This is a genomic window from Streptomyces sp. NPDC054849 (genome assembly GCF_053610945.1).
Window position 1 is genome coordinate 50,789 of the sequence record NZ_JBSGZI010000009.1, and the last position, 55,290, is coordinate 106,078.

55 protein-coding genes, 4 pseudogenes and 1 riboswitch (2 of these 60 only partly in view) are annotated in these 55,290 nt (G+C 72.7%); of the genes and pseudogenes, 29 read left to right on the forward strand and 30 right to left on the reverse strand.

The features are described 5' to 3' along the window. The 8 genes from ACWGIF_RS06610 to ACWGIF_RS06645 form a co-directional block, all read left to right on the forward strand. Positions 1–366 carry the 3' end of a hypothetical protein gene (locus tag ACWGIF_RS06610; protein ID WP_453492000.1) on the forward strand. It extends 1,842 nt beyond the left edge of the window, so only the last 366 of its 2,208 coding nucleotides appear in the window; its start codon lies beyond the left edge, outside the window; it ends in the stop codon at positions 364–366. Beyond that, a complete protein-coding gene (locus ACWGIF_RS06615; protein WP_453492003.1) occupies positions 363–2,678 on the forward strand; it encodes a carbohydrate binding domain-containing protein in 2,316 nt (771 codons plus the stop codon). The genes ACWGIF_RS06610 and ACWGIF_RS06615 overlap by 4 nt, the downstream gene beginning before the upstream one ends. An 8-nt stretch (positions 2,679–2,686) precedes the next feature. Beyond that, positions 2,687–3,178, forward strand: a complete 492-nt coding sequence (locus ACWGIF_RS06620; protein ID WP_453492006.1) for a hypothetical protein — start codon at positions 2,687–2,689, stop codon at positions 3,176–3,178. Further along, positions 3,178–3,693: a hypothetical protein gene (locus ACWGIF_RS06625; protein ID WP_453492009.1), complete on the forward strand. Its 516-nt coding sequence runs from the start codon at positions 3,178–3,180 to the stop codon at positions 3,691–3,693. The genes ACWGIF_RS06620 and ACWGIF_RS06625 overlap by 1 nt, the downstream gene beginning before the upstream one ends. Beyond that, the gene (locus tag ACWGIF_RS06630) at positions 3,690–3,929 is read left to right on the forward strand and encodes a hypothetical protein (RefSeq protein WP_453492012.1); all 240 of its coding nucleotides are present in this window, start codon (positions 3,690–3,692) and stop codon (positions 3,927–3,929) included. The genes ACWGIF_RS06625 and ACWGIF_RS06630 overlap by 4 nt, the downstream gene beginning before the upstream one ends. 64 nt (positions 3,930–3,993) lie before the next feature. Then, entirely contained in the window at positions 3,994–4,977 is a 984-nt protein-coding gene (locus ACWGIF_RS06635) for a hypothetical protein (RefSeq protein WP_453492014.1), read from the forward strand. 2 nt (positions 4,978–4,979) lie between these two features. Further along, positions 4,980–5,360 (forward strand): hypothetical protein, encoded by a 381-nt coding sequence (locus ACWGIF_RS06640; RefSeq protein ID WP_453492017.1) that lies wholly within the window; start codon positions 4,980–4,982, stop codon positions 5,358–5,360. After that, positions 5,360–5,620 (forward strand): hypothetical protein, encoded by a 261-nt coding sequence (locus ACWGIF_RS06645; RefSeq protein ID WP_453492020.1) that lies wholly within the window; start codon positions 5,360–5,362, stop codon positions 5,618–5,620. Before ACWGIF_RS06640 ends, ACWGIF_RS06645 begins: the two co-directional genes overlap by 1 nt. A 62-nt stretch (positions 5,621–5,682) precedes the next feature. Here the strand turns inward: ACWGIF_RS06645 and ACWGIF_RS06650 are convergent, their stop codons facing one another. Continuing rightward, a complete protein-coding gene (locus ACWGIF_RS06650) occupies positions 5,683–5,997 on the reverse strand; it encodes a 4a-hydroxytetrahydrobiopterin dehydratase (protein WP_453492023.1) in 315 nt (104 codons plus the stop codon). Position 5,998: 1 nt separating this feature from the next. After that, positions 5,999–7,243 carry a Twin-arginine translocation pathway signal gene (locus ACWGIF_RS06655; RefSeq protein ID WP_453492026.1) on the reverse strand — a complete coding sequence of 415 codons (1,245 nt, stop codon included), beginning with the start codon at positions 7,241–7,243 and terminating at the stop codon, positions 5,999–6,001. Positions 7,244–7,400: 157 nt separating this feature from the next. On the opposite strand from ACWGIF_RS06655, the gene ACWGIF_RS06660 reads away from it, so the two are divergent. The 3 genes from ACWGIF_RS06660 to ACWGIF_RS06670 all read left to right on the forward strand — a co-directional run bounded on the left by ACWGIF_RS06660 (position 7,401) and on the right by ACWGIF_RS06670 (position 8,380). Next, positions 7,401–7,703, forward strand: a complete 303-nt coding sequence (locus ACWGIF_RS06660) for a hypothetical protein (protein ID WP_453492029.1) — start codon at positions 7,401–7,403, stop codon at positions 7,701–7,703. A 118-nt stretch (positions 7,704–7,821) separates the two neighbouring features. Next, complete coding sequence (locus ACWGIF_RS06665; protein ID WP_453492031.1) at positions 7,822–7,971, forward strand: hypothetical protein; 150 nt, start codon at positions 7,822–7,824, stop codon at positions 7,969–7,971. Positions 7,972–8,191: 220 nt separating this feature from the next. Beyond that, complete coding sequence (locus tag ACWGIF_RS06670; RefSeq protein ID WP_453492034.1) at positions 8,192–8,380, forward strand: hypothetical protein; 189 nt, start codon at positions 8,192–8,194, stop codon at positions 8,378–8,380. Between the two features lie 167 nt (positions 8,381–8,547). On the opposite strand, the gene ACWGIF_RS06675 is transcribed toward ACWGIF_RS06670, so the two are convergent. The 4 genes and pseudogenes from ACWGIF_RS06675 to ACWGIF_RS06690 form a co-directional block, all read right to left on the reverse strand. Next, entirely contained in the window at positions 8,548–8,787 is a 240-nt protein-coding gene (locus ACWGIF_RS06675) for a helix-turn-helix domain-containing protein (protein WP_453492037.1), read from the reverse strand. A 365-nt stretch (positions 8,788–9,152) separates the two neighbouring features. Next, positions 9,153–9,905 (reverse strand): annotated as a pseudogene (locus ACWGIF_RS06680) (alcohol dehydrogenase catalytic domain-containing protein); the annotation flags it as partial. A gap of 56 nt (positions 9,906–9,961) precedes the next feature. Beyond that, the gene (locus ACWGIF_RS06685; protein ID WP_453492040.1) at positions 9,962–10,648 is read right to left on the reverse strand and encodes a lysoplasmalogenase; all 687 of its coding nucleotides are present in this window, start codon (positions 10,646–10,648) and stop codon (positions 9,962–9,964) included. Beyond that, entirely contained in the window at positions 10,645–11,712 is a 1,068-nt protein-coding gene (locus ACWGIF_RS06690; protein ID WP_453492043.1) for a sterol desaturase family protein, read from the reverse strand. Before ACWGIF_RS06690 ends, ACWGIF_RS06685 begins: the two co-directional genes overlap by 4 nt. A 92-nt stretch (positions 11,713–11,804) precedes the next feature. Between ACWGIF_RS06690 and ACWGIF_RS06695 the strand changes: the two genes are divergently transcribed. After that, positions 11,805–14,870: an NACHT domain-containing protein gene (locus ACWGIF_RS06695; protein WP_453492046.1), complete on the forward strand. Its 3,066-nt coding sequence runs from the start codon at positions 11,805–11,807 to the stop codon at positions 14,868–14,870. A 24-nt stretch (positions 14,871–14,894) separates the two neighbouring features. Here the strand turns inward: ACWGIF_RS06695 and ACWGIF_RS06700 are convergent, their stop codons facing one another. Genes ACWGIF_RS06700 through ACWGIF_RS06715 form a run of 4 tightly spaced genes read right to left on the reverse strand, consistent with a single transcriptional unit; the run spans position 14,895 to position 19,127 of the window. Continuing rightward, the gene (locus ACWGIF_RS06700; protein ID WP_453492049.1) at positions 14,895–16,118 is read right to left on the reverse strand and encodes an amidohydrolase family protein; all 1,224 of its coding nucleotides are present in this window, start codon (positions 16,116–16,118) and stop codon (positions 14,895–14,897) included. Then, entirely contained in the window at positions 16,115–17,407 is a 1,293-nt protein-coding gene (locus tag ACWGIF_RS06705; protein ID WP_453492184.1) for an amidohydrolase family protein, read from the reverse strand. The genes ACWGIF_RS06700 and ACWGIF_RS06705 overlap by 4 nt, the downstream gene beginning before the upstream one ends. A gap of 36 nt (positions 17,408–17,443) precedes the next feature. Next, complete coding sequence (locus ACWGIF_RS06710) at positions 17,444–18,328, reverse strand: SDR family NAD(P)-dependent oxidoreductase (protein ID WP_453492052.1); 885 nt, start codon at positions 18,326–18,328, stop codon at positions 17,444–17,446. Between the two features lies 1 nt (position 18,329). Next, on the reverse strand, positions 18,330–19,127 hold the full coding sequence (locus ACWGIF_RS06715; RefSeq protein WP_453492054.1) for an acetoacetate decarboxylase family protein: 798 nt from the start codon (positions 19,125–19,127) through the stop codon (positions 18,330–18,332). 125 nt (positions 19,128–19,252) lie between these two features. On the opposite strand from ACWGIF_RS06715, the gene ACWGIF_RS06720 reads away from it, so the two are divergent. From ACWGIF_RS06720 to ACWGIF_RS06740, 5 genes are all read left to right on the forward strand, one after another. Next, positions 19,253–19,888 (forward strand): TetR/AcrR family transcriptional regulator, encoded by a 636-nt coding sequence (locus ACWGIF_RS06720; protein ID WP_453492057.1) that lies wholly within the window; start codon positions 19,253–19,255, stop codon positions 19,886–19,888. A 120-nt stretch (positions 19,889–20,008) separates the two neighbouring features. After that, positions 20,009–20,986: a DEDDh family exonuclease gene (locus ACWGIF_RS06725; protein ID WP_453492060.1), complete on the forward strand. Its 978-nt coding sequence runs from the start codon at positions 20,009–20,011 to the stop codon at positions 20,984–20,986. A 96-nt stretch (positions 20,987–21,082) separates the two neighbouring features. Continuing rightward, the gene (locus ACWGIF_RS06730) at positions 21,083–21,316 is read left to right on the forward strand and encodes a hypothetical protein (RefSeq protein ID WP_453492063.1); all 234 of its coding nucleotides are present in this window, start codon (positions 21,083–21,085) and stop codon (positions 21,314–21,316) included. Positions 21,317–21,481: 165 nt separating this feature from the next. Next, entirely contained in the window at positions 21,482–22,273 is a 792-nt protein-coding gene (locus ACWGIF_RS06735; protein WP_453492065.1) for an SURF1 family cytochrome oxidase biogenesis protein, read from the forward strand. A 9-nt stretch (positions 22,274–22,282) separates the two neighbouring features. Beyond that, complete coding sequence (locus tag ACWGIF_RS06740; protein WP_453492068.1) at positions 22,283–23,038, forward strand: SDR family oxidoreductase; 756 nt, start codon at positions 22,283–22,285, stop codon at positions 23,036–23,038. Between the two features lie 61 nt (positions 23,039–23,099). Here ACWGIF_RS06740 and amaP read toward each other — a convergent pair whose 3' ends face one another. The 8 genes from amaP to ACWGIF_RS06780 all read right to left on the reverse strand — a co-directional run bounded on the left by amaP (position 23,100) and on the right by ACWGIF_RS06780 (position 28,630). Next, positions 23,100–23,666: an alkaline shock response membrane anchor protein AmaP gene (gene amaP / locus ACWGIF_RS06745; RefSeq protein WP_453492071.1), complete on the reverse strand. Its 567-nt coding sequence runs from the start codon at positions 23,664–23,666 to the stop codon at positions 23,100–23,102. Continuing rightward, a complete protein-coding gene (locus ACWGIF_RS06750; protein ID WP_453492074.1) occupies positions 23,663–24,217 on the reverse strand; it encodes a DUF6286 domain-containing protein in 555 nt (184 codons plus the stop codon). The genes amaP and ACWGIF_RS06750 overlap by 4 nt, the downstream gene beginning before the upstream one ends. Then, entirely contained in the window at positions 24,214–24,624 is a 411-nt protein-coding gene (locus tag ACWGIF_RS06755; RefSeq protein WP_453492077.1) for a hypothetical protein, read from the reverse strand. The genes ACWGIF_RS06750 and ACWGIF_RS06755 overlap by 4 nt, the downstream gene beginning before the upstream one ends. 7 nt (positions 24,625–24,631) lie before the next feature. Further along, positions 24,632–24,817, reverse strand: coding sequence for a hypothetical protein (locus tag ACWGIF_RS06760; protein WP_326591698.1), 186 nt, complete (start codon positions 24,815–24,817; stop codon positions 24,632–24,634). A gap of 15 nt (positions 24,818–24,832) precedes the next feature. Further along, complete coding sequence (locus ACWGIF_RS06765; protein ID WP_453492081.1) at positions 24,833–25,267, reverse strand: Asp23/Gls24 family envelope stress response protein; 435 nt, start codon at positions 25,265–25,267, stop codon at positions 24,833–24,835. A gap of 200 nt (positions 25,268–25,467) precedes the next feature. Next, the gene (locus ACWGIF_RS06770) at positions 25,468–26,247 is read right to left on the reverse strand and encodes an enoyl-CoA hydratase/isomerase family protein (RefSeq protein WP_453492084.1); all 780 of its coding nucleotides are present in this window, start codon (positions 26,245–26,247) and stop codon (positions 25,468–25,470) included. A gap of 157 nt (positions 26,248–26,404) precedes the next feature. After that, positions 26,405–26,626, reverse strand: a complete 222-nt coding sequence (locus ACWGIF_RS06775) for a helix-turn-helix domain-containing protein (protein ID WP_030010789.1) — start codon at positions 26,624–26,626, stop codon at positions 26,405–26,407. A gap of 405 nt (positions 26,627–27,031) precedes the next feature. Further along, on the reverse strand, positions 27,032–28,630 hold the full coding sequence (locus tag ACWGIF_RS06780) for an ABC-F family ATP-binding cassette domain-containing protein (protein WP_453492087.1): 1,599 nt from the start codon (positions 28,628–28,630) through the stop codon (positions 27,032–27,034). A 269-nt stretch (positions 28,631–28,899) separates the two neighbouring features. Between ACWGIF_RS06780 and ACWGIF_RS06785 the strand changes: the two are divergent. Both ACWGIF_RS06785 and ACWGIF_RS06790 read left to right on the forward strand, forming a co-directional pair. Next, positions 28,900–29,360: pseudogene (locus tag ACWGIF_RS06785) on the forward strand (neutral zinc metallopeptidase); the annotation flags it as partial. Between the two features lie 63 nt (positions 29,361–29,423). Then, positions 29,424–29,819 (forward strand): VOC family protein, encoded by a 396-nt coding sequence (locus ACWGIF_RS06790; protein WP_453492090.1) that lies wholly within the window; start codon positions 29,424–29,426, stop codon positions 29,817–29,819. 56 nt (positions 29,820–29,875) lie between these two features. Here ACWGIF_RS06790 and ACWGIF_RS06795 read toward each other — a convergent pair whose 3' ends face one another. Both ACWGIF_RS06795 and ACWGIF_RS06800 read right to left on the reverse strand, forming a co-directional pair. Beyond that, positions 29,876–31,429, reverse strand: a complete 1,554-nt coding sequence (locus ACWGIF_RS06795; RefSeq protein ID WP_453492093.1) for a hypothetical protein — start codon at positions 31,427–31,429, stop codon at positions 29,876–29,878. 132 nt (positions 31,430–31,561) lie between these two features. Then, positions 31,562–32,692 carry an alpha/beta hydrolase family protein gene (locus ACWGIF_RS06800; RefSeq protein WP_453492096.1) on the reverse strand — a complete coding sequence of 377 codons (1,131 nt, stop codon included), beginning with the start codon at positions 32,690–32,692 and terminating at the stop codon, positions 31,562–31,564. Between the two features lie 310 nt (positions 32,693–33,002). On the opposite strand from ACWGIF_RS06800, the gene ACWGIF_RS06805 reads away from it, so the two are divergent. The 7 genes and pseudogenes from ACWGIF_RS06805 to ACWGIF_RS06835 all read left to right on the forward strand — a co-directional run bounded on the left by ACWGIF_RS06805 (position 33,003) and on the right by ACWGIF_RS06835 (position 41,814). Then, entirely contained in the window at positions 33,003–34,286 is a 1,284-nt protein-coding gene (locus tag ACWGIF_RS06805; RefSeq protein ID WP_453492098.1) for an anion permease, read from the forward strand. Positions 34,287–34,312: 26 nt separating this feature from the next. Further along, positions 34,313–34,534 (forward strand): hypothetical protein, encoded by a 222-nt coding sequence (locus ACWGIF_RS06810; RefSeq protein WP_453492101.1) that lies wholly within the window; start codon positions 34,313–34,315, stop codon positions 34,532–34,534. Between the two features lie 110 nt (positions 34,535–34,644). After that, positions 34,645–34,798, forward strand: a riboswitch (cobalamin riboswitch). A 37-nt stretch (positions 34,799–34,835) separates the two neighbouring features. Continuing rightward, on the forward strand, positions 34,836–35,828 hold the full coding sequence (locus tag ACWGIF_RS06815) for a cobalamin biosynthesis protein (protein WP_453492104.1): 993 nt from the start codon (positions 34,836–34,838) through the stop codon (positions 35,826–35,828). Next, positions 35,825–37,342: pseudogene (locus tag ACWGIF_RS06820) on the forward strand (cobyric acid synthase); the annotation flags it as partial. The gene ACWGIF_RS06815 and the pseudogene ACWGIF_RS06820, both read left to right, overlap by 4 nt. A gap of 265 nt (positions 37,343–37,607) precedes the next feature. Next, on the forward strand, positions 37,608–39,761 hold the full coding sequence (locus tag ACWGIF_RS06825) for a putative cobaltochelatase (protein ID WP_453492107.1): 2,154 nt from the start codon (positions 37,608–37,610) through the stop codon (positions 39,759–39,761). Then, on the forward strand, positions 39,761–40,360 hold the full coding sequence (gene cobO / locus ACWGIF_RS06830; protein ID WP_453492110.1) for a cob(I)yrinic acid a,c-diamide adenosyltransferase: 600 nt from the start codon (positions 39,761–39,763) through the stop codon (positions 40,358–40,360). Before ACWGIF_RS06825 ends, cobO begins: the two co-directional genes overlap by 1 nt. After that, the gene (locus ACWGIF_RS06835) at positions 40,354–41,814 is read left to right on the forward strand and encodes a cobyrinate a,c-diamide synthase (RefSeq protein ID WP_453492113.1); all 1,461 of its coding nucleotides are present in this window, start codon (positions 40,354–40,356) and stop codon (positions 41,812–41,814) included. Before cobO ends, ACWGIF_RS06835 begins: the two co-directional genes overlap by 7 nt. 20 nt (positions 41,815–41,834) lie before the next feature. Here the strand turns inward: ACWGIF_RS06835 and ACWGIF_RS06840 are convergent, their stop codons facing one another. After that, positions 41,835–42,560, reverse strand: a complete 726-nt coding sequence (locus ACWGIF_RS06840; protein ID WP_453492116.1) for a ZIP family metal transporter — start codon at positions 42,558–42,560, stop codon at positions 41,835–41,837. Between the two features lie 103 nt (positions 42,561–42,663). Between ACWGIF_RS06840 and cobC the strand changes: the two genes are divergently transcribed. Further along, positions 42,664–44,109: an Rv2231c family pyridoxal phosphate-dependent protein CobC gene (gene cobC / locus ACWGIF_RS06845; RefSeq protein ID WP_453492119.1), complete on the forward strand. Its 1,446-nt coding sequence runs from the start codon at positions 42,664–42,666 to the stop codon at positions 44,107–44,109. A 135-nt stretch (positions 44,110–44,244) separates the two neighbouring features. Next, positions 44,245–45,474, forward strand: a complete 1,230-nt coding sequence (locus ACWGIF_RS06850; RefSeq protein ID WP_453492122.1) for a CapA family protein — start codon at positions 44,245–44,247, stop codon at positions 45,472–45,474. A 97-nt stretch (positions 45,475–45,571) separates the two neighbouring features. On the opposite strand, the gene ACWGIF_RS06855 is transcribed toward ACWGIF_RS06850, so the two are convergent. From ACWGIF_RS06855 to ACWGIF_RS06895, 9 genes and pseudogenes are all read right to left on the reverse strand, one after another. Beyond that, positions 45,572–46,513 carry an SCO1860 family LAETG-anchored protein gene (locus ACWGIF_RS06855; RefSeq protein ID WP_453492125.1) on the reverse strand — a complete coding sequence of 314 codons (942 nt, stop codon included), beginning with the start codon at positions 46,511–46,513 and terminating at the stop codon, positions 45,572–45,574. A 282-nt stretch (positions 46,514–46,795) separates the two neighbouring features. After that, complete coding sequence (locus ACWGIF_RS06860) at positions 46,796–47,881, reverse strand: amidohydrolase family protein (protein ID WP_453492128.1); 1,086 nt, start codon at positions 47,879–47,881, stop codon at positions 46,796–46,798. Positions 47,882–48,065: 184 nt separating this feature from the next. Continuing rightward, on the reverse strand, positions 48,066–49,127 hold the full coding sequence (locus tag ACWGIF_RS06865) for an aminotransferase class V-fold PLP-dependent enzyme (RefSeq protein ID WP_453492131.1): 1,062 nt from the start codon (positions 49,125–49,127) through the stop codon (positions 48,066–48,068). Positions 49,128–49,197: 70 nt separating this feature from the next. Next, the gene (locus tag ACWGIF_RS06870) at positions 49,198–49,902 is read right to left on the reverse strand and encodes a DsbA family oxidoreductase (protein ID WP_453492134.1); all 705 of its coding nucleotides are present in this window, start codon (positions 49,900–49,902) and stop codon (positions 49,198–49,200) included. Positions 49,903–50,051: 149 nt separating this feature from the next. After that, positions 50,052–50,252 carry an antitoxin gene (locus ACWGIF_RS06875; protein ID WP_453492137.1) on the reverse strand — a complete coding sequence of 67 codons (201 nt, stop codon included), beginning with the start codon at positions 50,250–50,252 and terminating at the stop codon, positions 50,052–50,054. Between the two features lie 120 nt (positions 50,253–50,372). Further along, positions 50,373–50,873 carry an N-acetyltransferase family protein gene (locus tag ACWGIF_RS06880; RefSeq protein WP_453492140.1) on the reverse strand — a complete coding sequence of 167 codons (501 nt, stop codon included), beginning with the start codon at positions 50,871–50,873 and terminating at the stop codon, positions 50,373–50,375. A 63-nt stretch (positions 50,874–50,936) separates the two neighbouring features. Beyond that, positions 50,937–52,385: a peptidoglycan D,D-transpeptidase FtsI family protein gene (locus ACWGIF_RS06885; RefSeq protein WP_453492142.1), complete on the reverse strand. Its 1,449-nt coding sequence runs from the start codon at positions 52,383–52,385 to the stop codon at positions 50,937–50,939. Positions 52,386–52,447: 62 nt separating this feature from the next. Beyond that, positions 52,448–53,129: pseudogene (locus tag ACWGIF_RS06890) on the reverse strand (response regulator). Between the two features lie 374 nt (positions 53,130–53,503). Beyond that, positions 53,504–54,286, reverse strand: coding sequence for an IclR family transcriptional regulator (locus ACWGIF_RS06895; RefSeq protein ID WP_453492145.1), 783 nt, complete (start codon positions 54,284–54,286; stop codon positions 53,504–53,506). Positions 54,287–54,413: 127 nt separating this feature from the next. Here ACWGIF_RS06895 and ACWGIF_RS06900 point away from each other — a divergent pair, with 127 nt between their 5' ends. Next, positions 54,414–55,290, forward strand: the 5' portion of a protein-coding gene (locus ACWGIF_RS06900) for an aldehyde dehydrogenase (NADP(+)) (protein ID WP_453492148.1). Its footprint extends 647 nt past the window's final position; 877 of the gene's 1,524 nt are visible here — the first part of the coding sequence; the start codon lies at positions 54,414–54,416; its stop codon lies off the right edge, out of view.

A 55,290-nucleotide genomic window follows, 5' to 3' on the forward strand; every position in this document is an offset into this window, starting at 1 on the left:
CGCACACGCCTCATGGAAGGGCTGGCCACCGGCGGCATCGTCCGCGGGCCCGGCACGTCCACCTCGGACAGCATCCCCCGCATGCTATCCAACGGCGAGTACGTCCTAAGAGCCTCCGCGGTCGACCGCCTCGGCCAAGGGACCCTCGACGCACTCAACGAGGGCCGCGCAATCCCGGCTGCCCGCTCCTCGTCCACCGCTGCAATGCCGGCGGTCGCCCGGCCGGCCCAGGCGGCGGCCGGCATGACCGTGAACGTCACCGTTCAGGGCGCCATCGATCCGGTAGGCACCGCCCAGCAGCTTGAGCGGATGTTCCTGAAACTGCAGCGTGCCTACGGCCTGCCCACGGGGGTGCTCGCACGATGACGATCAAGCCCGTGCTGAGAGTCGCGTTCGGCTACGCGCCGATGGCTCTCTCGGTGACGTGGACGGACATCAGCCAGTGGGTCGATCTGAGCCGGAAGATCCGGACCACTCGTGGTGCGTCCGACGAGCGGACCCAGACCCAGCCGAGCACCCTGACCGTCACCCTCGACAACTCGGACGGCAGGTTCTCGGCTGGTCTGGCGACGTCCCCCTACTACCCCTACGTCAGACCGGTCTGCCCAATCCAGCTGGGCATCGTCACCACCACCGGCAAGAACCTGGTGAACCAGCCGACGTTCGAGGACGGCACGACCGGCAACTGGTTCGACAAGGCCACCGACATCGTCAACAACTTCTTCTCGGACACCACGCGCGCCCACTCCGGCACCCGGTCCCTGCTCATCGAGTGGAAGACCAGCGGAACCGGCGGCGTGATGGAGCAGACCGTCTACGGCCTCACCGTCGGCACGACGTACACCCTGTCGGGCTGGGTGTGGGTCCCGGCCGGGGACCCGCCGGTGCGGTGGCTCATCGACGATGCCGCGCCTGGCACCGCCTCCTCGACCACTGGAGCCTGGCAGCAGATCACCAAGACGTTCACGGCTACCTCGACGAGCCACACCGTGCAGCTGACCACGACGGTGACATCGCCCGCGTCGGGCGACAAGGTCTGGCTGGACGATGTGCAGCTGGAGGAGGGAGCGTCGGCGACGTCGTTCGACAGCGCTGGCGCCGAGGTGCACTGGCGTTTCTACGGGCTGGTCAACGAATGGGACTCCGGGTGGGCCGGCCTGCAGGGCCAAGTGCTGTTGACCGCGACGGACTTCTTCAAGCCTCTGTCCAAGCAGCCGGCGCTCGAGCCGATGCTGGCCGAGGAGATCAAGCAGAGTGCTCCGATCATCCACTACCCCCTGACCGAGCCGTCGACCTCCGCGTCGGCCGGCGACGTCGCGGGGACCGGCGCCGGCAGCCTCGTTCAGGCGCAGGTCGGCTCAGGGGGAAGCGTCTCCTTCGGCGAGGCAGCCGGGCCCCCTGCGACCGGGCAGTCCGTCGTGCGGCTCTCACCCGCCTCGACGTCCAACGGGATTCGCCTCGACGCGGACATGGGCCGCCACGCCGAGGAGCAGACGGCCCTGACCGCGATCGTCTTCGAGTGCTGGTTCCAGACCAGCGTCACCGACAGGCACTTCCTGGCCTGCCGTTCGTTCTCGTTCCAGTACCAGATTGTGTTCGCGCTCAACGCGAGCGGCTACCTGACCATCGAGCACACCGTCGACGCCACTGCCCGCACGGTCACCGTCGTGAATGCGACCAGCTTGGCCGACGGCGCCTGGCATCACGTCGTGTACGACGAGATCGGCCAGGTCGTGTACATCGACGGCGGCGCCGCAATACCCGTGACCGTGCTGTCCATGGTCGGCCTCAAGTATTTGTCCATCGGCGGCTTCCCTGACCACCTGTGGGACGGGGCTGTCGCACACGCCGTGGTCTACACCGGCCACCCGGATATCGCGCTCATCGTCGACCACTACGACGCGGGCGCAACTGGCTTCTCAGGGGAGGACGCGGACGAACGCGTCCTGCGCCTGGCCGGGTACGCCGGGGTGGCCTCGCTCGATGGCCAGGGGGACTTCCTGCCGGTGGCCTCGCAGGGCGAAGGCGGTTCCAGCGCACTGGACATGATGCGCGTCGTCGAGGCGACGGAAGGAGGCCGGCTGGCGTCACACCGCGACGGCCATGCTCTCCTCTTTCAGAGCCGCACCGTCCGCTACAACCCGGTGCCCGCGCTGAGCCTGGACTACGCCGACCTGGAGACCGGCGGTGTGTCCCTGCCGACCGACGACCAGAAACTCATCAACGACTACAAGGCAGCCCGACCGGGCGGCGCCACCCAGCGCGTGACCGCTCCCGAGTCGATCGCTGCGTTCGGCTCCTACCCGGCGCCGACCGGCGCCACCGTCCTGAAGGTGACAGACCCCGAGGTCGTCGACGCCCTGCTGTGGACGGTCTCCCGCTACGCGGTACCTGTGCCGGAAGTGCGCGAGCTGCCCATCCAGGCCTACGCCCAGCCCGTCGCCACGTACCGGATCCTCCTCGACGCGGACATCTCCACCGTCTTCGAGGTCACGAACATGCCCGAGGAGGCGCCGGCCGCGACCGTCACCGTGACCGTCGAGGGCTACGTCGAGGAGATCGGCCAGGAGTCGCACCACCTCGCCTTCCACACCTCACGCGCCCAGACCGATGCCGTGTGGGCGCTCGACAGCAGCACGTACAGCGTGCTCGGCAGCACGACCCGGCTCGGCTACTAGGAGGCCCCGTGCGAGCGAGAGACATTCCCGTACGGCGGGCGCAGCATTTCTACACACCGCCGCCCAGCCAGCGCGCCGACGCGTGGGACCTGGTCCCGGCGGCCGAGCGGGTGTGGCACTGGTACGAGCAGCAGATGCAGCGCCGCGTCCGCCCACCGCACGGAATGCTGATCGGCGCCAGCGTGTACGCCAGGATCAACCACAGCAGGTGGGTGGCGGACTGTGTGTGCGGCAGCGCGCAGGTCGTCACCCCCGACGACGCCCGTTTCGCTTGCCCGGAGTGCGGCTGGGGCTGGGCCCGGATCATCTTCCCGGAGCAGCCTGCCGCCGCTGAGGCTGCGGTCGCCGAGCGCGCACCGCATGAGCGGAATTGGTGGCACGCCGACGACGACAAGGCGTGGGACCGGCCGCAGAAGCCCGAGCAGCCGGGCAAGGACACCGACACCCGGGACCAGGGCACGCCCGTACCGGATCCCGGGCCGATGGGAGGGTGGAACTGATGGCCACTCCCCGGACCTGGGTCGTGGGCGAGGTCGTGACCGCGGCCCTGATGAACGCCGAGGTCCGCGATCAGATCAGCCTGCTGCTGAACCCGCCGATGGCAGTGCTCAAACAGACCGTGACACAGAATGTCGCGACCGGGACGTGGCAGGTGCTGACCTTCGACACCGAGGTGACCGACACCTACAACGGGCACAGCACGGTGACGAACACGTCCCGGTACACGTGTGCGTTGGCCGGCTGGTACAGGGTCACCGGGCGCGCCGCGTTCGCGATCAACGGCACGGGATCCCGCGGCGCCCGCGTCCACATCAACGCCGCGTTCATCCAGGGCGGCGCGAGCCTGTACGGCGCGGGCACGCTGATGGGCATCCCCGAGGCGACTCACGTCCTGCAGCTCGCCGTCGGCGACTACATCGAGATCGCCGGCGGGCAGAACTCCGGCGGCACCCTGGCGACCGCATTCGTGAACGAGGGAGCTTCGATGATGTACGTCGACTGGATCCACGCATGATCGCCTGCGCCTGCGGGGCCCGCGCGGTAGTGCAGTGGCCACGCCGCGCCCGCCCGGACGAGGGCACCCTCACCGACACCGTCCCCGTGTACGCCTGCAGCGACCACGCCCTGCCCCCGGACGCCACGACTTTGCTCCACCAGGCGGCATGCACCGCGGGCGAGGTGAGCAACGTCTGCACCTGCACGCCCGAGCAGATCGGTGACCCCATGTCCGCCCCCGCCGCTCACGCCTGAGACACCCGCAACCCGCCAGCCCCGCGCCGTCGGCCGGGGCTTTCCTCATGCCCTGGAGGCACCCATGTCTACCGGTGCAGCGTTCTACCCCGGGGCGTCGACCGCCTACCGGTACGACGGGCGCTACCCCGGGCTCATGCAGGAGATCAACTGCTGTGTGACCCACACCACCGAGGGCACGTCGCTGCCCGACTACGACGGCGGCGTCAGCGCCCCCAACGTGACGCTCCTGCCCGACATTGCGAACCGGCGGCTGAAGGTCTACGCGCACTTCCCCGCGGACATGAGCGCCCGGGCCCTCGTCGACAGCCCGAACACCGAGGTCCGCACCAACCGGAACAACTGCCACCAGGTCGAGCTCGTCGGATCCTGCGACCCGAACCGGCGCGTCAGCTGGGGTACCCGCCGGGCCGGCGTCGACTACATCTACTGGCCCGACGCCCCGGACTGGCTGCTCCGCGAGTACGCCAAGTACGTCGCCTGGCTGCACACCGAGCACGGCGTCCCCCTCGTCTCCACCCCGCGGCCGTGGCTGCCGTACCCGACGAGCTACGGGAACAGCCGGGCCCGCATGGAGCTGGCCGAGTGGCACAACTTCAAGGGCCACTGTGGCCACATGCACGTCCCCGACGGCAACGACCACGGCGACCCGGGCGCGACCCGGATGGACCTGGTCATCGGGTACGCCATGGCTCTGGTCTCCGGCGAGACCACCGACCCGTCCGAGGAGGACGACATGCCCACCCCGCAGGAGTACGCCGCGGCTGTCTGGCGGCACCAGGAGACCAACGCGGCGACCGGCCGCCCGGTCGACATGGGCGCCGTGATGGCCTGGATGGACCTCGTCCACCGTAACCAGACCGACATCATCGGCCGCCAGCTCGCCGCCACGCAGGCCGCAGTGACCGCGCTCGCCACCCAGCTCGGCCAGCACGACGACGTCGACACCGACACGGTCGTCGCTGCGGTCCGCGCCGCGATCGCTGAGGCCGTCATCGACGTGGACGTCACCGTCACTGGAACCCCCGCCGCCACCAAGGAGTCCTGACCATGCGCATCTTCGGACGCGAGCCCGTCTACATCCTCGCCGTCATCGCCGTCGCCCTGAAGCTCGCCGCGGCGTACGGCCTGGACGTCTCCGAGACCCAGCAGACCCTCATCAACACGGCGCTCGCCTGCACCGTCGCCGTCGCCTCCGCCGTCGTCCTCAAGACGGGCGCCGCCGGGGCTGCGGTGCTGCAGCTCGCTCAGGCTGCTCTCGCGCTGTTCGTCGGCTTCGGCCTGGACATGTCCGCGACGGAGCAGGCCGGCTGGATGTCCCTCGTGACCGCGGTCCTCGCCGTGGTCTCGCACGGTCAGGTCGAGGCGCCGGTGTCGCGGCTGCCGATCGAGCAGTCGAGCCCGATCAAGACGGCGCCGCAGGGGGCGTGATGACGGCCCCCGATCCCGGCGTGTACATCTCCCCCGCCCAGATGTATCAGGAGGTGAGGGGGCTGGCACAGGCAGTGGGCCGCATCGAATCGAAGATCGACGGCGTCCTCAACGAGACCAAAGAGATCCGCGGTGACCTCTCCGACCACGAGATGCGGATCCGCACCCTGGAGCGCTCCCGCTGGCCCCTGCCCACCATCGGTGTCCTCGCCGGGGTCGGCGGGGCCGTGACCGGGGCGCTCGCCCTGCTGGCCCGGTAAGCATCCCGCTGCTCGCCCCCTCTCGCCTTCGGGCGGGAGGGGGCGCTTTCGTGCGTCCAGGCTCAGTCCAGCGGGAGCGCTTGGTGCGCCGCGACGATCGCGTCGATCCGGTGCGCGAGCTCGAAGTCGGCCCGGGTCAACCGGTTCCCGGCGTCGTGCGTCGTGATCGAGGCACGAAGGTGGTCGATGCGCAGGTCCAGGTCTGCGTGGTGCTGGATCCGCCGGGACCGGTCAGCGATCGTCACGATCGCGGCCACCGCCGCGTGGTACCGGATCGGATACGTGCGGGTGATCGCGTCGCCCTGCTGCTCCCACCCCGGCAGCTTGGCCAAACCTTCGGCGATCTCCTCGTGTGTCAGCGGCTTCAGTACGCCCATGTCAGCTCCCCTCATTCACAGGCGCCAGGACCTCGGCAAGGTCCCGGCCTACCGGGGCATCGTGCCACGGCCGCATGGCCCGCTCCAGGGTCCCCAGTTCACGGCGCATGCGCGCTGACCCGGTCTCCACGGCGATCTCCGCAGCGGCACGCGCGATCTCGACGGCCTGCTCCGGTTCCCGGGCGGCGGCAGCGGCGGTGGCGTGCCGGGCGAGGTAGACGCCGCGGTCCCGTCGGGCGCTCGCGGGCACCGCGTCGAGGACCTGGGACCACAGGGACTCCGCCTCGCGGCCGAGGCCGAGGCGGCCGTAGCAGGTGGCACGCTGCACTTCGAGGTAGCCAGGGGTGCGGCGGCAGGCGTTGCCCCAGGGCAAGTCGTCGTCGACTCGGGAGATCAGGCCGCCCGCCGTGTCGATGAGCCGGTCGACGGCGGTGCGGTCGCCGGTGAGGCTGGCCCCGTGGGCCTGCTGCTGCATGGCCATGACCCGGACTTTGGGGAAGATGCGGTCGTCGTCGAGGGCGGCCTCGCACAGGTCGATGACGCCGTGGCCGTCGCCGAGGTCCGTACGCACGTGGGCGAGGTTGACCAGGCTGTAGCCGATGAGGTGTGGGTCGCGGGAGCGGGCCGCGATCTCCTGAGTTATCCCCCGCCAGAAGCTGGCCGCGCCGAGGTCGCCGGCGTCCTGGTAGAGCCAGCCGACGAGCGCGGCGTAGGCGGCGCCGACCCGTAGGAGGCCGCGGCGGACCTCGCCCTGCGCGCTGCGGGTGAGTTTGTCGATGAGTTCGTATCCGGCGCTGACGGTGCCGATGAGGTCGTGGGGGCCGAGCATCATGTCGGCCCTGTAGTGCCCTTCGAGCTGCTGCTCGAAGTAGTCGATCAGCTCAGGGTCGACGTACTGCTTGGCGACGGGGCCGGGCATGAGCGCGGCCGCGGTGACGGAGACGAACGTCCTGCGTTTCACGTCTTCCTCTTGATGTGCCTCGGGGCGGATCCAGCCGGCGGGCGCCGTGAATCCCAGGTCTTCTGGCCACCGGCCGAGCGCGTCGTGCAGGACGATCGCCCGTTCCTCCGGCGGCCAGCCCGGCTCCGGGCCTTCCCAGCGCCGCCAGGTGCGCGCGGACACGGTGAAGTGCGCGTCGTCGAGGAGCTGTTGCCCGTGCGCCTGGAGGGCGGCGGCGGCGGCCTCTACGGTGCGCCAGCCCGCGCGGAGCCGAGCAGCCCGTAGCGCGTCGTTTCGGTGGCCCATGGCCCCAGTGTGAGGTGTCATCGCGTCTGTCCCCGGCCGTGGCCGCTGCGTGGCCGTCGATGGCCACGCGATGGCCTATCTGCCCATCTGCGTGCCCGCCCATCATCTACCCACGAGCACACAGCGCGCTGACGAACTGCGGTAGGGGAGCACCGACATGACCAGTACACGAGGCGACTTGCAGGCGGTTCAGGATCTCGCCGACGCCGCCCTCGCCGAGTACACACGGAGGCCTTCGGACCGGGACATCGAGTCCCTGACCGGGCAGCTCCTGCGTCAGGCCGGCCTGCTCTGCGCCGATGTGGCGTGCCTGCCCGGATCGGCTGCCGTGCTCGCCGACTGGGAGACCGTCAAGGCCGCAGGCCCGGACCGCGGCCCGCTCGGCGGCTGGGTCTACGCCCGAGCGCTGGCGCGCGTTGCCCGCCGGATGCTCGCACTTCTCGGTGTGGCCGCCCAATGAGCTCGGGCCAGGAGTACTGCGTGTACTGCGACAAGCACGTTCCAGCCCTGCCTGAGAACAGGGTTGGCCCCGACTTCTCCGCGTCCGCGGTCCGGCCGCCCATGTACGCCCACGACGGATGCAGCCACAACCGCCGGCCCCGCCCCGCCCAGCGGGCCGCGCGCAGGACCCGGGCGGCCGGCCGGTGAGCGACCTCCGCCGGCAGGCCCTGTACGTCTTCATCGCGGCCGCCATCGCCGCCGCGATCCTCTTCGGCAACATCTACTGAGGAGCCATCACATGAAGCGATTCACCATGCAAGCGAACTGCACCAACTGCGGCGGAGCCGGACGGATCCTCTACACCGACCCGGCGACGGGTCAGATCCGGGACGCGGGCGCCTGCCAGAGCTGCGGAGGCGGCGGGAAGACCCCGGACGGGCGCCTGCTGGAGTTCCCGAGTGCCCGTCCCCCGCGTACCGTTGGGACCTGCGTCGTCAAGGAGGCCACATGCGCGAGCACTGGGTTGACCCGAATCAAGTCCACGTCGTCGAGCACTACACGACGACCGTCCAGGAGGCCGCAAACCGCCGGGGCATCAAGCCGTGCGACAACTGCCACGGCATCGGCACCATCGTCATGGTGCACCCGGTGACGAAGGACCCGTTCAACGTCGCCTGCTCCAGCTGCGGCCTGTAGACCAGCCCGCGGGACCGTAGCCCTGGCCGGGTCGTCTCCGGTCGGGGCTACCTACCTGCAATGGGTCTCGCGTCGCCGTTGCAGAATCGAGACTTCCGCTAGCCGGGGTAATCCGTATGGTTGCCGCATGCACCTGACGCAGGCCTTACCTGCGGCCCGCCCGGGCCCTACTCCCTGACGATCTCGGACAGCGGCACGCCGATGGCATCCGCCATGAGGATCAAGGCGTCGATGAGTGCGGCATCCTTGCCGTGCTCGATCCTCCCCACCTGACTGCGATCGATGCCCGTCCGAAGTCCTACCTCCTGCTGAGTCAGGTTGGCTTCGGTACGCGCTGCACGCAGTCGGGCGCCGAGACGGCGTCGGCGAGCAAGGACCCAGTCAGGTGGAGCGGCGGAGCGTGGCACCCGAAGACGATTGCGGCTTCTTGATCATTTGTATGCAGGGCAGAGGCCGCACTGTGTGATCTTGCATATATGCGGGCATGAGCGCCACACGCGTCTCAGCAGCACGCAACACCCAAGAACCGGCCGCTCCCAGCCCTGCCCCCCAGGCGGCGGGAGCGGCCGGCTAAGCCCTCGACGGACGCGTCGGGGGCTTAGTCATGCCCGTGATCGAATCGGTGGGGGCGGCGCCGACAAGTCGAACCCTCACCCGTTTGAGCCGGTAGCTCGCGGCGCCCTCCGGGCGACCGATCGGGCCATAAACGCAGGTGAGCCCCGGTCTCGGACCGGGGCTCACGGGCATCACAAAACCGTCTCTGTAAAGGATTTGACTGCTCGGTGCCGACCGCCTCGATGACCGCGTGCGCGCCGCGGCCGCCGGTGAGCTCGCGCACGGCCGCCTCGGCGGCCTCGCCGCGCTCGGCGACGACATCGGTGGCACCGAACAGCCTGGCTATGTCCGTACGGGCGGTGTGGCGGCCCAGTGCGATGATCCGCTCGGCGCCGAGGCGCTTGGCGGCGAGGACGCCGCAGAGGCCGACCGCGCCGTCGCCGACCACGGCGACCGTGGAGCCCTGGCGCACGCCCGCGCCCAGCGCCGCGTGGTGGCCGGTGCCCATGACGTCGGACAGTGCGAGCAGCCCGGTCAGCAGGTGGTCGTCGGAGACGGCCTCGGCGGGCAGCTTGACCAGCGTGCCGTCGGCGTGCGGGACGCGGACGGCTTCGCCCTGGCCGCCGTCGTGGCCGACCGAGCCCCAGAAGCCGCCGTGGTCGCAGGAGGTGAACAGGCCCTCCTTGCAGTACTCACAGGTGCCGTCCGACCACATGAAGGGCGCGACGACGAGGTCGCCGGTGCGCAGGCCGGACACGGCGGGGCCGGTCTCCTCGACGATGCCCAGGAACTCGTGGCCGATGCGCTGGCCGGGCTGACGCTCCGCCTCGCCGCGATAGGCCCACAGGTCGCTGCCGCAGATGCAGGCGCGCAGGACGCGGACGACGGCGTCCTCGGGACGCTGGATCGCAGCGTCGGGCACCTCCTCCACGCGGATGTCGTGCGGGGCGTGGATGACGGTGGCGCGCATGGTGGTGCAGTCCTCCGGCTCGGGGTCGTTCAGTCTTGTATGACTGAGGAATCGTCCTACCGTACGCCTGGTTCGCGGGAGGTCGCGCCGGTGGCCAGCAGGTACTGGGCCGCCACGTAGGTGGCCATGATCCAGAAGTCCGGGCGGGGCAGCTGGGGCCATGCGGCGACACCGGTGGCGATGAGGGTGTCGGAGAGCAGGAACAGCGCTCCGCCGACGCCGGCCCGCAGGCCGAGGGCGCTGGAGCGGAACGCCATGGCGGTGAGCAGCAGGCTGTAGCCGGCGACGGGGATCCGCAGGTCGGGCGGGAGATCGGCCCACAGCAGGGCGACCGTCCCGAGGAGGGCGAGTGTGTACGCGCCCCCCAGCAGCGGGTTCGCGGCCCGCTTGCCGAAGAGGACGAGGTAGCAGACGTGGCCGGCGGCGAAGGAGCCCATGCCGATGAGGAAGGCGGGCTCGGCGTCGAAGAGCAGCGCGAGATCGCCGCCCCAGCCGAACAGCAGGGCGGCGACCAGCAGGCGGGGGGCGCCGCGCGTGATCACGTAGACCACGAGCAGCGGCATCAGCAGCGGCTTGGCGAGGACGTGCCCGAGGTGCCAGTCGGCCAGCAGCGACCCGAGGTCGACGAGGGTTGCCGCGGCGAACGCCGCGAGGGCGGCCCGGCCGAGGCGGAGCCGGTCGGCCGGCGCGCGGTCGGCGGCCCAGGAGGGTGCGGGGCGGCCGGCGGACTCGGCGGTGCTCACGCGTTGGACTCCTGTACGGCCGGGTCGGCGACGGCGGCGGCCGGAGCAGACGGGGCCGGCACGGCGGGGGCGTGGTCGGCCGAAGCCGACGGAGCCGGGGCGGCGGCCGGCGCGGGGGCCTTCGCGGCGGGGTCGGCCGCGGCGCCGGTGGCCGGAGTGGACTCGGCCGGAGTGGACGCGGCCGGAGTGGACGCGGCCGGATCCGGGGCGGACGCGGCCGCAGGTGCGGTTACCGCCGCGGGCTGCCAGCCGGGGCCGCGGAAGACGTGCCCCGCCCGCGCGCGCCAGCTGCCGGCGGCGCGTACGTCGCGCGCGATGGCGGCGTACTCGTGGGTGGCCACGCGCAGCGGGTTGTGCGTGTCGATGTTCTTCGTGAGGCCGTAGACCGGCTTGTCGGTCTCCCCGACCCAGGAGCCGAACATCCGGTCCCAGAGGATCAGGATGCCGCCGTAGTTGCGGTCGAGGTAGCCGCCCTGGGAGGCGTGGTGGACTCGGTGGTGGGACGGGGTGTTGAAGACGTACTCGTAGGCCCGGGGCAGCTTGCCGATGCGCTCGGTGTGGACCCAGAACTGGTACAGGAGGTTGATGCCGTAGCAGAACGGGATCACGGCCGGGTGCACCCCGAGGGCCACCATCGGCAGGTAGAACCACCACGTGGTCGCGCTGGTCCAGGGCTGGCGCAGCGCGGTGGTCAGGTTGAACCGCCGGCTGCTGTGGTGGACGACGTGGCAGGCCCACAGGATGCGGATGACGTGGTGGCCGCGGTGCTGCCAGTAGTAGAGGAAGTCCTGGGCGAGCAGCATCAGCGGGACGGTCCACCACAGGAACGGCACGCGCAGCGGAGTGAGTTCGTAGACGGCCGTGAAGACCGAGACCACCGGGATCTTCCAGAGGAGGTCGAAGCCGATGCTGCCGAGCCCCATCGTGATGCTGGTGACGGCGTCCTTGCTGTCGTATCCGGCCGCGTCCTCGTCGGGATGGAGCCGGTAGCTCACCATCTCTATGACGGTGAGCAGCACGAAGGCGGGTATGGACCACAGCACGACATCGGGCAGGTTCGGCATGACCGCACCATAGAGGCGGCTCACCGGGTACGCCAGGGGTTGTTACCGATCGGTATCCATCGAGGTTACCGACGGTTCGGGGAGGGTGGGGAATGACAGGGTTCGAGACGGTTCTCTTACGGGTGGCGGGTACGGCGGCGGGGGCGCTGGTGAGGTCGCTCCTGACCCGGGCCCCCGGGGCGGGGCTCAGGCCGGATCCGGTACGCCCGGTGCAGCTCTGGCGCAGGCCGGCCGCGGAACTGGGCGAGGCGGAGATCCGCCGCCTCGCGGACACGCTGGCGGCCCGCCTGGGCGAGGCCACCGCCCGCCTCCCGGAGTACGAACGCCTGGCGGCTCTGGCCGCGGTCGGCGACGCCTTCGCCGCGCTCGGCCCCGTGGACGCGGACGCCCTGTTCGCGGCGGACCTGGAGCCGTCGGCCCTGGCGGCGGCCCTGCCACCACCGCCGGCCGGCCTGGGCGCCGCGGCCGAGGCGCTGTACGGGCGGCTGGTACGGCTGTGCTGCGAGCACGCGGTGGAGTACGCGACCACCCTGCCGGGCTTCGGGGCCCGGGCGGACGTGGAACTGGTCCGGCGCACCGGGGAATTGGCCCGGGCGGTGCACCGGCTGGGCGACCGGTCCGACGGAGCGGCGTACGCCTTCGAGGAGCGGTACGCGCGGTACATCGCCGAAACGCACGGCAGGCTCCAGCTGTTCGGCGTCACCTTCAGCCGCTCCCGCCAGGAGTGGCCACTGGACGTGGCCTACATCAGCCTGTCGGTCAGCAGCGAGGACGTGCTGCTGGCGGGCGAGCCGGAACTCCACCAGACCCCGGTCCGGGCCGAGCAGGCCCTCGCCTCGGCCGACCGGGTCCTGCTGCGCGGCCCGGCCGGCTCGGGGAAGTCCACCCTGGTGCAGTGGCTGGCCCTCACCTCCGCCAGACAGACGGACGGCCCGTGGAGCACGTGCGTCCCGTTCGTCCTGCGGCTGCGCTCCTTCACCGCAGCGGGTGCCCTGCCGCTGCCGGAGGACTTCCTGCGCGCCGCCGGCGTCCCGCTGTCGGCTCCGGCCGGCTGGGTGGAGGACCTCATGCTCAGCGGCCGGGCGCTGGTCCTCGTCGACGGCGTGGACGAGGTCCCGCAGCGACTGCGCGCCCGCACGGAGGCGTGGCTGCGCTCGCTCGTCTCCGCCTTCCCAAGGGCGCGGTACGTGGTGACGACGCGTCCGTCCGCCGTCCCGGAGGACTGGCTCGCGGGCCTGGGCTTCGCCACGCAGTCGATGATGGCGATGGAACAGAAGGACATCCGGGCGTTCGTCGAGCACTGGCACGCGGCGGCCCGGGCGCAGGGGCAGGAGGTCGACGCGTACGAGGCCTCGCTGCTGGAAGCGGTGGCCTCCCGGCGGGACCTGGCGCGCCTGGCCACCAATCCCCTGATGTGCGCGCTGCTCTGCGCCCTGAACCAGGACCGGCGCATGCATCTCCCCAGGGCCCGCAAGGAGCTGTACGACGCGGCACTGGACATGCTGCTGGTCCGCAGGGACACGGAGCGGGAGATCAGCGCGGTCGAGGGGGTCTACCTGACCCGTGACGAACAGATCGCGCTGCTCCAGCGGCTCGCGTACTGGCTGATCCGCAACGGGCAGCTGGAAGCGGGCCGCGACGAGGCCGTCGGCCTGGTGGGCGAGTGGCTCGACTCGATGCCGCAGGTACGGGAGCAGAGCGGCGCCGAGCAGGTCTTCGCGCACCTGCTGATCCGCAGCGGCCTGCTCCTGGAACCGGCGCCGGGCTCGGTGGTCTTCGTCCACCGCACCTTTCAGGACTACCTGGGGGCCAAGGCGGCCGTGGAGTCCCGCGACTTCGGGGTGCTGGTGAGAAACGCCCACGACGACACCTGGGACGACGTGGTCCGCATGGCGGTGGGCCACGCCCGCCCGGACGAACGCACCCGCCTGCTGCGAGGACTGCTCCGCCGAGCCGACAAGGTCAAGGGCTCCCGCAACCGGCTGGTCCTCCTGGCGGCGGCCTGCCTGGAACACGCCCCCGAGCTGGATCCCGAGATCGCGTCGGCCGTGCTGGCCCGGACAGCGGAGCTGCTGCCACCGCGCGGCCCGGAACAGGCCGAGCAGCTGGCCGGGGCGGGCGAACTGGTCCTGGACCTGCTCCCCTTCCCGGAGGACGGTCTGAGCGACCTGGCCGCAGCCGGCACCATCCGCACGGCGGCCCTGGTCGGCGGGGAGCGCGCGCTGACGGTGATCCGCCGGTTCCGTGCGGAGACCGGGCCGAAGGCCGCGTACGAACTCGACGACGCCTGGGCCCGTTTCGAGGCCCGCGCCTACGCGCAGAGCGTGCTCGGCGGGGCCGACCTCGGGTACGGCGTGCTGACGGTGAGGACAGCCGAGCAACTCGCCTGTCTCGGGGCACTCCAGCAGTTCGAACGGCTGCGACTGGTCGGATTCCCGGAGATCCCCGCGGAGGTCTCGGAGCGGCGCGGCCTGCGCGTCCTCCACGTGGTGGACTCCCCCGACCTGACCGACATCGGGCCGCTGGCGGCGCTGCCGCGACTGGAGAGCCTCAGCCTGCACGGCTGCCCGGCCCTGGCCGATCTCACCCCGCTGACGGAGCTGGAACTGGAGCACCTGTTCACCCTGGGCAGCCCCCGGCTCCGGCTGCGCGTCCTGGAACGGCTGACCGGTCTGCTCTCCCTCGGTCTCGGCTCGACCGGTGGCCACCGGTCCCTCGGGGAGCTGCCCGGGCTGCCGAGGCTGACCAAGCTGTGGCTGTTCGAGGGAACCGAGAGCATGTCCCTGGAAGGCCTTGAGCGCTGGCCGGAACTCGCCAGCCTGAGCATCGCCGGAGACGATCAGAGCCGTGATCTGTGGGCTGCGGAGAATCCCCCCGACCTCACCTACCTGCAGATGATCCACTGCCACGAGCTGACCCCCGGGAACCTCCTGCGGTTTCCCCGGCTCAACCATCTGTGGCTTGCCGACTGCCGGCTCGTCTCCGCGCCCGCCGCCCTGCGGGACCTGTCCGACCTGGCCACCCTCACCCTCAGCGCCTGCGGCACGGTGGATCTCAGCGGGCTCGCCGGCCTGCCTGGACTGACCGTCCAGGTGTACCGCGGCACCGAGGTGCTCGGCGCCCACCTGTTCCCGCCGGAGCGGATCCGGATGCTGTGACCCGGACCGCCCCGGAGGGACACGTCACCAGACCCGCACCGAGCCGCCCTTGGCGAAGGCCGGGCTCGTGGCTTCCGGCGGGATCCGCGTCAGCGGCTCCGCGATCTCCGACACCAGCGGGCCGTGCTTCGCCGCGAGCGCGTCCAGCAGCCCCAGGTCGAAGCCGTAGACGCGGGCCGCGTTGCCGCCGGCCATCGCGGCGACCTCCTCCCGCGGCAGGCCCGCGTAGGCGATGCGGAGGCCTTCGCGGGAGAAGGGGGTGGTGCCCTCGTCGTGGGGGTAGTCGCTGCCCCACATGATCTTGTCGAGGCCGATCCGGTCCCGCAGCGGGACCTCGTGGGGGCGCATGAAGCTGGCTCCCACGAAGCAGTTGTCCCTCCAGACCTCGCTCGGGCCCCTGCCCATCGAGTCCGCGAGGCCCGCCCCGAACTTGGACTCGGCCGTGGCCGACGCCGCGACCAGCCGGCCGTGGTAGTAGTCCAGCATCTCCAGCACGCCCGGGATCCAGCCCGAGCCCTGCTCGGTGAGGACCAGTTTGAGGCCGGGGTGGCGGCGGAAGGCGCCGCCGAACACGAGGTGCCACAGGGCGCGGTGCGAGAACCAGGTGGTCTCCACCATGAAGACGGCGCGGGCGGCGGGTTCGTCCCCCAGCGGGGGCGAGGCCGAGCCGCCGTGGTGGTTGACCGGGACGTCCAATTCGTCGCACACCGCCCAGATCGGGTCGTACGCGGCCGAGTAGAGCTCCGGGACAGTGGAGCCGGGCGGGACTCCGGGCAGCAGGATGCCGCCCGTGAGGCCCGCCTCCTTCGTGCGGCGGATCTCCTGCACCGCCGCGTCCACGTCGTTGAGGAGGATCTGCACCACGCCCGCGCGCCGGCCCGGCGCGTCCGCGCAGAAGTCCGCCAGCCAGCGGTTGTGGGCCTGGAGCCCGGCCCAGCGCATCGCGTACTCCGATGCCGTCGGCGGCTGGGCCATCAGGGAGGCCTTGGGGAAGAACGGCGGGATGGTGTTGGGGAAGACGACCTCGGCGACGATGCCGTCCGCCTCCAGTTCCGCCAGGCGCCGCGCCGAGTTCCAGTTGCGGTCCGCCGTGTCCGCGAGGAGGTCTTCGTACGGGTTCACGTACGTGGCGGCCCAGGCGTCGAAGTCGTCGTGGTACCGCTTCTCCAGGTACGGCTTGTAATCCAGCAGGTCGGCGCCGGCGTGGCAGTCCGCCGAGATGACCGTGTAGCGCTCCGCGGCGGTCACGGGCTCACCCCCAGCACCGGGAAGTCGTGCTCCGTCAGCCAGTGCCGGCCCACCTCGCGGGAGCGGGCCCAGGAGGCCTCCACCGCCGCCTGGTCCGGGGACTGGCCCAGCTCGGCCGGGGTGGGCCCGATCCGGCGGGCGATCGGGGCCAGCTCGGCGGTGTCGAAGCCGAAGACCTCGGCCGCCGCCAGTCCCAGCATCCGGCGGGTCTCCGCGACCGGGATGTCGTGGAAGGTCTTCCTCAGCCAGTTCCGGGTGTCCGGCCAGGTGCCCTCGGGGTGCGGGAAGTCAGAGCCCCACAGGATGTTGTCCACGCCGATCTCGTAGCGCTGCGCCAGCTCGCGGCGCTTGGTGTTGGTCGCGCAGATGAAGACCTGGCGGTCCAGGTACTCGCTCGGCGGCCGCTTCAGCTCCTCGAACGGCGAGAGCTTCTTGCCGCCGTGCGCGCCGAGGTAGAGCCGGTCCATGAACCACAGCTGGTTGGGCAGCCACCAGCAGCCCGACTCGGCGACGCCGAACTTCAGGCCCGGGTGGCGCTCGAAGACCCCCGACCAGAGCAGGAACCACAGCGGGCGGGCCGGCCACCAGGTCACCTCGGAGACGAAGATGCCCAGGTGGTCGCCGTACTCGTGGCGCGGTGAGGACCCGGAGTGGGTGACGATCGGCATCTGCGTCTCGGCCGCCGCGGCCCAGACGGGGTCGTAGCGTCGGTCGTGGTAGGGCGCCTTGTCCACCCACATCGCAGGGATCATCAGCGCGCCCAGCCCGGACTCCTTGGCCCGGTGGATCTCCGCGACGACCTTCGACGGTTCGCCCGTGATGGGGAGCAGGGCCACCCCGCAGTGCCGCTCGGGGGTCCTGGAGACGAACTCCGCCAGCCATCGGTTGTGCGCCTGCGCGCCCGCCATGCCGAGTTCGGGGTCCTGGTCGCCGGAGAGGCCGAGGCCCACGCCGAAGGGGGCCGCGGTCTGGCTGTCGACGGCGTCCGCGTCGGGGAAGACGACCTCGGCGGCCACGCCGTCGCCGTCGAGTTCCTTCAGCCGCCGGCCCGTGTCCCAGCCGCCCTTGAGGCCTTCCTCGTGGTCGTGGAACCACTTCTCGGCGAACGCCTCGTTGCGGACCCCGAGGCGGGTGGCCTCGGCGCGGCGGGCGTCGCGCTCTCCGAGGAAGTCGTCGAACTGCGGGTGGAAGCGGGAATCCAGGTAGGGCCGGTACTGCTCCGTGGGCAGGCCCGCGTGGCAGTCGGAGGAGATGATCAGGTACGGGTCCTCGTACGGTGTGTCGCTCACGAGGTCACTCACGATGTCACTCACGACGAACGCCCCTCAGTCGAGGATGAAGCTTTCCAGGTAGGCGGGGTTGGACCGGTCGAGCATGGACTGCGACCGGGCGCGGATCTGCCGGTCGCTGTGCTCGCTGTCCGGGAGCATCCAGAAGCGGTCGGCGCGGATGCCGTCGACGACGTGCTCGGCGACCTCCTCGACGGGGGTGAAGTGCACCTCGTGGCCGGACTTCCTCATCGCCGCCTCGTACTGATCGAGGCTGCGGTACGGGGACTTGCGCGGGCGCTCCTTCGCGTACTGCTCGGGCCGGTTGCGGTGCGACTCCCAGAGGCCGGTGCGCAGCATGTGCGGTCCCGGGAAGAGGACGGACGCCCCGACGGCGGCGCCCTCGGCCTTGAGGTGGGCGTACAGCGACTCGGTCATGGTGACCACGGCGGCCTTGGTGACCGCGTACACGGAGGCGGTGGGCAGCGGGGCGATGCCGCCGTCGCCGGAGGAGGTGTTGACGACGTGGCCGGGCGCGCCGCCCGCGATCATGCGGGGGACGAAGGCCTGGATGCCGTGGAAGACGCCCCACACGTTGACGGAGAAGGCCCATTTCCAGTCGTTGGGCTCGTGCTCCCACATCCGGCCCTCGGCGCCGGAGCCGACGCCCGCGTTGTTGCAGAGCACGTGGACGGCGCCGAAGGTCTCGTACGCCGCGTCGGCCAGCGCCAGCACGGAGTCACGGTCGCCGACGTCCACGGACCGGGCGAGCACCTGGGCCCCCTCCGCGCCGAGTTCCCCGGCGGCCTTGCGCAGGGCGCCCTCCTCCACGTCGGCGAGGACCACCTTGAGTCCCTCGGCGGCGAAGCGGCGGGCCATGGCGAGGCCGATGCCGCCGGCGGCTCCGGTGACGACGGCCACCTGTCCCGGTTCGAGTCGCATGTCACACACTCCCCTCGGGCGGACCGTCGAGGATCTGCATCGGGTCGTCGTAGCGCTGGTGGATGTACGGGAGCAGGGACCGGGCGCTGACCCGTTCGACGACCCGGCCCTTCTGGTCGGTGGTCTTCTCGCCGATGGTGATCTCCACGATCCGGCGGACGGGGAGGTCGGCGATCGGGTCGAACATCGACTCCCGCAGGACGACGTCCCCGGTGATGTGTTCCAGCTTGCGGACCTTCTCGTTGCGCGTGCAGTGCACGAGCACCGGGTCCGCGTCGAAGCCGGAACCGTCCACGGCGGGAAGGAACTTGAAGTAGAAGTCGGTCTTCCGGGTGGGCTCGGGCAGCGGCAGCGCGCGGTCCACCGCGCCGCGCACCTCGACGAAGGCGATCCCGTGCCGGGCGAGGGAGGCCCGGACGACGAGACCGTCGCGCTCGACGGTGACCTCTCCCAGCTTCTTCGGCTCGCCGAAGACCTCGCGGCCGCCGACCAGGGCACGCTCGTGGGTCATCGGCATGACGAGCGGGTACCAGCCCTCGACCCCGCCGTGCCGGGCGGCGACGGCCACCGAGCCGGCGCCGAGCGGGTAGCCCGGCAGGTCGACCTTGCTGATGTTGGCCCGTACGAGGGGCCGCTCGGCCGGCTTGAGCGGCGGCGGCAGGACCGCCGCCACCACGTCGGGGTCGCTCTCCCAGACGGCCACCACACCGGTGGACCAGATGTCGGGGAGCTTGGAACTCTTCTCGCGCGACGCCGCGATCTCGGCGTCGGTCCGCGCTCCGTACCGTACGCGTGCCATGTCTCGCACCATCCCTCGTCTCGGGGGGAGTCGCTTCTGTAACACAGTTACACCGCCACCGATGAAGGGTAAAGGCCCCTGCACGCACCAGAACTGACGATCCGACAGAAAGGTGGGCCGGCTCCATGGCCAGAAACACGCTGACCCGCGACGAGGTGCTGGACGCCGCCGCGTCCCTGGTCAAGCAGCATGGGCCGGCCGCCCTCACGATGCGCAAGCTCGCCGCCGAGCTGGGCACCGCGGTGACGTCCATCTACTGGCACGTCGGCAACCGCGAATCGCTGCTCGACGCCCTCGTGCAGCGCACCGTGGAGGAGATGGGCGCGATCAGGCCCGCCGGCCGCACCCCCGCCGACCGCATCCTGTCGGTGGCCCGGATCCTGCGCCGCGAACTGCGCGATCGCCCGCACCTGATCGCGATGGTCCACGAACGCGGACTCACCGAGCGGATGTTCCTGCCCGCCCAGCAGGCGCTGGTCCACGAGGTGCACGCCGCGGGTCTGCGCGGCGCCCGGGCGGCCGACGCGGTGCGCGCCGTACAGTTCCAGATCGTCGGCTTCCTGCTCGTCGAGCGCAATCGCGAGCGCTCCCCCGCGCAGTCCCCGGCCGAGAGCGAACTGTGGGACCCGGCCGCGGCCCCCCACGACCCGGCGCTGGCCCGCGCCCTGGCCCGCCCGGCGGATCCGGAGCGGTTGTTCCTGCTCTCCGTACGGGCCCTCGTCCACGCCCTCCTCACGCCGGGCGCCGGCCCGCCGCGCTGAACCGCGCGGCGCGCCCCGGGACCGTCCGGCCCACAACGGCCCCGGGCGGGCAAGGCCCTGCGGGCGGGCGCCGGAGGAGGCCGTCGCGGCCACGGCTGTCAGTCGGGGCCGATATCCTCTGTGACCATGCTCGACGACCGTACGACCGCAGAGACGATGTGGCCGACCGCGTACCCACAGGGGTACGCGGTCGTCGACGTGGAGACCACCGGGCTCGCTCGCGACGACCGGATAGTCTCCGCCGCCGTCTACCGGCTCGACGCTCAGGGCAATGTGGAGGACCACTGGTACACCCTGGTCAATCCGCAGCGCGACCCGGGACCGGTGTGGATCCACGGGCTGACGAGTGCGATGCTCTCCGACGCCCCGCTCTTCAAGGACATCGCAGGGGAGTTCGCCGGCCGGCTCGCGGACCGGGTGCTGGTCGCGCACAACGCCATCTTCGACTGGCAGATGATCGCCCGGGAGTACGCGCGGGCCGCCGATACCGCGCCGGTCCGTCAGCGGCTGTGCACCATCGCCCTGTCGAAGGAACTGAATCTTCCGCTGCCCAACCACAAGCTGGAGTCGCTCGCCGCGCACTTCGGCGTGGTCCAGCAGCGCGCCCACCACGCGCTCGACGACGCCCGGGTGCTGGCGGAGGCGTTCCGCCCCTCGCTGCACGCGGCCGCACGCGACGGCGTACGGCTGCCCCTGCTGGAATGCCGGCCGCTGACGGAGTGGTCGGACTCGGCCGCCGCTCCGCGGGTGGGCTACCAGGCCTCGTACCGGGGCGGCAGCTGGCGGCCCTCGCGCAAACGGCCGCCGTGCCCGCACCCGAATCCGGGGCGCTACGAGGACGGCGAGCCGCTGAAGCAGGGCATGCGGATCGCCTTCTCCGGTGACACCTCGGTCGAGCGGGAGCTGCTGGAGGACCGGGCGGTCGAGGCGGGCCTGCACATCGCGACGAGTGTGTCGCGGCTCACCAGCCTCCTGGTGACGAACGACCCCGACTCGGCGACCTCCAAGACGGTCAAGGCGAAGTCCTTCGGTACGCCGGTCGTCGACGAGGCGGCCTTCACGCAGCTGCTGCGGGATGTGGCCCCGGCGGAGTCCTGAGCCCACGCGGGCGTCGTTGCGCCGCTCGGGTGCAGGCGCGGCGACTCACCCGGCTGGATCTTGTTCCGGTCCCTCCCCGTGCGCAGCATTCGGCGCATGGCACGTTGTGAGGTCTGCGGAAACGATTACGGCATGTCCTTCGAGGTGCACGCGCAGGGCGCTGTGCACGTCTTCGACTGCTTCTCCTGCGCCATCCACCGCATGGCGCCCGTCTGCGAGCACTGCCGGGTCTCGATCATCGGGCAGGGCGTCGAGGTCGAGGGCCAGTGGTATTGCGGGGCGCACTGCGCCCGCGCGGAGGGGAAGGTGGGCATCGTCGACCACGTCTGACTCCCCCGCACCCCGCGGGCCTCTTCGCCCCCGCGCCCCCGCGCTCCCGCGGGGCGTCGCCCCGTCCGCCCCGTCCCCCGTCCCGTCGTCCCCCGTCCCGTCGTCCCGACCCCGGACGGCCACCCGGCCGCCGGGGTCCCGCGCGCTGGGGGTACCGTCGTGGGCGTGTACCGCTTTGTGCTGACCCGGCAGTGGGTGTGCCTGACCCTCATCGCCCTCGTCCTCATCCCCGTGATGATCAAGCTCGGGTTCTGGCAGTACCACCGCCATGAGCACCGGGTCGCGCAGAACCAGCTGATCGAGGAGAACCTGCGGGCAAAGCCGGTTCCCATGACCGAGGTCACCTCCCCCGGCCACCGGGTGCCCCGTGCGGACTTCTGGCGTGCGGTCACCGCGACCGGCACGTACGACACCGCGCACGAGGTGGTCGTACGGCTGCGGACCAACAACGACGACAAGGTCGGCTTCCACGTCGTGACCCCGCTCGTCCTCCCCGACGGCCGGGTGGTGCTGGTCAACCGCGGCTGGGTGCCGGGCGGCGACGACCCCCGCGCCTACCCGCCGGTGCCGGCGGCACCCGCGGGCGAGGTCACCGTCACCGGCCGGCTGAAGGCCGACGAGACGAGCGGCGGCAGCGGCATCAAGGACCGCCAGGGCCTGCCGGACCGTCAGGTGATGCTGATCAACAGCGCGCAGCAGGCGGAGTACCTGGGACGGCCGGTCCTCGGCGGATACCTGGAACTCGAGGGCCCGTCCCAGACCGACGGCGGCCCCGAGACGGTCGCCGACCCCGACCACGACTCGATCGGCGCGCACATGGCGTACGCCGTCCAGTGGTGGCTGTTCGCCTCCGGGGTTCCGGTGGGCTGGCTGGTCCTCGTACGGCGGGAGAAGCGCGACCGCGAGGAAGCGGCGGCCGCCGCGGAAGCAGCCGAACAGGAACCCGCGACGGCGTAGCGTGTCGGCATGGATCTTGGACTGAAAGACCGTGTCTACATCGTCACCGGGGCCACGCGCGGCCTCGGCTTCGCCTCCGCCCGGGAACTGACCGCCGACGGCGCGAAGGTCCTCCTGACGGGCCGGGACGAGAAACGGGCGGCCGACGCCGCGGCCTCGCTCGGGCCGAACGCGGCGGGTGTGGCGGCCGACAACGCCGACCCCGAGGCGGCCGGCCGGCTGGTCGCCACCGCGCGCGAGCGCTTCGGACGCTTCGACGGCATCCTCATCAGCGTCGGCGGACCGGCCCCGGGCTCCGCGGCCGACAACACCGACGAGCAGTGGTCGGCGGCCTTCGAGTCGGTCTTCCTGGGCGCGGTCCGCCTGGCGCGGGCGGCGGCCGCCGAGCTGGGCGAGGGCGGGGTCATCGGCTTCGTCCTGTCGGGCTCGGTCCACGAGCCGATCCCCGGCCTGACCATCTCCAACGGCCTGCGCCCGGGCCTGGCGGGCTTCGCGAAGTCCCTGTCGGTGGATCTCGGCCCGCGCGGGATCCGGGTCGTCGGCCTGCTTCCGGCGCGCATCGACACCGACCGCGTGCGTGAGCTCGACGCGCTGTCCGGTGACGTGGAGGCGGCGCGCGCGGGCAACGAGTCCCGCATCCCGCTGCGGCGGTACGGCACTCCGGAGGAGTTCGGCCGCACGGCGGCGTTCCTGCTCTCCCCGGCGGCCTCGTATCTCACGGGCGTCATGCTCCCGGTCGACGGCGGTTCCCGCCACGGCTTCTGACCGGACGTCTCCCGGCTTCAGGCTCGCCGTCGTGGGGGGCGTGGGGGCCGGGGTCGGGGGCCTAGGTGACGCGCTGGGCCCGGTGCGACGTCACCGTGAGGCGGACCTCCGCCGGGAGTTCCGGGAGGCCCGCCGAGGTCCGGGCATGGCTCAGGACCTGACCCGCCACGGCGGCCAGGGCGTCGGCGGGGACCGCGTGGGGCTCCAGTTCGAGCGCGACCCGCAGGGCGGGCGACCCGCGCCGCCCGCGCAGGGCGACCCTGCAGCGCGCGACCCCCTCCAGGGCGCCGGCCTCCGCGGCCACCGCCGCCTCCAGCGCGTGCCCGCGCAGCAGGGCGAACGCCCCGTCCCCGGTGTCCACGACCACCGCCGGCAGCCGCGAGCGCCGCAGCTGGGACAGCAGCCACCACAGCGCCAGCACGACGCACAGGCCGAGCCCGGAGAGCACCGCCCACCACCACCAGTCCTCGGCCTGCACGTATCGGCCCCTGGCCTCCTCGGTCAGCAGGGGCGCATGCCGACCGTGCAGCGGCCACGAGGCCGTCAGCAGCACGGCCCCGGCCGCGAGCAGGACCGCTCCGACCACCCCCAGCAGGGTCCGGTTCACCGCTCCGAGCAACCCGCTCACCTCCTGACCCGTACCCGCGCCTGCGGCGGGTGCGCGAGGCCCAGTTCCTCGATGCCGACGGCGAGTACCGCGTCCAGGTCGGCCCGTACGTCGGCCAGCTCGCGGAAGTGCGAGGTGGCCTGTACCCCGATGCGGGACCGGCCCACCTTGACCCGGACCGAGCGCACCCCGGACACCTCCATCGCCCGGTCCCGCAGGACCTGGGCGGTGTCCCTGCGCCCGATCCCGGCCCGTACGCCCGCGTGGGGCTCCGGGTTCCGCATCGTCAGGATCCCGCGGAGACCGGGAGCGAGCGCGAGCAGCAGGAGTGCCGCCCCGGCCAGGGCCAGGGCCCCGCCTGTCAGCTGGACCGCCAGGTCCGCGGGGGTTCGCGTCTCCAGCTGGTGGACGAGCTCGCGGCGCCAGCGCATGCCGGGCCGGTCGGTGAGTACGGCGGCCAGGTCGTAGAGGAACAGCACCGCCACGCCGAGCAGGACCAGGGCGGTGAGCGCGGCGGGGATGCGCCGGGCGGAGCGGAACCGGGCGGCGCGGCCTGCGGCGGGGGCCGTCACCTCAGCCGCCGGTCCCGCCCGGCGGAGGTCCGGGTGTGGGTGGAGTGCAGGCGCTCGATGTCGACGTCCACCTCGGGTACCGACATCGACGCGCACTCCTCGATGCGCAGGGCGACCTGGCGGCGCACGGCCGCGCACTGGGCGGCGAGGTCGGAGGGGTAGTCGAGCTCCAGGCTCACCCGTACGCGTGCGATGTCGTGGTGCACGGTGACGGTGGCGTGCGGGGCCGCGCCCGAGATCGTGGGGAGCGCCTCCCGGGCGGCCTGGGCGGCGATCTTGGCGACGACCCGGTCGGCGATGCGGGTGGCCCCGCGGTCGGCGGCTGCCACCCGGGGCGCGAAGGCGCGGGACGGGGTGGCGGGGGGCGGGGTGGCCCGGGACGGGTCGGCGGGCGGCGGGGTGCTCATCGTGCGCTCACCCGCGCCGGTCGTCGCGGCGGCGGAACAGGTCCCCGGCTTCGAGGTCCCCGTCGAGGAAGCGCCCGGCGACGAACCCGATCGTGCCGAGGGCCGCCACCAGGAGGAAGGCCCCGAAACCGCCGAAGTAACCGGCGAACGCCAGCGCCATGCCGGCGAACAGGCCGGCGATCGCCATGCTCATTGCGGGCTCCTTCGGCTACTGGAGACGGGACTCCGGCTCCTCGTCGGGCTCGTCGGGCAGCTTGACGTCGGCGACGGCGACGTTGACCTCGACGACCTCCAGGCCGGTCATCCGCTCGACCGCCGAGATGACGTTCTCACGGACCGCGCGCGCCACGTCGCGGATCGACACGCCGTAGTCGACGACGATCTCCAGATCGAGGGCCGTCTGGACCTCGCCGACCTCCGCCTTGACCCCGCGGCTGACCCCGGCCTTCCCGCCGCCGGGCACCCGGTCGCGGACGGCCCCGAACGTACGGGAGAGCCCGCTGCCGCTGCCCATGGCGTGCACGCCGAGCACCTCACGGGCGGCCAGCCCGGCGATCTTCTCGACCACTCCGTCGGCGATGGTCGTGCGCCCCCGCTCGGCGGGCTCCCTGGCGGAGCCGCCGCCTGCGCTGGATTCGGTCATGGCGTGTCCCTTCCACCCTGTGTGCGGACTCACTCGCCACCACGGTAAGCGCGCGCCGGGGGCTACGCGTCAGGACTGCGCCGGTCGGCCGGAACCGTTTCCCCGGCTCCGCCCGTACCGCGCGCCGCCGTCGCCGCCGCGGCCGGATCAGGCCCCGTCGTCGTGAGGCGCGGGTCGAAAGCGGAGCCCCGGCAGCCGCCCTAGTCGGAAAGACCCGCCAGGTCCCTCAGACGGCGGGCCTGCGCGGCGCGCTCGGCGGTGCGCTGGTCGTCGTACGGACGGGACGGCGCGGCGCGCAGCAGAGCCTTGGTCTCGATCACGGCGTCCCGCGGCGGGGCCAGCAGGGCGGTGGTGAGGTCCTGCACGGCGGCGTCCAGCTCGTCCGCGGGGACGACCAGGTTCGCGAGGCCGACCCGCTCCGCCTCCTCGGCGTGCACGAAGCGGCCCGTCGCGCAGATCTCGAGGGCGCGGGCATAGCCGACCAGGGAGGTCAGGGGCTGGGTACCGGCCAGGTCGGGGACCAGGCCCAGGCTGGTCTCGCGCATGGCGAACTGCACGTCGTCCGCGACCACGCGCAGGTCGCACGCGAGCGCGAGCTGGAAGCCGGCGCCGATCGCGTGCCCCTGCACGGCGGCGACGGAGATGATGTCGTTGCGCCTCCACCAGGTGAATGCCTCCTGGTACTCGGCGATCGTGGAGTCGAGCAGTTCGTCCGAACCGCGTGCCAGATCGAGGAAGGACGGCTCTCCCTCGAAACCTTCGGGGGTGAACGCCTGCCGGTCGAGCCCGGCGGAGAAGGACTTCCCCTCACCGCGCAGCACGACAACCCGGACGGTGCCCGGCAACAACCTCCCGGCCTCGGCCAAAGCCCGCCAGAGCGCGGGGGATTGGGCATTTCGCTTGGCCGGATTGGTCAGTGTCACCGTGGCGACCGTGTCGTCGACGGTGAGTCGTACGCCGTCCTTGTCGAGCAGAGCCATCTGTATGCCTCCGGTGTGCAGTCGGCCGCAAGCTCGGCCTAAGTGACTGCACAGTAACCACCCAGTCGACCGGAGGGCCGACCGGGGGTCACCGAAGGAAACGTCGGATCATGTAAGCCTTGGAGCCGTTGACGCGTTGGATCCGATGGGACCGGGGTCAGGCCGTAGCCGCCTTCTTGCCGCGTGTCGCGCCTCCGCGACCACGCAGTGAAACCCCGGACTCACTGAGCATCCGGTGGACGAATCCATAGGACCGGCCGGTCTCTTCGGCCAGCGCCCGGATACTCGCACCGGAGTCGTACTTCTTCTTCAGGTCTGCCGCGAGCTTGTCGCGCGCGGCGCCGGTCACCCGGCTGCCCTTCTTCAGAGTCTCGGCCACCCGTGCCTCCTCATGGGAAGTGCGCTCTGGACTTCTCATGATCACCCCTCCCACGCTTCCTGGCCACCCATTCAGCAAGGTCGGTACGACGGCATTTATCGAGCGGTGGACACACGCGCAGAACGGAATCTTCTCTTCCGCCGCATGACGTGCGTCACACTTCGCCGCTCGCGCCGGGAATCGCCAGGTCAGAGGCGGGACGGCGGAAAACGAACGGCCCCGGCCGCGCACCTTCACCGGTGCGGCCGGGGCCCGCGGACGACGCGCAACGGTACGAGACCGTCTCACTCAGATGATGGATCACCCCTGAGCCGAATGATCCATAAGGAACTGGATCAGAGCCCGAGGGGGCCCGAGGGGGGCCGGAGGGAAGCCGGAGCGGGCCCCGCCGGACCCCGCGGGGGGTCAGGCGAGGGCGACCAGGTCCCGGTAGTCCGGTCCCCACAGGTCCTCGACGCCGTCCGGGAGCAGGATGATCCGCTCCGGCTCCAGCGCCTCGACGGCGCCCTCGTCGTGCGTGACGAGGATGACCGCGCCCTTGTACGTGCGCAGCGCGCCCAGGATCTCCTCGCGGCTGGCCGGGTCGAGGTTGTTCGTGGGCTCGTCGAGAAGCAGCACGTTGGCCGAGGAGACGACCAGCGTGGCCAGGGCGAGACGGGTCTTCTCGCCACCGGAGAGAACCCCGGCGGGCTTGTCCACGTCGTCGCCGGAGAAGAGGAAGGAGCCGAGCGTCTTGCGTACGGCGACCAGGTCCAGGTCGGGCGCGGAGGAGCGCATGTTCTCCAGGACCGTGCGCTCCGGGTCCAGGGTCTCGTGCTCCTGGGCGTAGTAGCCGAGCTTGAGGCCGTGACCGGGGACGACCGTGCCGGTGTCCGGCTTCTCGGTGCCCGACAGCAGGCGCAGCAGGGTGGTCTTGCCCGCGCCGTTGAGGCCGAGGATGACGACGCGGGAGCCCTTGTCGATGGCCAGGTCGACGTCGGTGAAGATCTCCAGCGAGCCGTAGGACTTGGAGAGGCCCTCGGCGGTCAGCGGCGTCTTTCCGCAGGGCGCCGGGTCCGGGAAGCGCAGCTTGGCGACCTTGTCGGAGACGCGGACGGCGTCCAGGCCGGCGAGCAGCCGGTCGGCGCGCTTGGCCATGTTCTGCGCGGCGACGGTCTTGGTGGCCTTGGCGCGCATCTTGTCGGCCTGCGAGTTCAGGGCCGCGGCCTTCTTCTCCGCGTTCTGGCGCTCGCGCTTGCGGCGCTTCTCGTCGGCCTCGCGCTGCTGCTGGTAGAGCTTCCAGCCCATGTTGTAGACGTCGATCTGGGCGCGGTTGGCGTCCAGGTAGAAGACCTTGTTGACGACGGTCTCGACCAGGTCGACATCGTGGGAGATCACGATGAAGCCGCCGCGGTAGCTCTTCAGATAGTCCCGCAGCCAGACGATCGAGTCGGCGTCGAGGTGGTTGGTGGGCTCGTCGAGGAGCAGGGTGTCGGCGTCCGAGAAGAGGATCCGGGCCAGCTCGACGCGGCGGCGCTGGCCGCCGGAGAGGGTGTGCAGCGGCTGGCCGAGGACCCGGTCGGGCAGGCCGAGGGCGGCCGAGATGGTCGCGGCCTCCGACTCGGCGGCGTACCCGCCCTTGGTGAGGAACTCGGTCTCCTGGCGCTCGTACTGGCGCAGCGCCTTCTCGCGGGTGCCGCCGCTGCCGTTGGCGATGCGCTCCTCGTTCATGCGCATCTTCTTGATCAGGACGTCGAGACCGCGCGCGGACAGGATCCGGTCGCGGGCCAGGACCTCGAGATCGCCGGTGCGCGGGTCCTGCGGGAGGTAGCCGACCTCACCCGAGCGGGCGATGGAGCCGGCGGCGGGCTGGCCCTCACCCGCGAGGCACTTGGTGAGGGTGGTCTTGCCCGCTCCATTGCGGCCGACCAGGCCGATGCGGTCGCCCTTGGCGACGCGGAAGGAGGCGGACTCGATGAGGACGCGGGCGCCGGCGCGCAGCTCGACGCCGGTGGCGGTGATCACGGAAATACTCCAGGGCGGGTGGGGACGGCGGAAGAGGGGGCAGGACGCGATGCTTCGACGCCGCTAATCCGCGAGGAGATTTGCCATGGGAGACATTCTACCGGGGGTGCGCAACTACTTTCCGGGCCGCCGGTCCGCCCCGCGACACCCGGGGCCGCTCGCGCGCGTCCCCCGTTCGGGTCAGGGATCCCCCGTGAGGGCCGGGGCGCAGACCTGGATGAACGGGTTGATACTCACCGCAGGGCACATGGCTCACCGATTCCACCGACGGACGGCGGTGCGGGACCCGGGAGGACTGCCGGCTGGTGGCGGTGGTCAACAGCGCCCAGGACTTCTGGAGGCAGGAGTCCACCAGGCGCGACGGTACGTACGGCCCGGCGGCGACGTTCTTCTTCCAGGACCGCGTGAACACCGGCTGCGGGGCGGCCACCTCGGCGGTCGGGCCCTTCTACTGCCCCGCCGACCGGCGGGTCTACCTGGACCTGGCGTTCTACGACGACCTGCGGACGAAGTTCGGCGCGAACGGCGGCCCCTTCGCCCAGGCGTACGTCATCGCCCCCGAGTACGGGCATCACGTCCAGAACCTGGCCGGGACGCTCGGATCCAGGAGAAGACCCAGGGCCGGGTCACCCCGGAGTCCTGGACGCACGGCTCGGCCGAGCAGCGCCGGCGGTGGTTCTACCAGGGCTGCCGGACCGGCGACATGGCCCGGTGCGACACCTTCCCCTGACTGTCGTCGGCGCCTGCCATGCTGATGTGACGCGGGTCACCGTCACGAGAGGGAGTGATCGTCATGGCAGGCGTTCCGTCCATCTGTCCCACGCTGGTCTACCGCGATGCGAAGGCGGCCATCAAGCTGCTGACCGAGGCCTTCGGGTTCAGCCAGGTCGCGGTGTACGAGGGTGAGGACGGTTCGGTGATGCACGCCGAACTGGCCTACGGCAACGGCCTGGTGATGCTGGGAAGCAAGGGCACCGGCGGGGTCTTCGACAAGGCCATGGAGGGCGCCGGCCCCTCGGGGGTCTATGTGGTGGTCGACGACGTGGACGCCCACCACCGGCGGGCGGCGGAGCACGGCGTGGAGATCCTGATGGAGCCCACCGACCAGGACTACGGCTCCCGCGACTACATGGCCCGGGACGGCGAGGGCAACATCTGGAGCTTCGGGACGTACGCACCGCAGGTCTGAGACCCGCGGCGCGTCCGCCCCCGCCGAACCGTGACCGTACGGGGCCAGGGGGTGTCTCAGGCGCCGCCGGTGTGGACCTGGAAGGCGGCCCGGCGGACCGCCTTGGCCAGGGCAGGGTCCGGGTGGGCCGCGGCCAGCGCGACCAGGACCTGCACGGTGCGCGGATGGCCGACCGCGCGGATCTCGTCCAGCAGCCGGGGGACGGTGGTCCGGACGGCCGAGTCAAGGTGGCGGGCCAGCAGGTCGGCCTCGCCGTGGTCGGCGATGGCGGCCGCGGTGTCCACCCAGAGCCAGGTCGACTCCTCAGCGGTGAGGACGTCCTGCGCCTCGTCGGGGTCGATCCCGTCGTACACGGCGAGCCAGAGCAGGGCATAGGGGCGCAGGGCCGGCTCGCGGACGGCCGCGCGCACCTCGGGCTCGGCGGGGGCGCCGACCACGCGCAGCGCCTCGAAGGCGAGGCCGCGCAGCAGGGCGTCCTCGCCGCGGGCGGCCTGCAGGAGCTCGGCCACGGCGTGGCCGACGGGCCGGGCGGCGAGCCAGGCCTGGTACTCGGCACGGGCCGGGCCGGGAGTGAGGCGGGCGCAGCCGTGCAGCATGGCGGCGGCGGACTGCTCGATGTTCCCGGCGGGGCTCTGTGCCGCGACGCAGATCTGCTCCAGCTTGACCCAGACGGCCCAGCTGCCGAGCGGGGTGAGCGTGGCCCGGGCGGGGCCGAGGGTGACTGCGTCCACGGCGGCGAGTCCGCCGAGGGCCCAGCGCAGCAGCCGGGCGAGCGGGACGGGACGGGTCTCGGCGGATCCGGAGGCTGCGGACGGGTCCGGTTCGGCGATGACTTTGTGTTCGGCGGCGGCCGGGGCGCCGTGTCCGGCGGCCGGGGCTTCCGGCTGGATGGCTTCCGGCTGGACGGGGGCCGGGGCTCCCGGTTCGGCGGTGGGGGCCGTCCGCGCGGACGCGGGCTCCGCGTCGTAGGGGATCTCGCACCGCTCGTCGCGCAGTTCGGTGACGCGCTGCCCGAGCAGGTCGAGCAGGTCGGGGACGGTCACCGGGCCGGCGGAGAGCTGGAGCAGGGAGAGGAGTTGGGGCATCGCCTCGACGACCTCGGCGACGGCCGCGGGGGCGATGTCGGCGGGGGCGGGGTGGACCAGCGACCAGGCGTCGAAGAGGGCGACCCAGCCGCGCAGGACGGCGGTGTCGTCGCGGTCCCAGGCGCGCAGCCGCCAGCCCGGCCGGGCGTGGCCGCCGTGCACCTCGACCAGGCCGGCGAGTCGGGCGCGGTCCCAGCCGACCTGGATCTGGCCGTGCGTCAGGCCCAGTTCCGCCGCGGCCCGTTCCACGTCGGAGGCCGCCAGGGCGCCCGTGGGGGCGGGCCTGCCGCCGTCTCCGGCGCCGAGGTTGCGCTCGGCCCAGCGGGTCAGGCGTACGGCATCGGCGAGCGAGGCCCGGGCCCGGTTCGCGAGGTCGGCCGTGGCGGGCGTCCCCGCCGGGGGCCTCGGGGCGGGGCGGGTACGCCGGTCGGTCACCGCCTTGCGGGCCGCGGCGACGGACCGAGGGGAGACGAGTCGGAGTCTGGAGTCGCGAGCCAACTGCTCATCAGGCTTTCGGGACGTCACGGAAGCAGTCTCGCCCGTCACTGGCCGAAAGCCCAAACGGAATCAGCCCTTGCCGCCGGCTACCGGAGGCGCAGACCGGGACAACACGCCCGCAGGGCCCGGTCCGTCACACGGCCTTCACATGACGGGCGCTCACATGAGGGGGGTGAGGAAGCGACGCAGGGCCTCTTCGTACCCGGTCGGGTCCGCGTTCCACATCGCCCCGTGCCCGGCCCCGGCCACGGTCTGCAGGGTGACGAGGTCGGGGCGGGCGGCGGCCAGCCTGCGCGAGGGGCCCCAGGGAGCGAGCGCGTCGTCCGGGCCGTGGAAGATCAGTACGGGGACGCGCAGCGCGCCGGGGTCCGCACCCGGCGCCCGGCGGTCGGCGCGCAGTCCCGCGCGGCCCTCGGCCGCCCGGACCGCCAGCGGCAGTACCACGGCCGGGGTGTGACGGGCCGCGGCGAGCCCGCGCAGGGTGGTGTGCCAGTCGAGCACCGGCGAGTCCAGCACCAGCCCGGAGATCCGGTCGGCCAGCGCCGAGCGCTCGGCGGCGTGCAGGGCCATGGTGGCGCCGGTGGACCAGCCGTGCAGGACCACGCGCCGGGCGCCGTAGCGCACCGCGTAGCGGATGGCGGCGTCCAGGTCCCGCCACTCCGATTCGCCGAGGTGGCCGAGGCCGTCGGGGGAGGCGGGCGCGCCGAGGTCGCCCCGGTATCCGAGGTCCAGGACGGGCAGCCGGTGGCGGTGCAGGAAGGGCATGACCACCATCGGGTGCTCGCGGCCGGCGCCGAGCCCGTGCACGGTGATCACCCACGTGTCCCGGGCTCCGGGCACGAACCAGGCGGGGAGAGCGCCGAGCTCCCCGGGGACGTCCACGTCGGCGTGGTCGAGCCCGAGGGCGGTGCGGGGGTCGCCGAGGTGCACCTGGGGGGTGAGGGCGACGCGGGTTCCGGGGCTGAGGGTGCCGTGGGTGACGGAGAGGAGCCGCCGTACGACGGTGTCGGGGTCGTGTTCGGCGTCCGGCAGCACGGGCCCGACCACGGCGTGCACACCCGGCGCGACCAAGCCGTACGTGCCGGGGCGCAGGGAGGCGAGCGAGCGGGTCAGCGCGACCCGGCCGGGGGCGGTGGAGTGGACGCTCAGGCGCGGCCCGCCGGGAAGCGGACGGCCGGGTTCGGGCCGCAGGGCCGCTGCGGCGGCGTACCTGCCGACCGCGACGGCGGCCGCTGCGGCGCCCAGAAGGGCCGTGGTCACGGCTGCTGCCGTCACTGTCGCGGTACGCACCGCTCCAGTGTCTGCGCCCCGGGTCGGGCGGGCCACCGGAGGAACTCGCTCCGCCGAGGCCGGGGGTGGGGTGATCTAGATCTCTTTCGGGGCTCCGGAAGCGGTGCCGCATGCCTCGCCGACACCACACGGAGGGGTTCATTCTCCCGGCTTTGACGTGCATTAATGGCGATATCTCCGACAGAATCAGGACGAATGCGACGATGGGGCCCCGTGCCAGTACACCGCTCCGCCGGAGTCAGTTCACCTTCCGTTCACCCAGATTGCCTACGGTCGCCGAACCACTGACGTCAAACAGAAGCCTGGGTAAATGGAGCACATAACGCTTCTCCTCGGGATCGTGATCATCACCGCTCTCGTGTTCGACTTCACGAACGGTTTCCACGACACGGCCAACGCGATGGCCACCACCATCTCGACCGGCGCCCTCAAGCCCAAGACGGCGGTGGCCATGTCCGCCGTGCTCAACCTCGTCGGCGCGTTCATGTCCGTGGAGGTCGCCAAGACGATCTCCAAGGGCCTGGTCAACGAGGAAGGCATCCAGCCAGAAGTGATCTTCGCCGCCCTGGTCGGCGCGATCCTCTGGAACCTCGTCACCTGGCTGGTGGGTCTCCCCTCCAGCTCCTCGCACGCCCTGATGGGCGGCCTGATCGGCGCCGCGGTCGCCTCCGCCGGCATCGGCGCGGTCAACGGCAGCGTCGTCGTCACCAAGGTGCTCATCCCCGCGATCGCCGCCCCGCTGGTGGCCGGCATCGCCGCGTACCTGGCCGCCAAGGTCACCTACAAGCTGGGTGACAAGGTCGGCGAGAAGACCTCCGCCAAGGGCTACCGCGCCGGTCAGATCGCCTCGGCGGGTCTCGTCTCCCTCGCGCACGGCACCAACGACGCGCAGAAGACGATGGGCATCATCACCCTGGCCCTCATCGCCGGCGGTGCGATCGCGCCCGACTCGAACCCGCCGGTCTGGGTCATCGTCTCGGCCGGTGTGGCCATCGCGATGGGCACCTACCTGGGCGGCTGGCGCATCATCCGCACCATGGGCAAGGGCCTGACCGACCTGCAGCCGCAGCAGGGCTTCGCCGCCCAGACCTCGGCCGCGTCCGTCATCCTCGCCTCCTCCAACCTGGGCTTCTCGCTCTCCACCACCCACTCGTGCTCCGGTGCGGTCATGGGTGCGGGCCTGGGCCGCAAGGGCGGTGTGGTCCGCTGGTCCACCGCGACCCGCATGTTCGTCGCGTGGGGCCTGACCCTGCCGGCCGCCGCGCTGGTCTCGGCCGGTGCCGAACTGGTCATGCGCATCGGTGACATCGGCATCGCCGCCGTCACCGTCTTCCTGGTCGGCTCCTGCCTCGCCATCTGGCTCATCTCGCGCCGCCAGGTCGTCGACCACAGCAACGTCAACGACGTGGAGCCGGTCGACGCCCACGAGCCGGGGGTCGTCACCACGGCGATCGCGGCCGTCACCGTCCCGCCGACCGTCGCCGCGGCCGGCATGACCGCCGCCGGTACGACCGCCGCGGTCACGGACGACGCCCTCAAGGCCACCATCCCGGCCGCGACGACGACCCCGGCGGCTCCGGCCGCCGCGGTCTGACCGAGACACACAGAGGAAACGGCAGTATGAAGATCGACTGGGAAGCACTCGGCTCCGTCTTCGGGGTCAGCCTCTTCGCCACCGTCGCCCTCGTGGCCCTGTTCACCCTGGGTCTGATGGGCCTGTCCAAGCACGAGGCCGCGACCGAGCAGGGCGGCACCGCCACCCTGGCCCGCAGCGGTGCATACCTCTGCTTCTCGCTCGTCGCGGCCGCCGTGACGTATGGGATCTACCTGATCGTCGCCTGATCCGCCGCCGTACGGCGCGCAGGGCGCGAAGCTCCCCCCGGGTTTCTCCCGGGGGGAGCTTTCGCATCTCCCGCTCCCACCGCACCGCAGGTCAACGGCGAGTTGACGGGCGTTCTCGGTGCGTGGTGGACTGCCCGAGCCAATACGGCGGCATGGAGAGGAAGTCCGGTGCGAATCCGGCGCGGTCCCGCCACTGTCACCGGGGAGCGCACGCCGCGCGTGCGTCCCGGGAGCCAGGAACTCTCGCCGCCGGACACGTCGAACCAGGGCGCGGACCCTGAGTGAGGACATACCTGCCACCATGCGTGCCGATCGCGTCTTCGCGTACGGCGTCACGGCGGGCCTGATCGGCGACCGGATCCTCGGTGATCCCCGCCGAGGGCACCCCGTGGCCGCCTTCGGACGGGCCGCCGCCGCCGTCGAGCGCTCCCTGTGGCGCGACGACCGCGCCCGGGGCCTCCTGCACACCCTGATGTGCGCCGGGGGCGCCGCCGCCGTCGGCGCGCTGGGCGCCCGCGCCGTGCGCTCCCGGCCCGCCGCTGCCCGTATCGCCCTGACCGCCGCCGCCACCTGGGCCGTCGTGGGCGGCACTTCGCTGGGCCGTGAGGCCCGCGCCATCGGCGGGGCGCTCGCCGCCGGGGACGTCGAGGTGGCCCGGGAGCGCCTGCCCCACCTGTGCGGGCGCGACCCGCAGGCGCTGGACGGGCAGCAGATGGCGCGCGCCGTCGTCGAGTCGGTCGCCGAGAACACCTCCGACGCGGTCGTCGGGGCCCTGGTGTGGGGGGCCGTCGCCGGCGTCCCCGGCCTGCTGGCCTTCCGGGCCGTGAACACCCTGGACGCGATGGTCGGCCACAAGTCCCCCCGCTACCTGCGCTACGGCTGGGCCTCCGCCCGCCTCGACGACCTGGCGGGCTGGCCCGGGGCCCGGCTGACGGCGGCCGCCGCCGTACTGGCCGGACCCGACCGGCGGGGAGCCGTACGGGCCTGGCGCTCGGACGCCGCCGCGCACCCCAGCCCGAACGCCGGACCCGTCGAGGCCTCCTTCGCCGGGGCCCTCGGCGTCAGACTGGGCGGGACCCTGGCGTACGGCGGCCGGGTCGAGCACCGGGCCGTACTGAACGGCGAGAAGGGGCGGCCGGTGGAGGTCGCGGACATCGAGCGGGCGGTCCGGCTGTCGCACCGGGTGACCTGGCTGGCCCTGGGCACCTGTGTGGCCTCCCGGCTGCTGGTCTCACGGCTGCAGGTCTCCCGGCTGCCGGTCCCCCGTACGACCAAGAGAGGGCGGCGCGGATGAGCGGCGCGAAGCGCGGCGGCGGACTGCTGGTCGCGGGCACCACGTCGGACGCCGGCAAGAGCGTGGTCACCGCGGGCATCTGCCGCTGGCTGGCCCGCCAGGGCGTGAAGGTGGCGCCCTTCAAAGCGCAGAACATGTCGCTCAACTCGTTCGTCACGCAGGAGGGCGCCGAGATCGGGCGCGCCCAGGCGATGCAGGCCCAGGCGGCCCGCGTGGAGCCGACCGCGCTGATGAACCCGGTGCTGCTCAAGCCCGGCGGCGACCGCAGCAGCCAGGTCGTACTGCTGGGGAAGCCGGTGGGCGAGATGAGCGCCCGCGGCTACCACGGCGGGCGTCAGGAGCAGCTGCTCGGCATCGTCACGGACTGTCTGGAGCAGCTGCGGGGCACGTATGACGCCGTGATCTGCGAGGGGGCGGGAAGTCCGGCCGAGATCAACCTGCGCCGGACCGACATCGTGAACATGGGCATCGCGCGGGCGGCGCGGTTCCCGGTGGTCGTGGTCGGCGACATCGACCGGGGCGGCGTCTTCGCGTCCTTCTTCGGGACGACCGCGCTGCTCTCCCCCGAGGACCAGTCGCTGATCGCGGGGTACATGGTCAACAAGTTCCGCGGCGACGTGTCGCTGCTGGAGCCGGGCATGGAGATGCTGCGCGGCCTGACCGGGCGGGCGACCTACGGGGTGCTGCCGTTCCGGCACGGGCTGGGCATCGACGAGGAGGACGGCCTGCGCGTCTCCCTGCGGGGCGCGGTACGGGAGTCCGTGGTGGCGCCGCCCGTGGGAGAGGACGTGCTGCGGGTCGCCGTGTGTGCGGTGCCGCTGATGTCGAACTTCACGGACGTCGACGCGCTCGCGGCGGAGCCCGGGGTCGTGGTGCGGTTCGTGGACCGGGCCGAGGAACTGGCCGACGCGGACCTGGTCGTCGTCCCCGGCACCCGGGGCACGGTCAAGGCCCTCTCCTGGCTGCGCGAACGCGGGCTCGCGGACGCGCTGGCGCGGCGGGCCGCGGAGGGCCGGCCGGTCCTGGGCATCTGCGGCGGGTTCCAGGTGCTGGGTGAGCGGATCTCCGACGAGGTCGAATCGCGGGCGGGCGAGGTCGACGGCCTCGGGATACTCCCCGTACGGGTCCGCTTCGAGCGGGAGAAGACCCTGGCGCGGCCCTCCGGGACGGCGCTCGGCGAGGCGGTCGGCGGCTACGAGATCCACCACGGCGTGGCCGAGGTGCTGGGCGGTGAGGCCTTCCTGGACGGCTGCCGGGTCGGGTCGGTGTGGGGCACCCACTGGCACGGTTCCCTGGAGTCGGACGGCTTCCGCCGGGCGTTCCTCCGTGAGGTGGCGGCGGCCGCGGGGCGCGCCTTCGTCCCGGCGCCGGACACCTCGTTCTCCGCGCTGCGGGAGGCACAGCTGGACCTGCTGGGCGACCTGATCGAGGAACACGCCGACACGCGTGCGCTGCTGCGGCTCATCGAGGACGGCGCCCCTGCGGGTCTGCCCTTCCTGCCTCCGGGCGCCCCGTGACGGCGGTGGCCCTGCGGGGCTCTCCCCCACCCCGCCCCTTCCCCGAACCGGGCTCTGCCCGGACCCGCGCCTCGAACGCCGGCGAGGCCGGGGTCGCCCTGCGGGCAATCCGGCCGCACCGGACGGACGGCAGCGGCCGAATACAGCCCCGCCTGCGTTCGGGGCGCGGGGTCCGGGGCGGACCCCGCGCAACGGCGCCGCACCCGCAGACCTCGGCCAGGCCCCCGGCGCGGACCCGCAGCTTCGAAGGAGTGAGCAACACATGAGTACGCCCTATCCGTTCACCGCAGTGGTCGGCCAGTCCGACCTGCGGCTGGCGCTCCTGCTCAACGCCGTGAGCCCCGCGGTCGGTGGTGTGCTGGTGCGCGGCGAGAAGGGGACTGCCAAGTCCACCGCCGTGCGCGCGCTGTCGACCCTGCTGCCGCAGGTCGACGTCGTGCCCGGCTGCCGGTTCTCGTGCGCGCCCGGCGCGCCGGACCCGGCCTGCCCGGACGGCCCTCACGAGCCCGGCCCGGCCGGCACCCGGCCGGCCCGCATGGTGGAGCTGCCCGTCGGCGCCTCCGAGGACCGCCTCGTCGGCGCCCTCGACATCGAACGGGCCCTCGCCGAAGGCGTGAAGGCCTTCGAGCCCGGACTGCTCGCCGACGCCCACCGCGGGATCCTCTACGTCGACGAGGTCAATCTCCTCCACGACCACCTGATCGACCTGCTGCTCGACGCCGCGGCGATGGGTGCCTCCTACGTGGAGCGCGAGGGTGTCTCCGTCCGCCACGCCGCCCGCTTCCTGCTCGTCGGCACGATGAACCCCGAGGAGGGTGAGCTGCGGCCGCAGCTGCTCGACCGCTTCGGGCTGACCGTCGAGGTCGCCGCCTCCCGCGAGCCCGCCCAGCGGGTCGAGGTCGTGCGCCGCCGGCTCGCGTACGAGGACGATCCCGCGGGATTCGCCGAGCGCTGGGCCGGTGACGAGAACGAGGTCCGCGCCCGGGTGGTGGCCGCACGGGCACTGCTCCCGCAGGTCCGGCTCGGCGACACCGCGCTGCTCCGGATCGCCGCGACCTGCGCCGGTTTCGAGGTCGACGGCATGCGGGCCGACATCGTGATGGCGCGGACCGCGACCGCGCTGGCCGCCTGGGCCGGGCGGACCGCCGTGCTCAAGGAGGATGTGCGCCAGGCCGCTCTGCTGGCCCTGCCGCACCGGCGGCGGCGCAATCCCTTCGACGCACCGGGGCTGGACGAGGACAGGCTGGACGAGATCCTCGACCAGTTCCCCGACGACGAGCCGGAGCACGAGCCCGACCCTGACCCCGACCCCGCCCCGTCGCCGGAGCCGGAGCCGGACCCGGACGCCGAGGGCCCGGACGGCGACGGCGACGGAGGCGGCCCCGACGGCGGCGGCGGGGTGCCCCCGCAGGGGGGCGGCCCTCAGGACGCGGACGCCCCGGCCGAGCCCGCCGAGACCCCCGAGGCCCCCTCGGACGCCCCTGAGGCTCCGCAGCCCTCCGCGCAGGAGGCGGGCGGCCCTGAGCAGGCCGCCGTACGGGCCGCCGAGCCGTTCCGGACCAAGATGCTGAGCGTGCCGGGGCTCGGCGAGGGCGCGGCCGGACGGCGTTCGCGCGCCCGCACCGCGCACGGCCGGACCACCGGCGCGCAGCGCCCCCGCGGCCAGCTCACGAAGCTGCACCTGGCGGCCACGGTGCACGCGGCCGCCCCGCACCAGAAGGCGCGCGGCCGCGACGGCCGCGGCCTGGTGATCCGCAAGGACGATCTGCGCCAGGCCACGCGGGAGGGCCGCGAGGGCAACCTCGTCCTCTTCGTCGTCGACGCCTCCGGCTCGATGGCCGCGCGGCAGCGCATGAGCGCGGTCAAGGGCGCCGTGCTGTCGCTGCTCCTGGACGCGTACCAGCGCCGGGACAAGGTCGGCCTGATCACCTTCCGGGGGGCCACCGCCGAGCTGGCGCTGCCGCCGACGTCCTCGGTGGACGCGGCCGCGGCCCGGCTGGAGCGGCTGCCGACGGGCGGCCGCACCCCGCTGGCCGCCGGGCTGCTGAAGGCCCACGAGGTGCTGCGGATCGAGCGGCTCAGGGATCCCTCGCGCCGGCCGCTGCTCGTGGTCGTCACCGACGGGCGGGCCACCTCCGCCGGAACCGCCGCCGGCGGGTCGGGCGGCACCCCGCGGGAGCTCGCGGGGCGCAGCGCGCGGCTGCTGCAGGCGGGGGGCGTCGCCTCCGTGGTCGTGGACTGCGAATCCGGGCCGGTCCGGCTGGGGCTGGCCGGGGTCCTGGCCATCGATCTCGGCGGGCCCGCCGTCACGCTCGACGGGCTGCGGGCCGACTCGCTGGCCGGCCTCGTGAAGAACGTACGTACCGCAGTGTCATCCAGCGCATCATCCGACAGCAGCAACAGGAGGGCCGCGTAATGCCGCAGGGACAGCCGTCCGTCGTTCCGGACGACGGACTCACGACGCGCCAGCGCCGCAACCGTCCGCTCGTCTTCGTCCACACCGGCCCCGGCAAGGGCAAGTCCACGGCGGCCTTCGGGCTGGCGCTGCGCGCCTGGAACCAGGGCTGGTCGATCGGGGTGTTCCAGTTCGTCAAGTCGGCGAAGTGGAAGGTCGGCGAGGAGAACGCGCTCAAGGTGCTCGGCGCCTCCGGCGAGGGCGGCGCGGTCGCCTGGCACAAGATGGGCGAGGGCTGGTCCTGGGTCCAGCGGGACGCGCAGCTCGACAACGAGCAGGCGGCCAAGGAGGGCTGGGAGCAGGTCAAGCGCGATCTGGCCGCCGAGACGCACAAGCTGTATGTGCTCGACGAGTTCGCCTACCCGATGCACTGGGGCTGGATCGACGTCGACGAGGTCATCGAGGTGCTGCGGGGCCGTCCCGGCACGCAGCACGTGGTCATCACGGGCCGCAACGCGCCGGAGAAGCTGGTGGAGTTCGCGGACCTCGTCACCGAGATGACCAAGGTCAAGCACCCGATGGACACCGGCCAGAAGGGCCAGAAGGGCATCGAGTGGTGACCTCGTTCAACGTTCCCCGGCTGGTCGTCGCCGCGCCGTCGTCCGGCAGCGGAAAGACGACCGTGGCCACGGGCCTGATGGCGGCCTTCGCGGAGCGCGGCCTCGCCGTGTCCCCGCACAAGGCCGGGCCCGACTACATCGACCCCGGCTACCACGCGCTGGCCACCGGCCGGCCGGGGCGGAACCTCGACGCCTTCATGTGCGGGCCCGAGCTGGTCGCTCCGCTGTTCGCGCACGGGGCGTCCGGGTGCGACCTCGCCGTGGTCGAGGGCGTGATGGGCCTCTACGACGGGGCTGCGGGCCGGGGTGAACTGGCGTCGACGGCGCAGGTCGCGAAGTTGCTGCGGGCGCCGGTGGTGCTGGTGGTCGACGCCTCCTCGCAGTCGCGGTCGGTGGCGGCGCTGGTGCACGGCTTCGCGTCGTTCGACCCGCAGGTGCGGCTGGGCGGCGTGATCCTGAACAAGGTCGGGTCCGACCGGCACGAGGTGATGCTGCGGGAGGCCCTGGAGGAAGCGGGGATGCCGGTGCTCGGCGTCCTGCGGCGGGCTCCGCAGGTGGCCACGCCCTCGCGGCACCTGGGGCTGGTGCCGGTGGCCGAGCGGCGAGCCGATGCGCTGGCCGCGGTGTCGGCGCTGGCCGCGCAGGTGCGGGCGGGCTGCGACCTGGACGCACTGATGGCCCTGGCCCGTACGGCCCCGCCGTTGGCCTGCGAGGCCTGGGCTCCGGCGACTGCGCTGACGCGCAGCTGGGGCTCCACCCCACACCCCGCTCCTCAAACGCCGGAGGGGCTGGATGATTCAGCCTCGCCGGCGTTCGAGGCGCGGATTCTGGGGCAGCGCCCCAGCCGACGGCCGGTGGTCGCAGTCGCCGGCGGGGCCGCGTTCACGTTCTCGTACGCCGAGCACGCGGAGCTGCTCACCGCCGCCGGGGCGGACGTCGTCACCTTCGACCCGCTCGGGGACGAGGCACTCCCCGAGGGAACCACCGGCCTGGTGATCGGCGGCGGCTTCCCCGAGGTGTACGCGCCCGAGCTGTCCGCCAACGAACCGCTCCGCAAGGCGGTCGCCGACTTCGCCGCGGCCGGCGGCCCGGTGGCCGCCGAGTGCGCCGGGCTGCTGTACCTCGGGCGGTCGCTGGACGGGAAGCCGATGTGCGGGGTGCTCGACGCCGACGCGCGCATGTCGGAGCGCCTCACCCTGGGCTACCGCGAGGCGGTGGCGGTGTCCGACAGCGCGCTCGCGCGGGCCGGGACCCGGCTGCGCGGGCACGAGTTCCACCGGACGGTGATCGAGCCGGGCGCCGGGGCCGCGCCGGCGTGGGGGTTCACGCACCCGGAACGCCGGGTCGAGGGCTTCGTCCAGCAGGGTGTGCACGCCAGTTATCTGCACACGCACTGGGCGGCGGAGCCGTCCGTCGCCCGCCGCTTCACGCAAGCCGCGGCAGCACGGCGGTGACCCCCGTCCGCCGCCCGCGGTCACTCCGCGATGCCCACCACCAGCCAGATCCCCGCCACCCCGCCCACCGTGCACATCAGCGTGGACAGGGCGGGGTGCTTGTGGTGCGCTTCGGGCAGGATCTCGGCGGCGGCGAGGTAGAGCAGGACGCCGCCGAAGAAGCCGAGGTAGGCGCCGAGGGGTTCCTCCGGAAGGGTGAACAGCAGAGTGGACGCCGCGCCCACGACCGGGGCGACGGCGTCCGCGAAGAGCATCATCAGGGCCTTGCGGCGGTCGTTCCCGTAGAGGCTGGTGAGCGTGTACGTGTTGAATCCGTCGGCGAAGTCGTGGGTGATGACGGCCAGCGCCACGGCCAGGCCCATCCCCCCGCCGATCTGGAAGGCCGCTCCCAGGGCCACGCCGTCGGCGAGGCTGTGGCCGACCATCGCCGCGGCCGCGGTGAGCCCGACCTGGGGGACGCGGGCGCCGTCCTCGGCGCCGTGTGCGGCCTGACGGACGGCCAGCAGCCGTTCCACCACGTGCGCGACGAGGAATCCGGCCACGAAGAGCAGCAGGGCCAGCGGCACGCCGAAGATCTCGTCGCCCGCCGCGTGGAGGGCCTCCGGGAGCAGGTCGAGGCCGACGACGCCGAGCATCAGCCCGCCGGCCAGGCCCAGCACGAGGTGGCGGCGGTCGGTGACGCGCTGCGCCGTCCATCCGCCCGCCAGGGTCATCAGGAACGCGCCCAGCGCCACGATCACGGCCATGTGCCCCTGCATACAGAGTCCCCGCTCCGCGCGCACGTCCGCGCGCGGGCCGCGGGCGTCGCATCGTTGACGACTGACCGGCGCCGGTGAGGTGCCGGTGGCCGTGACTACGGAGGGAGGAGCCCCGGTGGGCGAGTACACGACACAGCTGGTGGTCGGGGTCGGCGGACGCGCGGGTGTTTCCGTCGCGGAGGTCTGCGCCCTGGTCGAGGAGACGCTGCGGGGTGCCGGGCTGGCCACGGAGGCGGTGACGGCGCTGGCCACCGTGGAGTCGAAGACGGTCGAGGCGGGGATCGCGGGCGCGGCGAAACGATTCGGCGTACCCCTGCTCGGCTACACCCCCCAAGAGCTGGCCGCCGTCACCGTCCCGCACCCCTCGGAGGCCGCGCGCGCCGCGGCCGGGACCCCGTCGGTCGCGGAGGCCGCGGCCCTCGCGGGCGGCGGGGAACTCCTCGTGCCCAAGCGGCGGTCGGTGTCGGCGACCTGCGCGGTGGCCACGGCCCAGGCCCACGACCTGCGCCACCACGGGGACGCGGAGGTGATCGACACGGGCTCCGCGCTGGTGGACCTCGCGGTCAACGTCCGCGCGGGCACGCCCCCGGAGTGGCTCAAGCAGCGCATCGCCGCCTCCCTCGGGGAGCTCGCCGCATACCCCGACGGGCGCCGGGCCCGCGCGGCGGTGGCGGCACGGCACGGTCTGCCGGTCGAGCGGGTGCTGTTGACCGCCGGGGCCGCGGAGGCCTTCGTACTGATCGCGCGGGCTTTGGGCGCCGTACGGCCGGTCGTGGTGCACCCGCAGTTCACCGAACCCGAAGCGGCCCTGCGGGACGCGGGGCACCGGGTGGAGCGAGTCGTGCTGCGGGCGGCGGACGGGTTCCGGCTGGACCCTGCGGCCGTGCCCGAGGACGCGGACCTGGTGGTGATCGGCAACCCGACCAACCCGACGTCCGTCCTGCACCCGGCGGCGGCGCTTGCGGCCCTGGCCCGGCCGGGCCGGATCCTGGTGGTGGACGAGGCCTTCATGGACGCCGTCCCGGACGAGCGGGAGGCCCTGGCCGGGCGGATGGACCTGCCGGGGCTGGTGGTGCTGCGGAGCCTGACGAAGACCTGGGGGCTGGCCGGGCTGCGGATCGGCTATGTGCTGGCCGAGCCCGAGGTGATCGCGAAGCTGGCGGCCGCGCAGCCGCTGTGGCCGGTGTCCACCCCGGCGCTGGTGGCGGCCGAGGCCTGTGTGGCTCCGGCCGCGCTGGCCGAGGCGCAGGAGGCGGCGCGGCGGATCGCCGTGGACCGGGCACATCTGCTGGCGGGGCTGACGGAGTTCGACGAGGTGACCGTCGCCGGAGTGGCGCAGGGGCCGTTCGTCCTGATCCGGGTGGCGGGCGCCGCGGAGGTCCGTACCAGGCTGCGCGCCCTCGGCTTCGCCGTCCGCCGCGGGGACACCTTCCCCGGGCTGGACCGCTCCTGGCTCCGGCTGGCGGTACGCGACCGGGCGACGACGGGCCGGCTGCTCCAGGCCCTCGACCACGCCCTCGCACTGGTCGGCCGCTGATGCGCACAACTGCGTTCTGACCTGCGCACATTCTGTCGTTTGAGGTCGCCGCCCCAGGCCCGCCCGCCTACCATGGCCAACGGGGGCGGGCCAGTGGGGGTCCCGGCACCGGTGCACGACGACGGGGGTGGGGGAATGAAGGCATCCGCCAGGGCGGGCGCAGCGCTGGCCGGGCTGGCCATCGTGGGCGGTGGGATCTACGCCGTGCCACAGCTGCTCGACCGCGCGGCGGCGCCGGCCGCGGAGCAGCGGCTCCAGGCCAGGCCGGAGCAGAGCGCGTCGGCCCGGCCGGAGGGCGCCGCCCCCGCCGGGCAGCCCTTCACCCTGGTGGCGACCGGCGACATCATCCCGTACCCGTCGATCATCCAGCGGTCGGCGGACGACGCCGGAACGGCCGGTGCATACGACTTCCGGAAGATACTCGCCGGGGTCAGACCCCTGGTCTCCGCCGCCGACCTGGCGATATGCCACCACGAGATACCGTACGGGCGCCCCGGCGGCCCCTACACCGGCTATCCCCTGTTCAAGGCCCCGCACCAGCTTGCGGACGCCCTCAAGGACGCCGGTTACGACGGCTGTTCCACCGCCTCGAACCACACCCTCGACGACGGCTATGAGGGCCTCGCCCGCACCCTTGAGCACCTCGACCGGGTCGGCATCCCGCACGTCGGCTCGGCCCGCAGCGCGGAGGAGGCCAGGGCCCCGGCCCTGCTCTCGGCCGGCGGCGCGAAGGTCGCCCAGCTGTCGTACACGTACGGCACCAACGGCATCCCGCTCCCCCGGGACAAGCCGTGGGCCGTCAACCTGATCGACAAGGACCGGATCCTCGCCGACGCCCGCGCCGCCCGGGCCGGCGGCGCGAACGTGGTGGTGCTCAGCGTCCACTGGGGCACCGAGTGGCAGACGGCGCCCGACGAGCAGCAGAAGGAGCTGGCGCAGGCGCTGACCGCCTCCCGCTCCGCCGACGGCCTCCCCGACATCGATCTGATCATCGGCACGCACAACCACGTGCCGCAGCCCTACGAGAAGATCAACGGCACCTGGGTGGTCTTCGGTATGGGCGACCAGGTCGCCAGCTTCGTCCCGGCCGACAAACTGCGCGGCAACCAGTCCTCGGTCCCCCGCTTCACCTTCGCCCCGGCGGCGGCCCGTCCGGGCCGCTGGGAGGTGGTGAAGGCCGAATACCTCACGCAGTACTCGGACATGGGGCCGCCGTTCCGCGTCGTCTGCGCCTCCTGCTCGGCCTTCGACACCACGCTCCCGGCCGGGAAGCGCAGCGAGTACGCCCGGATCGACCAGCAGGTCACCGAGGCCGTGATGTCACGTGGCGCGGGCGAGCAGGGGCTGCAGCACGCCACCCGTTGAGCACCCCCTCCGTGTGCTCGCGGGGCGGCCGTGCCGACGGCGGCCCGGTGCCGACGGCTGACGGGCGCCCGACGCTTCCCGGGTGCGCCCCGCGGCCTTACGAGGCGCGGCCCCGGCGGGTCAGGAAGAGCGCGCCGGCGCCGATGCCGAGCAGAGTCAGCGCCCCGCCCGCGATGTAGGGGCTCATCGAACCGCCGCCGGTCTCGGCCAGATTGACGTCGGCCGTGACACCGGATCCGGTGCTCGTGCCCGTGCCGGTGCTCGTGCCCGTGCCGGTCTGGGGCTTGACGTCCGGCTGCGCGGGCGCGGTCGAGGCCGGCGCCGGGCCCGTCGGGGACTCGCAGTGCGCCTCGGCGAGCACGATCTCGCCCTCCACCTCCGCCACGTTCAGCTGCAGCGGGTTGACCGACACCTTCAGGCGCAGCGCGGCCGCGGCGGCCGTGGTGGAGGTGGTCTGGGTGCCTGACAGCTCCAGGCTGACCAGACCCACGCCCGGGACCTCGACCTTGGTGGGGCCGCCGGCCGACAGGGTGACCTTCTTGCCGAGAGCCGTCACCTTCCCGAGGGCGTTCGCGCTGGCCACCGGCTTCTTGCCGGCCTCGCAGACGGCTTTGGAGGTGACCTTCTCGATCTCGACGAGAGAGAGCAGTGGCAGCCCGGGTACGTGGACGGAGGCCTTGGCGAGGTGCGCCTCGGCCTCGGCCCGGGTCTTGTCCGCGGTCGCCTTGGAGGTGGCCACGTCGGCGCGCAGGACACTGACCGGCTTGTTCCCCTCGACCCCGTCGAGGGTGACGGTCAGCGCCGTCTTCTCGGCCGTCGCCGGGGCGCTGACCTCGTTGAGGGTCGCCTTCAGCGGGACGTGCACGGTCTTGTTGAGCAGGCCCACGTCCAGTCCGGCGCGCAGCACGACGGCGCCGGCCTTGCCCTCGGCCCCGGCCCCGCCGCCTCCCGTGGCGAAGGCGGGCGGGGCGGTGAGCAGGGCGACCGCTCCCGTGGCGAGCAGGACGGCCGCGGGCATGCGGAATGTGTTGCTGTTCAAGGTGGTGGAACCCCCGGGGAGATGGGTGCCGTCGCGCCGCCAATGGGGGACATCGCGCGCGCCGACGGCCTCGACCCCGGAATCTTTACGCACTGTGGGTGAACGGATGGCCACCTGGCGTGAGTTCACACCAAAGGGTGGTTTCCATGCAGATATTCGAATCCCCGCGCCTCATGAAGCACGGGAGTTCTCTTCTTTCACGGAGAGTCGGCCCACGCGGGCGTTTTCAACGACCGACGGCGGTCGATGTCACGCACCGTCAACAGGACGCCGGTACGCGCCTCAGGCCCGGACCTCGCCGTTCACGACGACCCGGAGCGGCTGCGCCAGCGCGCGTACGTCGGCCCGCGGGTCGGCGTCGTACACCACGAGGTCGGCGGGCGCCCCCTCGGTCAACCCCGGTCGGCCGAGCCAAGCGCGGGCCGCCCAGGTGGTCGCCGACAGGGCCTGGAGCGGTGGGATGCCGGCCTTCACCAGCTCTTCGACCTCCGCGGCGACCAGGCCGTGCGGCAGGGAACCTCCGGCGTCGGTGCCGACGTAGACCGGGACGCCCGCGTCGTAGGCGGAGCGGACGGTGTCGTACCGCCTCTCGTGGAGGCGCCGCATGTGCGCCGACCAGCGGGGGAACTTCGCCTCCCCGCCCGCCGCCAGCTTGGGGAACGTCGCGATGTTCACGAGGGTGGGGACGATCGCGACCCCACGCTCCGCGAACAGCGGGATGGTGTCCTCCGTGAGGCCGGTGGCGTGTTCGATGCAGTCGATGCCCGCCTCGACCAGGTCGCGCAGCGAGTCCTCGGCGAAGCAGTGCGCCGTGACCCGGGCGCCGAGCCGGTGCGCCTCGGCGATGGCGGCCTCGACCTCGGCGCGCGGCCAGCAGGCCGTCAGGTCCCCGGCATCACGGTCGATCCAGTCGCCGACCAGCTTCACCCAGCCGTCGCCGCGTCGCGCCTCTCGGCCGACGTACGCGACGAGGTCGGCGGGCTCGATCTCGTGTGCGTAGTTGCGGATGTAGCGGCGGGTGCGTGCGATGTGCCGGCCCGCCCGGATGATCTTCGGCAGATCCTCGCGGTCGTCGATCCAGCGGGTGTCGGAGGGCGAGCCGGCGTCGCGGATGAGGAGGGTGCCGGCGTCACGGTCGGTGAGTGCCTGGCGTTCGGCGGTCGCGGCGTCGACCGGGCCGTGGGCGTCCAGTCCCACGTGGCAGTGTGCGTCGACCAGGCCGGGCAGGGCCCACCCGGTCACCGTGGTGACCTCGCGGGCCGCGGGCGGGCGCTCGTAGGAGACCCTCCCGCCGACCACCCAGAGCTCGTCGCGGACCTCGTCGGGCCCGACCAGCACCCGCCCCTTCACGTGCAGCACATCGCTCATGTCGGCACTGTACGTGCGGGCTCGGGCGGCGCCCCGGGGAGGGTCGCCGCCGCCGCGGGAGGCACGGGGGACGGAGGCCTGGGCGAGCGCGCGGCCCGGCCCAGGTCGGGTCGGGCGAGGGCGAGGGCGGGGGCGGGTCCGGGAGGGCGGGTCCGGGGGCGGGGTCAGGTCAGGGCATCTCGGGTCAGGACGCGGACAGTGCGTCCAGGAGCCGGTCCACGTCCGCCTCCGTGGTGTAGAGGTGGAACGAGGCCCGCAGGAGGCCCGCGCGGGCCGATGTGGCGATGCCGGCGGCCTGCAGGGCGGGCTGGCGTCCGGCGAGGCCGGGCACCGAGACGATGGCGGCCCCGCCGGGCACGGGCTCGTGGCCGAGACGGGCGAGCCCGGCCCGGTAGCGGGCGGCCAGGGCGGTGTCGTGGGCGTGGACGGCCTCGACGCCGATCCGCTCCAGGAGCCGCAGCGAGGCCTCTGCCGCGTGGTAGGCGAGGAAGGCGGGGGATTCGTCGAACCGCCGCGCCCCGTGGGCCAGTTCGGGCATGGGACCGTACGTGGCGTCCCACATGGACTGCGCCGCCACCCATCCGGCGTGCAGCGGGGTCAGCGTGTGCTGGGCCTCCTTCGACACGGTCAGGTACGAGGCCCCGCGAGCGCCGAGCAGCCACTTGTAGCCCGCGGTGACCGTGTACTCGTACGGCGACGCGTCGAAGGGGAGCCAGCCCGCCGCCTGCGTCGCGTCCACCAGCATCCGGGTCCCGTACGCCGCCGTCGCCGCGCGCACCGCGGCCAGGTCGGCCATCCGCCCGTCGGCGGACTGCACGGCGCTCAGCGAGACGAGGGCGGTGTCCGGGCCGACGGCTTCGGCGACGGACTCGAGGGGTGCGAAGCGGACCTTGAGGTCGCCCCGCACCACGAACGGGTTGATCACGGAGGCGAAGTCGCCCTCCGGGCACAGCACTTCGGCGCCGGGCGTGAGCGACGCGGCGATCAGGCCGACGTGGGTGGACACGGCCGAGCCGACGGCCACCCGGTCGGCGTCCACCCCGACCAGGCGCGCGAAGGCGGCCCGGGCTCCGGTCACCCGGTCGAAGTCGCCGAATCCGGCGGGGATCCCGGCCCCCGCCGCCTCGGCCAGTTCCCGTACGGCGGCGACGGCGGAACGCGGGAGCACCCCGCAGTTGGCGGTGTTGAGGTAGGCGGTGGAGTGGGCGAACTCGGCACGGGTCGCATCGGCGAGCGGAAGGTCCATGCCGTCAACTCTGCGCCAGGAGCGCCCCAAAGTCCATCGGCGGGTTTTACGTGCCCACCCCAAGCCATCCTTATGACCGAGGGGCGACACACGCACCGTCGGGCTCGCACGCCTCGGCGGCGGCCGGTTCCCCGACCTCACGCCCGGCCCACGCCTGTTCCAGGGCCCGGGTGAACACCTCGGCCGGCTGGCCGCCGGAGATGCCGTAGCGGCGGTCGAGGACGAAGAACGGCACGGCGTTCGCGCCCAGCTCGGCGGCCTCGCGCTCGTCGGCCCGCACCTGGTCGGCGTAGGCCGAATCGTCGGCGAGGACGGCGCGGGCCTCGGTCTCGTCCAACCCGGCCTCGACGGCGAGGGCGACCAGCACCTCGGCGTCGAAGACGGAGCGGTCCTCGCCGAAGTTGGCCCGGTAGGCGAGGTCGAGCAGCTCCTCCTGCCGGCCTCGGGCCCCGGCGAGGTGCAGCAGCCGGTGGATGTCGAAGGTGTTGCCGTGGTCGCGGCCCTCGGTCCGGTATTCCAGGCCCTCCGCGCGGGCGGCGGCGGCCACGTGCTCCTCCATGCCGCGCGCCTCGTCGAGGGTGCGGCCGTACTTCTCGGCGAGCATCTCCACGACGGGAGCCGTGACACCCTTGGCACGGCCCGGGTCAAGCTCGAAGGACCGGAAGACGACCTCCACCCCGTCGCGGTGCGCGAACCCGGCCAGCCCCTTGGTGAAGCGGGCCTTGCCGATGTAGCACCAGGGGCAGGCGATGTCGCTCCAGATCTCGACGCGCATGATCCTTCTTCTCTCCGGGTTCGGGGGGGCAAAACGGTTTGTGGTTCAACCATCCCCCGACCCGTCTCATTCCCTGGACGCGCCGGCGGGGACCGCACCGCCCCTCAGGGAACATCCTGAAGCGCATGCGGTCCCCGCAGGGTCTGTGTCTAAGGCTGGGGCGGGCGCTCGTTTCCGGTCGGGGGCTGCTTGCCGATCTGCTCGTTGAGCTTCTGTTGCGCCGTGTCCACCTGACGCTGGTACTTGTTCCCAGTCCTCGTGTCGAAGGCGTCTCCGGCCTTCTCCACGCCTTGGCGTGCCTGGTCCGGGTGTCCCTTGATCAGGCCTTTGAGCTTGTCGAGCATGGACATGAACGGTCCTTTCCCGGGATTGCCTGTCGCTCCCAGCTTCGCCGCGAACGCCCGAGCGTGCACCCGGAGCAACCGCGGGCCGCCGATCCCACGGCGGGAACGCCGCGGAGCGCGTACGGCTCATTCCCCGGACGCGGCGGGCGGGGGGCCGATCCGGAGCCAGAGGGTGCGGTGGGTGCCCGAGCAGGGGGCGGCGGGGTCGGGGCGCCAGCCGTGGGCGGCGTAGAAGGCCTGGGCGCGGAGGTTGTGCTCGTAGACCTCCAGGCGGACCCGCCGGACTCCGGCGCGGCGCCAGGCGTCCACGCAGGCGGCATGCAGGGCGGCGCCGGTGCCGCGGCGCCAGTGGAGCGGGTCGACGTGGAGCTGGGTGAGGGTGGTCTCGCCGTCCTGTGTGCGGAAGGCCGCGACCCCGGTGAGTTCGCCGTCCTGTTCCGCGCAGAGCACCCCGCCCTCGGCGGCGTCGCGGGCGACCGCCCGGGACCAGCCCTCGCGGGTCCGGTGGATCTCCGCCGCACCCGCGTAGGCCTGCTCGGGAATGTGGCCCTGGTAATAGGTGGCACGGGCCCGGGTGTGGAGGGCGGCGATCGCGTCGAGGTCGGCGGGTTGCGCAGTCCTGATCATGGGAAGGGAAACGCGCCGGGAGCCCCGTCGGTTCCCGGCGCGTCGGGCTGCGGCCCCGCGTGGCTACTTCTTCAGCCACGCCTCCATCATCTTCTGGGCGATGGGGGCGGCCAGCTTCCCGCCGCCGATCTCGGAGCGGTCGGTGTCGGAGTTCTCGATCACCACGGCGACGGCGATCTGCTTGCCGTTCAGCTTGCCGTAGGAGGTGAACCAGGCCAGCGGGGCAAGGCTGTTGTCGACACCGCGCTGGGCGGTACCGGTCTTGCCGCCCACCTCCGCACCGGACACCTGGGCCGGCTTGCCGCCGCCCTCGGTGGCGACCGTGCGCATGGCGTCCCGGACCATCGAGGCGGTCCTCTCGCTCATGACCTGCCGGGACTTCGGGTCCTTGAAGCTCTCCAGCACGTCACCGTTGGCGTCGGTGACCTCGGAGACCATGTGCGGCGCGACGAGCTTGCCGCCGTTCTCGATCGCGGCCGTCACCATGGCCATCTGGAGCGGGGTGGCCTGCACGTCGAACTGGCCGATGCCCGTCTGCGCGACCTGGTCGACCGACATCTTCTTCGACGGGTACCTGCTCGGCGGGTTGGTCCGGATCGGGGTGTCGATCTGCACGTTGAAGCCGAACTTCTCGGCCGTCGCGCGCATCTTGTCCTGGCCGAGCCTGGACGCGAGCTCGGCGAAGACGTTGTTGCAGGACAGCCGCAGGGCGGTGCGCACCGAGACGTTGTTGCAGGCCGCGGAGCCCGCCTCGCTGGGCAGCGGGGTGCGGGTACCGGGGATCGTGTACGGGTCGGCGATGCCGGTCTGCTGGTCGATGTCGGTGACCAGCCCGTTCTCGATCGCCGCGGCGAGCGTGACCAGCTTGAAGGTGGAGCCGGGTGCCTGGGGCTTGCGCAGCGCCACGTTCTCCATGGCCTTGCCCTTGTCGGCGGAGAGTTCGTCCCAGGCCTGCTGGTCGTTGGCGCCGGTGATGCTGCCCGGGTCGAAGGAGGGGTTGTTCACCACGGCGAGGATCTCGCCGGTCGCGGGGTCGACCGCCACGGCGGCGCCCTGCTTGCCCTGGAGCGCGTCGTACGCCGCCTTCTGCACGTTCCTGTCGATGGTGGTCAGGACATTGCCGGGATCGGCCCGCTTGTTGGTGAGCAGGTCCATCACGGTCTTCAGCCGGCTGTCGGAGCCGTTGAGGACGTCCTTGTAGACGCCCTCCAGCATGGTGGTGCCGTAGACCTGGGAGCTGTACCCCGTGACGGGCGCGTAGAGCGGACCGTCGACGTACGTCCGCTTGTAGCCGAAGTCCTTGCCGCCCGTCTTCACCGACCCGGTGATCGCCTCCCCGCCCACGATGATGTTGCCCAGCGGGTTCTCGTACTGCCCGATGAGATTCCGACGGTTGTGCTTGTCGTCTGCGAGGGCCTGGCCTTGGTAAGCCTGCACCCAGGTGACGCGGACCAGCAGGGCCAGCACCAGGAGCAGACAGAAGACCGACGCACGCCTGATCGTCTTGTTCATCCCCCAGAAGGACGTCCCGGCGGCCCCGGCCGTTCCTCTCTGCCCCGATTGTGGCCGGGTTCTCAGCTTTTCTTCATGACGAAGCCCCCCTCGTAAGCCGCGATGACGGCCTGGGTGCGGTCGCGGGAACCGGTCTTGGCGAGGTCCGCCGCGACGTGGGTCTTGACCGTCTGCGGCCCGACCCCGAGGTGCGCTCATCTCGTGGTTGGACAGTCCGGACGCCATCAGGCGCAGTACGTCGGCCTCGCGGTCGGTGAGCCGGGCCAGCCAGGGTGCCGTGGCGGGGGCGGCCGCGGCCGAGTGGGCGGCGGCGAGCGAGCGGACGGCGGCCGGGAAGAGCAGCGAGTCGCCCCGGGCGACGAGGCGGACGGCGCCGGTCAGTTCGTCGGGGTCGGCCCGCTTGAGGAGGAAGCCCGCGGCTCCCGCGCGCAGGGCGTCGTAGACGTAGGCGTCGTTCTCGAAGGTGGTGACGACCACGATCCGGGGCGGGTCGGCCATGGTGGCGAGGATCTGCTCGGTGGCCCGGATGCCGTCGATCTCGGGCATCCGGACGTCCATCAGCACCGCGTCGGGCGCCAGCGAGCGGACCAGCGGGACCGCCTCGGCCCCGGTGGCCGCCTCGCCGACGACCTCCAGATCGTCTTCGGCCTCCAGGATGACCCGCAGCGCGGTGCACACCATCCGCTCGTCGTCGCAGAGCACGATGCGCAGCGGCAGGCGGCCTGCCGGGACGGGCCCCGCCATCGGTCGCCCCCGGCGAGCGGGAGGACGGCCCGCAGCCGCCACCCGTCCTCGCACGGGCCGGCCTCGACGCTGCCGCCGAGCAGTGCGGCCCGTTCCGCGGAGCCGCGCAGTCCCCGGCCCCCGCCCGGAGGACGGGGACGGGGTCGGCGGCGCGTACGTCGTCGTGTGAACGGCTCGTGTGGTCATGACTCAACGGTCCCGTGCGAGGCGCCCCGGCACCTCCCCCTCACAGGGGAACCGTCTCCCCCGGCCGGGGGAGGAATCACACCCTCCGCCGCCCCGCCTACGCCGCTCGCCTACGCCGCCCCCTAACAACGCTCCGCATGCGCCACCTCACATGCAGCGCCCCGCCTGCGCCACCTCGATGCAGCGCCTCACATGCGGCGCGTCACCACCGACAACCGGTCCCGCGCCTCGAACAGCGCCGCCTTGATGACCTGTTCACGCCCCGCCGTCAGCCGGGCCACCGGCACCGAGCAGCTCACCGCGTCCCGGGCCGGCGTCCGGTACGGCACGGCCACCCCGAAGCAGCGCAGCCCGAGCGTGTTCTCCTCCCGGTCCACCGCGTAGCCCTGCTCCCGCACCAGCGCCAGCTCCTCGATGAGCAGCTCCCGGTCGGTGATGGTGTGCTCGGTGACCGCCTCCAGCCGCCGCGGCAGCAGCCTCCGCACCTCGTCGTCCGTGTGCGTGGCCAGCAACGCCTTGCCGAGCGCCGTCGAGTGCACGGGCAGCCGCCGGCCGACCCGGGTGAAGGGCCTCAGATAGTGCTGGGACTGGCGGGTCGCGAGGTAGACCACGCTCGTACCGTCCATCCGGGCCAGGTGGATGGTCTCCGTCGTGTCGTCCGAGAGCCGGTCCAGGGTGGGCCGGGCGGCGGCGACCACCTCGTCGCCGTCGATGTACGAGCTGCCGACCAGCAGGGCCCGTACGCCGATGCCGTAGCGCGTGCCCGTCGCGTCCGTCTCCACCCACCCCAGGTTCACCAGCGTGCGCAGCAGCATGTAGAGGCTGGACTTGGGCAGGGAGAGGTCGTTCTGGATGTCGGCCAGGCTGTGCAGCCCCGGCCGCGACGCGAAGTGCTCCAGCAGCAGGACGGTCCGGACCGCCGATTTGACCGGCGCCGCCGCAACCGGGATCCCCGGCTCGGTCGTCGTCATACGCCTGCTTCCCCTCTGGTCGCCTCTTGTCACGCGGAGGACGCGGAAATAGAGTCCGCAGCAGATGTGATCATTCATCCACCGGAACCGCGTTCAGAATACTGAACGATCCAGGAGGCAGTGGGCCATGACAACGACACCAGTCTGGAGTGTGGACCCCCGCACCGGGAAGCAGCGCGAGCAGGTTGCGGTGGAGGCCACATCCCGGGAGGTGGACGAAGCCGTCCGGGCGGCCCACGCAGCCCGTGGCCCGCTCGCGGACGCCGCCGTCCGCGCCGCCTTCCTGCGCGCCGCGGCCGCCCTGCTGGACGAGGCCGCCGCCCACGTCATCGAGGCCGCCGACGCCGAGACCGCGCTCGGCCCGGGCCGGCTCACCGGCGAACTGGCCCGCACCAGCGGCCAGCTGCGCGCCTTCGCCGACGCCGTGGACGAAGGGGCCTACCTCGACATCCGGATCGACCGCGCCGACCCCTCCCTCAGCCCGCCCCGCCCCGAACTGCGCCGCTACAAGGTCCCGCTCGGCGTCGTCGCGGTCTACGCCGCCTCGAACTTCCCGCTCGCCTTCTCCGTCCCGGGCGGGGACACCGCGAGCGCGCTGGCCGCCGGCTGCCCGGTGGTCGTCAAGGCGCACCCCGATCACCCCGCCACCTCCGAGTTGTGCGTTTCGCTGCTGCGCCGGGCGGCGGTCGCCGTGGGGCTGCCGGCCGAAGTCGTCAGCCTCGTCCACGGGTTCGACGCCGGCCTGGAGCTGATCCGCCACCCGCTGGTGGCCGCCGCCGGATTCACCGGTTCCATCCGGGGCGGGCGGGCCCTGTTCGACGCGGCCGCCGCCCGGCCGGTACCCATCCCCTTCCACGGCGAACTGGGCTCCCTCAACCCCGTCGTGGTCACACCGGCCGCGGCCGCCGAGCGCGCCGAGGAGATCGGCAGCGGGCTCGCCGGCTCGGTCACCCTCGGCGTCGGCCAGTTCTGCGTGAAGCCCGGCCTGGTGCTGGTCCCCGCCG

Excerpts from the sequence above, each read along its gene's own strand:
- ACWGIF_RS06615 (WP_453492003.1), top strand. The coding sequence starts at position 363 with ATGACGATCAAGCCCGTGCTGAGAGTCGCGTTCGGCTACGCGCCGATG.
- ACWGIF_RS06625 (WP_453492009.1), top strand. The coding sequence starts at position 3,178 with ATGGCCACTCCCCGGACCTGGGTCGTGGGCGAGGTCGTGACCGCGGCC.
- ACWGIF_RS06630 (WP_453492012.1), top strand. The coding sequence starts at position 3,690 with ATGATCGCCTGCGCCTGCGGGGCCCGCGCGGTAGTGCAGTGGCCACGC.
- ACWGIF_RS06635 (WP_453492014.1), top strand. The coding sequence starts at position 3,994 with ATGTCTACCGGTGCAGCGTTCTACCCCGGGGCGTCGACCGCCTACCGG.
- ACWGIF_RS06640 (WP_453492017.1), top strand. The coding sequence starts at position 4,980 with ATGCGCATCTTCGGACGCGAGCCCGTCTACATCCTCGCCGTCATCGCC.
- ACWGIF_RS06645 (WP_453492020.1), top strand. The coding sequence starts at position 5,360 with ATGACGGCCCCCGATCCCGGCGTGTACATCTCCCCCGCCCAGATGTAT.
- ACWGIF_RS06650 (WP_453492023.1), bottom strand. The coding sequence starts at position 5,997 with ATGGGCGTACTGAAGCCGCTGACACACGAGGAGATCGCCGAAGGTTTG.
- ACWGIF_RS06655 (WP_453492026.1), bottom strand. The coding sequence starts at position 7,243 with ATGGGCCACCGAAACGACGCGCTACGGGCTGCTCGGCTCCGCGCGGGC.
- ACWGIF_RS06660 (WP_453492029.1), top strand. The coding sequence starts at position 7,401 with ATGACCAGTACACGAGGCGACTTGCAGGCGGTTCAGGATCTCGCCGAC.
- ACWGIF_RS06665 (WP_453492031.1), top strand. The coding sequence starts at position 7,822 with ATGCAGCCACAACCGCCGGCCCCGCCCCGCCCAGCGGGCCGCGCGCAG.
- ACWGIF_RS06670 (WP_453492034.1), top strand. The coding sequence starts at position 8,192 with ATGCGCGAGCACTGGGTTGACCCGAATCAAGTCCACGTCGTCGAGCAC.
- ACWGIF_RS06690 (WP_453492043.1), bottom strand. The coding sequence starts at position 11,712 with ATGCCGAACCTGCCCGATGTCGTGCTGTGGTCCATACCCGCCTTCGTG.
- ACWGIF_RS06695 (WP_453492046.1), top strand. The coding sequence starts at position 11,805 with ATGACAGGGTTCGAGACGGTTCTCTTACGGGTGGCGGGTACGGCGGCG.
- ACWGIF_RS06710 (WP_453492052.1), bottom strand. The coding sequence starts at position 18,328 with ATGCGACTCGAACCGGGACAGGTGGCCGTCGTCACCGGAGCCGCCGGC.
- ACWGIF_RS06715 (WP_453492054.1), bottom strand. The coding sequence starts at position 19,127 with ATGGCACGCGTACGGTACGGAGCGCGGACCGACGCCGAGATCGCGGCG.
- ACWGIF_RS06720 (WP_453492057.1), top strand. The coding sequence starts at position 19,253 with ATGGCCAGAAACACGCTGACCCGCGACGAGGTGCTGGACGCCGCCGCG.
- ACWGIF_RS06730 (WP_453492063.1), top strand. The coding sequence starts at position 21,083 with ATGGCACGTTGTGAGGTCTGCGGAAACGATTACGGCATGTCCTTCGAG.
- ACWGIF_RS06740 (WP_453492068.1), top strand. The coding sequence starts at position 22,283 with ATGGATCTTGGACTGAAAGACCGTGTCTACATCGTCACCGGGGCCACG.
- ACWGIF_RS06755 (WP_453492077.1), bottom strand. The coding sequence starts at position 24,624 with ATGAGCACCCCGCCGCCCGCCGACCCGTCCCGGGCCACCCCGCCCCCC.
- ACWGIF_RS06760 (WP_326591698.1), bottom strand. The coding sequence starts at position 24,817 with ATGAGCATGGCGATCGCCGGCCTGTTCGCCGGCATGGCGCTGGCGTTC.
- ACWGIF_RS06765 (WP_453492081.1), bottom strand. The coding sequence starts at position 25,267 with ATGACCGAATCCAGCGCAGGCGGCGGCTCCGCCAGGGAGCCCGCCGAG.
- ACWGIF_RS06770 (WP_453492084.1), bottom strand. The coding sequence starts at position 26,247 with ATGGCTCTGCTCGACAAGGACGGCGTACGACTCACCGTCGACGACACG.
- ACWGIF_RS06790 (WP_453492090.1), top strand. The coding sequence starts at position 29,424 with ATGGCAGGCGTTCCGTCCATCTGTCCCACGCTGGTCTACCGCGATGCG.
- ACWGIF_RS06805 (WP_453492098.1), top strand. The coding sequence starts at position 33,003 with ATGGAGCACATAACGCTTCTCCTCGGGATCGTGATCATCACCGCTCTC.
- ACWGIF_RS06810 (WP_453492101.1), top strand. The coding sequence starts at position 34,313 with ATGAAGATCGACTGGGAAGCACTCGGCTCCGTCTTCGGGGTCAGCCTC.
- ACWGIF_RS06815 (WP_453492104.1), top strand. The coding sequence starts at position 34,836 with ATGCGTGCCGATCGCGTCTTCGCGTACGGCGTCACGGCGGGCCTGATC.
- ACWGIF_RS06825 (WP_453492107.1), top strand. The coding sequence starts at position 37,608 with ATGAGTACGCCCTATCCGTTCACCGCAGTGGTCGGCCAGTCCGACCTG.
- cobO (WP_453492110.1), top strand. The coding sequence starts at position 39,761 with ATGCCGCAGGGACAGCCGTCCGTCGTTCCGGACGACGGACTCACGACG.
- ACWGIF_RS06840 (WP_453492116.1), bottom strand. The coding sequence starts at position 42,560 with ATGGCCGTGATCGTGGCGCTGGGCGCGTTCCTGATGACCCTGGCGGGC.
- ACWGIF_RS06850 (WP_453492122.1), top strand. The coding sequence starts at position 44,245 with ATGAAGGCATCCGCCAGGGCGGGCGCAGCGCTGGCCGGGCTGGCCATC.
- ACWGIF_RS06860 (WP_453492128.1), bottom strand. The coding sequence starts at position 47,881 with ATGAGCGATGTGCTGCACGTGAAGGGGCGGGTGCTGGTCGGGCCCGAC.
- ACWGIF_RS06865 (WP_453492131.1), bottom strand. The coding sequence starts at position 49,127 with ATGGACCTTCCGCTCGCCGATGCGACCCGTGCCGAGTTCGCCCACTCC.
- ACWGIF_RS06870 (WP_453492134.1), bottom strand. The coding sequence starts at position 49,902 with ATGCGCGTCGAGATCTGGAGCGACATCGCCTGCCCCTGGTGCTACATC.
- ACWGIF_RS06875 (WP_453492137.1), bottom strand. The coding sequence starts at position 50,252 with ATGTCCATGCTCGACAAGCTCAAAGGCCTGATCAAGGGACACCCGGAC.
- ACWGIF_RS06880 (WP_453492140.1), bottom strand. The coding sequence starts at position 50,873 with ATGATCAGGACTGCGCAACCCGCCGACCTCGACGCGATCGCCGCCCTC.
- ACWGIF_RS06885 (WP_453492142.1), bottom strand. The coding sequence starts at position 52,385 with ATGAACAAGACGATCAGGCGTGCGTCGGTCTTCTGTCTGCTCCTGGTG.
- ACWGIF_RS06895 (WP_453492145.1), bottom strand. The coding sequence starts at position 54,286 with ATGACGACGACCGAGCCGGGGATCCCGGTTGCGGCGGCGCCGGTCAAA.